The following is a 56143-nucleotide window of genomic DNA, read 5'->3' as shown; positions in this document are numbered from 1 at the left end:
GACTACATCAAGATAGATGGCTCCTTCGTCAGTGAAATGCTCAAGTCGTCCGAAAACAGGCTTGTGGTCAAGGCAATCGCGGATGTTGCCAGGGGATTTGGCAAAAAGGTCGTTGCAGAGTTTGTTAGTGATGCGCAGATACTGGAGGCATTGAAGGGATTAAATGTCGATTACGCGCAGGGATATTATGTGGGATTACCCATCAGGCCCGAAGAGGCATTTAATTTTGAAGGATAATAATGCATGAGCAGGGAACTGTTTGTCAGGGATTATAATATAATCTTTGCAATCACCGAAGAAGAAAAAAAAAGAGTGTATTCATTAAGACATGATGTCTACTGTGAAGAACTCGGTTTTGAGCCGGTTAATACCAGTGAGGGTATTGAAAAGGATCCTTTTGACGGGAGTGCGCTGCACTGTTTGATAGAAAAACGGGCAAGTGGCCAGGCCGTCGGATGTGCCAGGATTGTACTGCCTTCCGACACCATGGAATCTCCCTTTTATAGAATGCCGCTCGAATTGAAGTTCTCTTCTCTTTTTGAAAGCGGCGAGCATCATCCTGATTCCTTTCAAAGAAGAGATATCTGCGAGATATCCAGAGTGGCGATACTGGGCGATGTCAGAAAAGCCAAAAGTGTCAGAGCGTCGACACAGGAGTCGCCTCAATCTGTCAGAACGGCATCGCTTCTCAAGGCAGGTCTTTTTTTATCGGTGCTTGCACTTGGAAAAATATCCGGCCGCCGCTACGGTTTTGCGATGATGGAGCCGTCGCTGGCAAGACTTCTGTCGTATTCAGGATTTCGATTTTCAAGAATCAGCCAGTATCTAGAATTCAACGGTAAAAGAGCCATCTATTACAGCGACTGGAAAGAAGCTGTCGGCCAGCTTTGCCCGGAGATGTACGAGCTCTACGAATATATTGCCGAGCGTTTCAGCGCTGATTTTGCCTCGTGTGACATGGCAATGGCAGAGATAGCCGGATACGAGAAGACGTGAAGTGACTATCCGGCTATCCCTGACGATGTTACTGATCCAGAAACAGATCCTTGTACTGACGCGGCTGCGAGCGCAGATACTGATTCGGCGCGCTCACCTGCGCCCCTAGTGCGGCGGCGGCATGCCAGGGCCAGCGCGGGTTGTACAGCATGGTTCTGGCCAGTGCGACTGCATCGGCGTCCCCCGTGGCCACAATGGCCTCTGCCTGTTCCGGCTCGGTAATCAGCCCCACCGCGATGGTCGGCATCTCTACCACCTCACCGATGGCACGTGCCAGCGGCACCTGATAGCTCGGGCCCACCGGAATCTGCTGGGCTGAAGTCAGCCCGCCGCTTGAAACGTGAATGAAGCTGCAGCCGCGGGCGTCGAGTTCACGCGCCAGCGCCTGGCTCTCCTCGACACGCCAGCCGCCGTCGGCCCAGTCGGTGGCCGAGATGCGAATGCCCACTGGCCGCTCCTGCGGGAAGACGTCGCGAACGGCGTCGAAAATCTCGAGCGTCAGGCGCGTGCGGTTTTCCAGACTGCCGCCGTACTCGTCGCTGCGCTGATTGGACAGCGGCGAGAGAAACTGATGCAGCAGATAGCCGTGAGCGGCATGCAGCTCGATTGCCTCGATGCCCAGCCGCGCCGAGCGCTCGGCGGCGCGTTTGAACTGCTCGCGAATATCGTTGATCTCTTCGAGGGTCAGTGCGTGCGGAGCGTTTTCCTCCTCGCCCCAGGCGATCGCCGAGGGGGCGACGGCCTGCCAGCCGCGCGGGTCATCCGGGGCGATCTGCGCGCCGCCGTCCCAGGGCGCATGGGTGGAGGCCTTGCGGCCGGCATGGCCGAGCTGAATGCCCAGCGGCATGGTCGAGTGGGCGCGAACGGCCTCCAGCGTAGCTTTCAGGGCCTGCTCGTTGTCATCGTTCCAGAGTCCGAGATCGTCGGGGCTGATGCGGCCTTCCGGTGAGACGGCCGTGGCTTCCAGAATCAGCAGGCCGGCGCCCGACAGCGCCAGATGCCCCAGATGAATGGTATGCCAGTCGGTGGCGTTGCCCTCATGAGCCGAGTACTGACACATCGGGGCGATCAGGATGCGATTGGCAAGCTCAAGCTGTCCAAGTTTGAGCGGCTCGAAAAGACGCGGGGAGGGCATGGTGGTACTCCTTGGAAATGCGGGCAGCGAAGGGTCGAAAGTCTGGCACAGAACAGTTTTGTTAGCACGCTATCAAATCCGATGAGCGATATCGAAAAAATTTTTCCGGGTTCAGGAACTCTTTGCCACAGGGTGACTCAAAGTCAGTGTTCCCTTGAATGATCCCTTGCAAGAAATATTCTTGTCGCCTGCCATCCCCTGGCAGGCTTTTTTTTGTCTGTTGGGCGGGTTTAAGCCGGCGCCGGCGCGAAACACCTGTAGACAGTAAACACCTACAATAAAAGCAGGCGCGTCACCGGAGCCCCGCTCATGATCAAGTCCTCTCTGCTGTCCGATATTTCCTCGATAACGCATGGCTTCGGCCACCGACAGAGGCTGATGCCGCAGGCCCTTGTCGATTTCGAGGCGTCCCGGCCGCAAAAAAAGCAGGTGCATGGCACACGTATCGTCACTATCGAGACACCGGGGCAGGCATGCGGGGAGGCCGACGGATTTCTGACTGACCGGCCGGGCATTCCCGTATCGGTCGTGACAGCCGACTGCCTGCCGATTCTGCTGGCCCATCGCGACGGTGGATATGTAGGGGCGCTGCATGCCGGCTGGCGCGGGCTGCTGGACGGCATCATTGAGGCGATGCTGGCGCGCATTACGGCGCAGCGCTGGGGCGATCTGTCGGCGTGGGTCGCGGTAGTCGGCCCGGCCGCCGGAGCGCCGGCCTACGAGGTCAGTGAAGCGCTGGTCGACACCTTCAGGGAACGGCTTGATTTGCCGGAGGCGCTCATGTCGCCCCGACCGCGTCATCTGGCGCTCGGCGCCATCGCCTGTCACAAGCTTGAAGCGGCCGGCATAGGGGGGATCGAGCATATCGATCAGTGCACGATCACCACGCTGCTCGATGGCCGTCGGGGGCCGCTGGATGGTGCGGACCCGGAGGCCTATCGGTTTCAGAGCCATCGCCGCCATACGCTGACCCATCCTGATCCGGACCGGCGCCCGAGGCTTCCCAATCAGCACGCCGGTCTGGTGATTCTGCCCTGATATTCTGCTCCTGACCCTGATGTTTCACGTGAAACATCGTGTATCGACTAGAACGACGAGCCGGGGGTGGTCAGAAAGATTCGCTCTTCGTTGGTACTGACGCGGCCAAGCGCGTCATTGCGATGTGGATAGCGGCCAAAGCGCTCAAGAATGGCCAGGTGGCGATGCTCCACCTCCAGATGGCGCTCAAGGCCCGGCTGGTCAAAAAGCCGCACGGCTTCCTGGTGAACGACCAGGGATTCGCTGTGCATCCACGGCATGTAGAGAAAAGGGCGCAGCGTGAGCGACAGGCGTTGATCACAGCCCAGGCGTACGGCCTCCTGGGCCAGTACCAGCGCCTGCGGGTCATGGGAGAAGGCGCGCGGATCACCGCGATAGACATTGCGTGAAAACTGATCGATTACGATGATCTCGGCCAGACGTCCCCGGTCGCTTTTGCGCCAGTGGGCCAGCTCGCCGCTTCGGGCGGCCTCGAGCAGCGTCCCGAACCGTGTGGCAATGGTGCTGTCCAGCGCGTCATCGCGACGAAACCATTGCGCGGGTGTCAGGGTCTCGAACCAGAAGTCGAGTACCGCCTCATGATCATGGCTGTGTGTCATGATCTTTACATCCCTTGCCGCTGGTCATCGGTTGCCCGGTAGCCAGCGACATCATGAAGCGTTTGACCGGTGCCATGCGATCGGCGCTTTTCAGGCCACGTTCTGCCAGATGTCGCAGCGGTGCAAAGGGCAGGGTGAACAGATGATGAAGCTGCTCGACGCCGGCCAGCATGGCCGCATTGCGCGGCCACTGGCGGCGCTGGTAGCGGCTCAGCGCATGACCGGCGCCCGGGTCGCTCTCCTGTTCCAGTGCCTCTGTCAGGGCCACGACATCGGCCAGTCCCAGATTGACGCCCTGGCCCGCCATCGGGTGAATCACGTGGGCCGCGTCACCGATCAGTACCAGACGTTTGCCCGCATAGCGCTGGGCGTGCAGTCGGCGAATCGGAAAGCGCCCGCGCTCGAGAATGGCCTCGACCGAGCCGAGACGCGCCGGGAAAGCCTCGGCAATCGCGGCGCGCAGGGCGTCGTCACTCATGCTCATGCGCTTTTGCACCTGCCCGGGGCTGTCGTACCAGATCAGTGAGGCCTGGCGATCGTGCAGCGGCAGCAGTGCCACTGGCCCGCTGGGCGTAAAGATCTGCCAGGTGGTATGGCCGGGTGACTCGGTCAGGCGCACGTTGATGATCATGGCCTCCTGAGCGTAGTCGCGCTGCTGGCTGCTGATGCCGCCCAGGTGTCTTGCCTGTGAGCGCGCGCCGTCGGCGCCGATGATCAGGCGGGTGGTCAGCGCCCGGCCGTCATCAAGCAGGCCATCGACGTGATCGTCATGACGCTGCAGCGATGACAGACGCGCCTCGCTGATCAGGGTGACCCTGGGCTGCGCCTCGAGCGTCTGCCACAGCGCGTGACGCAGACGGTCGTTTTCGACAAAAACGCCGAACCGGTCCAGATCGATGTCCGCGGCGCTGAAGCTCAGCGCTTCCGGTGCCTCGCGGCTGCCGGCTTCAAGACGGTCGAAATCGGTCAGAAATCGTGTCGGCAGATGGGCCATGACGCCGGCGTCCTTCAGCAGATCGAGCGCGGCGCTGTTGAGTGAAGTGGTGCGCAGCTGCAGCGTTTCATCCACCGGTCCGGGCGCGCGGTCACTGTCGAGCACCGTGATGGTGAAGGCCGTGCGGTGCGCCAGTCGGGCAGCCATGGCCAGTCCTGCAATGCCGCCGCCGACAATGATGATGTCGGATGTGATCGTGCTGGTGTCTGTCATGGTTGCGCCACCCGTAGTAAGCAATGCCGTGGAAGAAGCCCTGCAGTATAAACGACGCCTGCCGGACGCGCGTTGAGCGTGCGCGCCGCTGTCGCAGCGCCCTAGCGCGCCGGGTCCGTCATGGTCGGGTCGTCGGAGAGCAGGCGGTTGGCAAAATCGAGCAGGGAGTCGGTAATCACCACCTCTTCAGGGCGTTCGAGCTGATCAAGATCGCCCCGGGTAATCTCGCCCTTGCCGGTCAGTACCAGCGCCGTCCTGCATCCCGCGGCCTGGCCGGCCTGCAGATCACGCAGGCTGTCGCCCACCATCCAGGCCTCATCAAGGCACTCGAGCCGGCAGAGATCACGAATCTGATACAAAAGCCCCGGTTTGGGCTTGCGGGTATCGCTGTCATCGTCCGGTCCATGAGGGGAGTACACCACATGGGCAATCCTGCCGCCGGCCGCCTCGACTTCGCGATGCATCCTGTCGTGCATGGCCTCAAGCGTTGCCTCGTCAAAGTAGCCGCGGGCAATGCCGGACTGGTTGGTGGCCACGGCCAGAGTCCATCCGGCCTGATGCAGACGGGCGATGGCCTCCAGCGCCTGAGGGAAGGCCAGCCACTGCTCGGGACTTCTGATGAACTCGATGGAATCCTCGTTGATCACGCCATCCCGGTCGAGGATGATCAGTCCTGCGCTCATGTGAAATTCTCTGCCATGGCCCCGGTATCGGGGCGTGAGGTGAAACGACGCCAGAGCTCCGGGTTTGCGTTCACAGTCGGTTTCTGGACGCCCTGCAGCGACTACATTACATTGAATCAAATTCTTTTTTTGGAGTTCACCATGAAAAAGCCGGTTTCGATGCTTGGCGCAGCGCTCATCACGGTTGGTCTGCTGACCGCCCCGATGGCCATGGCCGGTAGCCAGAGCGCTCAGCAGGGCCAGTCGCAGGCCCGGGCACAGATGCAGCAGCCCCAGCCGGTGGAGCCTGGCACGCTCTCGAAGCAGTATCAGGACGATGAGCTTCGTTCGTTTCTGGACGTCAACCGCGACATGATTCCGGTCATCAAGAACCTGTCCAGCCAGAACGTGTCAGACCAGCAGCAGGCGCAGTCGATGATGCAGGAGTTCCAGAGCAAGACCGAGGACTCCCTCAAGGAGCATGATCTGTCCGTACAGCAGTATCAGCAGATCGGCACCGATGCTTCGCGCGACAAGGCACTGGAAGAGCGCCTGATCAACATGGACCCGCAGCTCTACAAGCAGCTTCAGTCCATGCAGTCGCAGGCGCAGCAGCAGCCGGCGCAGTAATGCTGCACGGGGTTTTACCCATCATGACAGTGCAGGATGGACAGTGATGGGATGAAAGACAAAAGCCGGCCCGCCAAATGGCGGACCGGCTTTTTTTAATTCCGACCATATCGTCCGTGAGGAAAGTCTGTGAGAAAAGTCCGTGATGACGGTGTGATCACACTGGCATATGGGCTTCACAGCGATGACCGCGCCACCATAGCGCAAGCCCTGCAAGACTTGTGACCACCCCGAACGCCGTCACCCCTGTCCAGCCGGCATGACCGTACAGCCACGCCGAGGCCAGCGAGCCGGTGGCCCCGCCGAGGAAGTAGCTCACCATGTAGGCGGCATTGAGGCGGTTACGGGCATCGGGGTCGATGCGATAGACCATGTTGAGGTTGGTGATATGCACCAGCTGCACGGCGATATCGAGCACCAGCACGCCGATCACGATTGCCAGCAGCGAGTGCTCGGCCCGGAACAGCGGTAGCCAGCCCAGCAGCAGCAACACGAGTCCTGACGTGGTGGTCAGCCGTGCCCGGCCGCGATCGACCTGACGTCCGGCCCAGGGGGCCACCAGCGCGCCGGCTGCGCCCAGAAGCCCCAGAAGACCGATGGTGGCATCACTGAACTGCCATGGCGGTGCTGATAACAAAAAGGCCACTGGCGTCCAGAAGGCGGCGAAAAGGGCAAAGGTTAGTGCCCCCAGTGCGGCCCGCAGACGCAGTGCCTGATGGGCGGCCAGAAGGCGACCGACCGAGCGAATCAATGCTGTATAGCCAAGACCCGCATGGGTATTGAGTCTGGGCAGGGCGCGCCACAGCAAAAGCGTCGTGATCAGCATCAGTGCAGCGGCCACCAGGTAGACCAGCCGCCAGTTGCCCAGCGTCGACAGTGCGCCTGCAAAGGTGCGCGCCAGCAGAATCCCGATCAAAAGCCCGCTCATGACGGTGCCCACGGCGCGGCCGCGCTGCTCCGGAGCGGCAAGCGTGGCGGCAAAGGGGACCAGTACCTGGGCGACTACCGAAAAGACGCCGGTGATCGCGGTGCCCAGCAGCAGTACGGCCAGGTTGGTGGACAGCGCGCTGATTCCAAGACCCATGGTGGCCAGCAGCATCATGATGACTACAAGCCGGCGGCGCTCGATCATGTCGCCCAGCGGGACCAGCAGCAAAAGGCCGGCGGCATAGCCCAGCTGTGCCGTGGTGACGATGATGCCGGCACCCGAGTAATTCAGCCCCAGCTGATCGGCAATGGTATGCAGCAGCGGCTGGGCGTAGTAGTTGCTGGCTACTGAAATTCCGGTGGCCATGGCCATCAAGAGCAGAAGCGGGGTGGGCAGGGCGGCTGCGGTCATATCCCGGGATGTCACGGTATGCGTCTCTCTGAAGGGAAGCTGAACAGGCGTGGCGCAGTGTGATCCCGTTTGAATCCGGGTGCAAAGAAACATGGGCCGTCATCGACGGCCACAGGGATTATCGAGCGCGAACGGACTCGGGCAGCGGATAGCGTCGGCTCGAACGGCCGGCCTTCACCACCTGGCCCGGCACGTCATGACCGACCAGATCGGGCAGGGTTCGTGACACTGCCAGCAGGGCGTCAAGATCCACACCGGTGTCGACCCCCATTTCCTCGAACATGTGGACCAGGTCCTCGGTACAGACATTGCCGCTGGCGCCGGGGGCGAATGGACAGCCGCCCAGCCCGCCCAGCGCCGCGTCAAAGCGCGAGACCCCGGCCTGCCAGGCCGCCAGCACGTTGGCCAGTCCCATGCCGCGGGTATTGTGCACATGCAGGGTCAGCATCAGCTCGGGCCAGCGACCCAATACCTCCTTGCACAGCGTTCTGACCTGAGCCGGGTTGGCCATGCCGGTGGTATCGCAAAGCGAGATGCCGCGAATGCCCATTGCTGTCAGCCGTTCGATGATGTCGATGACTCGCGAGGCCGGCACCTCACCGTCAAACGGGCAGCCAAACGCCGTCGAGATCGAGGCGTTGATGAACACATTCCGGCCGCGTGCCAAATCGAGTATCGCGGGAAAGCGTTCAAGCGATTGCCAGGGCGTCATGCGCAGATTGGCAAGGCCATGGCTGTCGCTTGCCGACATTACCAGGTTGAGCTCGTCGGCGCCGGCGGCCAGTGCCCGCTCGGCACCGCGCTCGTTGGGGACCAGTGCGACGTAATCCACATGCTTGTGACGGGTCATGCCGGCCATGACCTCTCCGGCATCGGCCAGGTTGGGGATGGCCTTCGGTGAGGTGAATGAGGTGGCCTCGATCTTTGCAACGCCGGTACGGGAGAGCGCATCGATCAGGGCGATCTTGTCTGCCGTGGACACGAAGCGCGCTTCGATCTGCAGGCCGTCGCGGGGGGCGACTTCCTGAATATAAATGCGCTGGTGCATGTTACTCTCCCTTGCCACGCGGTGTCTCCGACCGGTTGCCGTCAGGCTGGTCACGGTCAGTCTGATCGCTGTCATACAGTACGCCGCGCTCAAACAGCGCCTGCTGGGTGTCGGCATCGATACCCAGCTCGTCGAGCACGTCACGGGTATGCTGACCCAGTCGTGGGCCGCCGCCGTCGATGCGCCCCGGCGTGCGGCTGAGCCTGGGCATCACGCCCGGCACCCTGAGCTTGCGTCCTTCGGCAGTGATGATGGTCTGAATCATGTCACGGGCCTGGTAGTGTGGGTCTGCCACGATATCGCGCGCGGTATAGGGGAAGCCCACCGGCACGCCGACAGCCTCCAGCGTGCTCAGCACGTGTTCACGGCGGTGTTGTGACGTCCACTCGGCAATGGCGCCATCAATGCGTTCGGCCTGACACGCTCGGCCGTCGTTATGGGCAAGCGCCGGGTCTTCGGCCAGATCGGAACGCCCGATGGCCTGCATCAGTCTTCGATAGATGCTGTCGCCGTTGCCGGCAATCAGCACATGTTCACCGCCCAGACATGGATAGGCATTCGACGGCGTAATGCCGGGCAGGGCGCTGCCGCTGGGCTCGCGAATCACGCCCGCGGCGTCGTATTCGGGAATCAGGCTCTCCATCATGGCAAACACCGACTCGTAAAGCGCCACATCAATGTACTGCCCCTGACCGCTCCTGTGGCGCTCCTGCAGTGCCAGCAGGGCACCGATGACCCCATAGAGTGCCGAAAGCGAATCGCCCAGACTGACGCCCACACGTACCGAGCGCTCGCCGGGATGGCCCGAGAGGTAGCGCAGCCCCCCCATCGCCTCGCCGATGACGCCAAAGCCCGGGCGGTCGCGATAGGGACCGGTCTGGCCGTAGCCGGAGATGCGCACCATGATCAGGCCCGGGTTGGCCGCGCTCAGGGTCTCCCAGCCCAGCCCCCACTTTTCGAGCGTGCCGGGGCGAAAGTTCTCCACCACGATATCGGCCTCAAGCGCCAGTCGTCGCACGATCTCCTGGCCTTCCTCGCTTCTCAGATCCAGCGACAGCGAACGCTTGTTACGGGTCTGAACGTGCCACCACAGCGAGGTGCCTTCCTCGACAATGCGCCAGCGGCGTAGCGGGTCACCGGTACCGGGGGGCTCGATCTTGATCACGTCGGCACCGAATTCGCCCAGCAGTCTGGTCGCAAAAGGGCCGGCAATCAGCTGGCCCATCTCCAGAACCTTTAGGCCGGCCAGTGCCTCGGGGGCATCAATACCGGCAGTGGCATCAGACGCGGTCATGGCGCACTCCTGACAATGGGGAAGGGCCTTGAGCATCGCCGAGTCACAGGTGTCGAGGCAATTGGGGTTTGACCAAGGCAGCGTTCGCAATCGACGAAGACGGTGGCAGACTGTCGTGTCGCCCGAGAAGTAGCGCCCATGAAACGACCCGACTTTGTGACCCTGCGCCTGTTCGTGGCCATTGCCGACGAGCGCAGTCTAACCCGTGCCGCCGAGCGGGAGCATCTGGCGCTGGCCGCGGTGAGCAAGCGCATCAGTGATCTGGAAGACCAGACCGGCATTTCGCTGCTCTATCGCCGTCCGCGCGGTATCGAGCTGACGCCGGCAGGGCATGCCTTTTTGCATCACGCTCGGTTGATTCTGACCGGACTGTCGCGGTTGGACGCCGACATGAGCGAATACCGGGTGGGTATCAAGGGCCATGTGCGTCTGCACGCCAATACCTCGTCGGTGATCGAGTTCCTGCCGGATGATCTGGGCGATTTCATGGATCGCTTCCCACAGATTCGCATCGACATGAAAGAGCGTCTGAGTCACGAGATCGTGACCGCCGTGCGTGACGGTCTGGCCGATATCGGTCTCTACGCCGGACATGTGCCGGCCGAGGGGCTTGAAGCCCGTCTGTGGCGGCGTGACCGTCTGGTACTGGTCGTACCGCAGGACCATCCTCTGGCCGGTGCGTCCTCGGTGGCACTCGAGCAGGCGCTCGACAACGATTTCATTGGTCTTGAGCAGGACGCCTCGCTGCAGGCGCTGCTTCAGGCTGGCGCGCGCCGCTTTGACCGGCCGCTGCGCATGCGCATCCAGGTGCGCAGTTTCGAAGGCATCTGTCGCATGATCGATCGCGGCATGGGTGTTGGGGTATTGCCTCTGCGGGCGGTCAACGCTGAACGCCATGGCCTTCGGCTGGCGACAATACCGATGACCGACGGCTGGGCGCTGCGCGAGCTGCATCTGGTGGTGCGCGATCATGATGCCCTGGCGGTGCCCGCCCGGCAGCTGGTGGATCATCTGCTGCGCTGCGGCGAGCGCGATCCCGGCACCCCTGCCTTTTCGGCATCGTGATGGCGCCTGCGACCAACGTCCTGGCGCTTCGTCGATGGCGAAGTCGCGCTTGTTCAATCATCAATATCCATCAACCGTGAGGGCTCGATAGAGTCTTTCATGGTCCCCTGTCCGTCGCGCCAGCGACGGTTGACTCTTCGGGAGAGCGTCTCATGAAACCAGAAATGTCTGAACCCGTTCGCAAACGCCGCGTCTGGCTGGGCTTTATCGTCCTCTTTGTGTTGATCAACCCCTGGTATTTTGCCAGTGACGCCGGCGCAACGCGGCTGATGGGCATCCCGCTGTGGGCGCTGATGGTGCTCGGTGTCTCACTGGCACTGTCGATTTTTATCACCTGGACGATCAACACCCAGTGGCAGACCGACAGTGATGAGCGCTATGGCGGTGGAAAAGGGCGCGGCGATGGCCATGACAGCGACGGCGCCCGCCGTGACGAGGAGGGGTAATCATGGAAGTCGAACTGGCGTTCAGCGGCTGGTCGGGCATTTTCGTGCTCGCGCTGTATGGCATCCTGATGCTGGGGGTGGGGCTTTTTGCCTTTCTACGCAATCGCGGTATGCGCGAAAGTCTGGATGAGTACTACCTGGGCGGGCGTGGCCTGGGCGTCATGGTGCTCTTTTTCACCTTCTTTGCGACCCAGTACAGCGGCAATACTGTCATCGGCTATCCGCCGACGGCCTATCGCATGGGCTATCAGTATCTGGTGTCGGTGCCGTTTTTCATCATGATCATCATGGTGTATCTCTTTTTCGCCCCGCGCCTGTACGCGCTGGGCCGGCGGTTTTCGCTGTTGACCCCGGTGGACTGGATCGAGCTGCGCTTTCGCTCGAAAAAGGTGTCGATTCTGGCCGCCATCCTGATGCTCTATGGCCTGGCCAACTATCTGCTCGAACAGTTCGTGGCGATCGGGCAGGGCGTGTCCGGGCTGACCGGCGGCACCATTCCCTACCAGGTGGGTGTGATCTTTTTCATCATCATCATGGTGGCCTACAGCTGGCTGGGCGGCATGCGCTCGGTGGCCTATACCGACACCATTCAGGGGCTGGCACTACTGTTCGGGGTGTTTACACTTCTGATCGGCTCGCTGTATTACTTCGGCGGTCTGCCGTCGGCGGCAGAGTATATGCAGGCCAGCGCTCCCGAGAAGCTCAATCCGCCGGACAGTGCCGGGCTGATGCGCTGGTTCAGCCTGCTGGTGCTGGTGGGCATTGGTGCGGCGATCTATCCCCACGCCGTGCAGCGCATCTTCTCGGCGAAAAGCGAGGCCACGCTCAAGCGCTCCTTCATTCGCATGGCCTACATGCCGTTTCTGACCGCCGGCGTGGTGTTCATGGTCGGCATCATCGGCATTGCGGCCTTTCCGGGGCTGTCCACGGCCGATTCCGAGCAGCTGGTGGGCATGATGGCCAACGCGCTCGCCAATCAGAACGCTTTTTTCTACTGGGCCATGGTACTGCTGTTCGGTGGCGTGATTGCCGCCATTGTCTCGACCGCCGATTCGGTGTTGCTGACGTTCTCCTCGATCATCTCCAACGACCTGTACGGACGCTATATCAAGCCTGATGCCAGCGAGTATCAGAAGGTGCTGGCCGGCAAGCTGATTGGACTGGTGGCGGTGGTTATCCTGATTGTGATTGCCTGGTATCCGCCGGCCACGCTCTATCAGATCTTCGTGCTCAAGTTCGAGGTGCTGATTCAGGTCGCCCCGGCGCTGATCCTGGGGCTGTACTGGACGCGTCTGAACACTCGCGCCGTTTTTATCGGCATGCTGGCCGGTGCGGTCATGGCCGGTGTATTCACCCTCATGGGCTATCGACCCCTGGGCATCTACAGCGGGCTGTGGGGGCTTTTGCTCAACACTGCGATCTGTGTGATCGGCACGCTGATGGCAGGGGTGGATGCTGCCGGTCGCGAACACGCCCGCAAGGTAATCGGCTTTCGCTACGACTAGCCTGCAATAGGCATGAAAAACGGGCAGACCGCTCAGGGCGACCTGCCCGTGTCCTGTTTCACGTGAAACAGCGACTTTTCAAGACCGGCTCAGGTCAGGGTTTTCTCGAGCACGGCAAAGCGCAGGTCATCACGCTTTGGTGTCCCGAAGCGCTCATCGCCGTAGGGAAAGGGCAGATACTCGCCGGTGCGATGATAGCCGCGACGCTCATACCAGGCGATCAGCTCCAACCGCACGTCGATGACCGTCATGCGCAGTCGCTCAAGCCCCAGCTCCTCACGCGTCATCCGCTCAGCCTCGGCCAGCACGGCCTGACCGATGCCATGGCCCTGAAGCCAGGGGCGCACGGCAAACATGCCGAAATAGGCGGCATCCTTGTCACGGGCCACGTGGGCGCAGGCCACCAGCTCATGGGTGCTGTCGCCCGGGCGCTTGGCGATAATGACATGGCTGTCAGGGCGCTCGATGTCGGCACGCAGCACCTCCGGTGCGATGCGCTCGCCATCGAGCAGGTCAGCTTCCGTAGTCCAGCCGCTGCGGCTGGATTCGCCCCGATAGGCGGACGTGACAAGGCTTGTCAGCGCTGCCACATCACTTGAGGTGGCCCGGCGAAAGCGGATGGTGCTGCTCATGACTGGCCCAGCAGTGCAATATCGGCGACTTCGAGGAAGAGCCCCTGAAGGCTTGCCAGCAGCGCCAGACGGTTGCGTTTGAGCGCCTCGTCGTCACTCATCACCATGACCTGATCAAAGAAGTCATCGACCGGCGCCTTGAGACTGGCCAGAGCATCCAGTGCCCGGGCATAGTCGCGCTGGGCGATCAGCGGGGCGGTCTCGTCGCGTTTGGCCGAGACAGCCTCGAAGAGGGCCTTCTCGGCCGGTTCCGCCAGATGAGCGGGGTCGACCGCGGCCGGCACCTCGCCGGACTGCTTGGCCAGAATATTGGCCACGCGCTTGTTGGCTGCGGCCAGGGCCTGGGCTTCATCACGGTGCGTAAAGGTATGCACGGCGCGCAGACGGCGCTCGAAATCAAACGGATGCGTGACGGGGCGGGCGCGTACGGCCAGATAGGTCTCGGCGCTCATGCCGGCCTCCAGCGCCCAGGCGCGGAAGCGATCGAGCATGTAATCCTGCACCTCATCAACCAGCGCCGTGACGTCAGTGACGCTGGCATGCTGGCCGGCGGCCACGGTCAAAAGCTCGCGCAGATCGAGATTCAGCTCGGCGCCCACCGTAATGCTGAGCACCCCGATGGCGGCGCGACGCAGGGCAAAGGGGTCACGCGTGCCGGTGGGACGCTGACCGATGGCGAAGATGCCGGTCAGGGTATCAAGACGGTCGGCGATGGCGAGAGCCTGACCGGTGACGGTGTCGGGGATGTCATCGCCGGCAAAGCGGGGCAGATACTGCTGGTAGAGCGCCCCGGCGACAGCGTCGTCCTCGCCATCAAAGCGCGCGTAGTAGGCGCCCATGATGCCCTGAAGCTCCGGGAACTCGAGCACCATCTCGGTGACCAGATCACACTTGGCAAGCGCGGCGGCGCGTCCGGCCTGGTCACTGCTGCCACCTAGGCGTTCGGCGATGGCACGCGACAGCACTTCGACCCGGGCACTCTTGTCGGCCAGCGTGCCCAGCTGCTGCTGGAACACCACGCTCTGCAGCGACTCGATGCGCGCGGCCAGCGGCCTTTTGCGATCGGTCTCGAAGAAAAACGCGGCATCGGCCAGGCGCGGGCGAATCACGCGCTCGTTGCCCTCGATCACCTGGCGCGGATCGCGGCTTTCAATGTTGCTGATGGTGATGAACGCCGGGATCAGGTTGTCCTGCTCATCGAGCAGGTGGAAGTACTTCTGATTCGCTTTCATCGATGAGATCAGGCATTCGGCCGGCACTTCCAGAAAGCGCTCGTCAAAGCGTCCGGTCAGTGCCACCGGCCATTCGACCAGACCTGTGACCTCGTCGAGCAGAGCGTCCTCGATCACGGCCGTGGCCTCGAGCGCCCTGGCCTGCTCGCGCACCTGTTCCAGAATCAGGCTGCGCCGCTTGACCATATCGGCAATGACGAATCCCGGGTTTTCGAGTCTTTCCACATACTCATCGGCATGCGACAGCTCGATGGGGTGGTTGTAGTGATAGCGGTGGCCACGGGTGGTGCGTCCGGACGCCAGCCCCAGCAGTTCACAGGGGACAATCTCATCACCGTATAGCATCACCAGCCAGTGTACCGGCCGCGAAAACTCCACGCGCGAGGCGCCCCAGCGCATGCGTTTGGGCACCGGCAGCGCATCGACGGTGCGGCGCACGATGTCGGGTAGAAGCGCTGTGGTGGCCTCGCCCTGCTGGGTGTAGCGATGCCCCAGACGCTCGCCCTTGTCGGTATCGATTCGCGAGAGCTCGCTGACGTCCAGACCGAGGGAGCCGGCAAAGCCCTGGGCGGCCTTCGTGGGGTGGCCTTCCTTGTCAAAGGCGGCCGCTACGGCGGGGCCAAGGCGCTCGATCTGCTGATCGGGCTGGTATTCGGCCAGCCGCGTGATGCTGACGGCCAGACGGCGCGGCGTGGCCAGCGGCAGCACTTCACCGTATTGAACGCCGGCATCACGCAGGCCGTTCTTGATGCCCAGGGCCAGAGCGTCGACCAGTTCGGCCAGCGCGCCGGGTGGCAACTCTTCACAGCCCAGCTCGACCAGCAGTGTTCGGGTGGAAGCCATGGCGTTATCGGATGCTGTTACGTTATCAAAAGCCATCAGATCGCTTCCTTTTGACCGAGCATTTCAGCGCGTATTTCAGGTGATGCCAGCGGGAAACCGGCCGCCTCTCGAGAAGCGTAATAGGCGTGGGCCACGTCGCGGGCCAGGGTGCGCACGCGCAGGATATAGCGCTGACGCTCGGTCACCGAGATGGCGTGACGGGCATCGAGCAGGTTGAAGGTATGCGAGGCCTTGAGCGTTTTTTCATAGGCCGGCAGCGGCAGATTGGCCTCCAGCAGCGCCTTGCAGTCGCGCTCATGGTGATCGAAATCGGCAAACAGCGTCGGCACGTCGGCGTGCTCGAAGTTGTAGGTCGACTGCTCACGCTCGTTTTGCAGGTACACGTCGCCGTAGGTCACCGTCGAGCCATCCGGCGCGCGGGTCCAGACCAGGTCGTAGACGCTGTCGACATCCTGCAGATACATGGCGATGCGCTCGAGCCCGTAGGTGAGCTCGCCCATGACCGGGTAGCACTCGATGCCACCGGCCTGCTGGAAATAGGTGAACTGCGTGACTTCCATGCCGTTGAGCCAGATTTCCCAGCCCAGGCCCCAGGCGCCCAGCGTGGGCGATTCCCAGTTGTCCTCGACAAAGCGGATGTCGTGGACCAGCGGGTCAAGCCCGAGATGGGCCAGCGAGCCCAGATAGAGCTCCTGGAAGTTCTCCGGTGACGGCTTCATCACGACCTGAAACTGGTAGTAGTGCTGCAGACGGTTGGGGTTTTCGCCGTAGCGTCCGTCAGTGGGGCGTCGCGAAGGCTGGACGTAGGCCGAGTTCCAGGATTCCGGGCCGATGGCGCGCAGGAAGGTGGCCGGGTGGAAGGTACCGGCCCCGACCTCCATATCCAGCGGCTGCATGATGACGCAGCCCTGCTGCGCCCAGTACTGCTGCAGGGCCAGAATCAGGCCCTGAAAGGTTTTCACGTCTGGCGTTGACGCATTCGCGGATGAAACCGTCATCGGGGAACCACCGTTGGCCCATGAATTCAATAGCCCACAAGTATACAATCAGCGCCATGCGGGTTATAGGGCCGCGTCGATTCGACGTGGCCCGCGCCACGGCAGGCGCACCGGATATCTATCCCGGCAGGCACTACGCTTGTCACGAACCGACAGGCGCATTCGGCTGCGCTGCCCTTCAAGTTCAAAGCAGGAGTACGTCCCATGATCGTCGTTACCGGCGGTGCCGGCTTTATTGGCGCCAATCTGGTCAAGGCACTCAATGCGCGCGGCCGCGAGGATATTGTTGTCGTTGACGACATGACCGATGGCACGAAATTTCGCAATCTGGCCGACTGCCAGATCCAGGACTATCTCGACAAAAGCGACTTTCTCGAGCGCCTGCGTCGTGATTCCCGCTTGCCGCGCATCGAAGCAGTCTTCCATGAGGGGGCCTGCTCGGCGACCACCGAGTGGAACGGCCAGTACATGCTGGAGAACAACTTCGAGTACTCCAAGGTGCTGCTGGAGTACTGCCAGACGCATCAGATTCCCTTTCTTTACGCCTCATCGGCGGCGACCTATGGCGGCAGCGAGGTCTTTGTCGAGGCGCGCGAACATGAAAAGCCGCTCAACGTGTATGGCTATTCCAAGCTTCTGTTCGACCAGTACGTGCGCGCGCGTTGGGACCAGCTGACCACCCAGGTGGTGGGCTTTCGCTATTTCAACGTCTACGGCCCGCGCGAGCAGCACAAGGGCTCGATGGCCAGCGTGGCTTATCATCACTACACCCAGGTGATGAACGGCGAGAACCCGAAGCTGTTTGGCGCTTATGACGGCTACGAGGCCGGCATGCAGAGCCGCGACTTTATCCATGTCGATGACGTGGTGGATGTGAACCTGTGGTTTCTCGACAACCCCGATAAATCCGGCATCTTCAATCTGGGCACCGGGCGCGCCGAGCCCTTCAGGACCATTGCCGAAACGGTGATCGAAATGACCGGGCGTGGCGAGATCGATTTCATCGACTTTCCCGAGCACCTCAAGGGGCGCTATCAGAGCTACACCTGTGCTGATATCTCGCGTCTGCGCGAGGCGGGCTACGACCGGGAGTTCCGCGGTCTGGCCCGCGGCGTGCGGGACTACATGCACGCTCTCGGCGTGACGGGGAACCGCGATTCGTGAGTGATTCGTCACAACGCAGTGCCAGAGGCGAGCGCATTCTGGTCGTCGGCCCTTCCTGGGTCGGCGACATGGTCATGGCGCAGAGCCTTTTCATCACGCTGAAAAACCATGACGCCAACTGCGTGATCGACGTCATGGGCCCCAAGTGGTCGGCGCCGATGCTCGAGCGCATGCCGCAGGTGCGTCGGGCCATCGTGCTGGAAACCGGTCACGGTGAGACCGGATTGCGGACACGCTGGCGGCTGGGACGCTCGCTGAAGGGCGTGTACGACCGGGCGATCGTGCTGCCGCGCTCGCTCAAATCGGCGCTGGTGCCGTTTTTTGCCGGCATCCCTCGCCGGGTCGGCTTTACTGGTGAGCAGCGCTACGTCGTGCTGACCGAACGACGACGGCTCGACAAGGTGGTGCTGGATCAGACCGTCAAGCGCTTCGTGTCGCTGGGGCTGCCACTCGAGGGCACCTCGGATGCGATTCCCGAGCCGCATCTGCAGGTGGATACCGCGCGCCAGCGCTCGCTTCGCGAGGTGCATGGCCTGCATCAGGCGCTGATCGCGATGATGCCCGGGGCCGAATACGGTCCGGCCAAGCAGTGGCCGCTGCCCCATTTTCGCCAGGTGGCCGAGGCGATGACGGCGCGAGGCTATCAGGTCATCGTGCTGGGTGGGCCGAAGGACCAGGAGGCCGGCGAGACGATCAGTGATGGGCTGTCCGGAGTGATCAATCTGTGCGGTGAGACCAGTCTGACGGACGCCGTCGATCTGCTCGGCGCCTGCGAACAGGCCATCAGCAACGACTCTGGGCTGATGCACGTGGCCGCTGCCGTCGGCACCCATGTCCAGGCGATTTACGGCTCCTCAACGCCCAACTACACACCACCTCTGACGGCGGCGCGGGACATCCACTGGCTCAATCTCTCCTGTTCGCCGTGTTTTGAGCGCATCTGTCCGCTGGGGCATAAGCGCTGTCTGCACGACATCACGCCCGATCAGGTCATCGCCCGGCTGCCGTCTTGAGCCCGTGCGTCATGAGGACGGTCATCATGCGTCATGGGCATTGGCGCTACGCAGATTTGAGAGATCAGCGGGTCACGGCCAGCAACCGCGCGCCGAGTGCGATGAACACGGTGCCCATGAGGCGATCCAGCCACTGCGCCAGCCGCTCGCGTCGGCGCAGCCATCCGGTCAGGCGCGCGGCACCCAGCACGATTCCAAGCTCGATGGGTATGGCCACCGCAATGGTCAGCATGCCCAGCAGCAACAGCTGCAGCGGCACCGGACCGGCCTCCGGGCGCACGAACTGGGGCAGAAAGGCCATGAAGAACAGCGCCGTCTTGGGGTTTAAAAGATCCACCAGCACCCCCTGGCGAAAGGCGCGCCATGGCCCGGTTGGGCGAGCGATGGTCTCGGGCGGACGGAACTGCTCGCCGGCGTGGCGCAGTGCCTGCACGCCGAGATAGAAGAGATAGAGCGCGCCTGCCAGCTTGACCGCGGTAAAGGCGGTGGCGGAGGCCATGACGATGGCCGACAGTCCCAGGGCAGCGGCCAGTACATGCCCCATGGCGCCGCACCACAGCCCGGCGCCGGCCGCCAGACCTTCGCGGCGGCCGCCGCTGGCGCTTTTGGCCATGAGATAGAGCATGTCCGGTCCCGGCGTCAGATTGATCATCAGCGCCGCACTCAGGAAAAGCCCCCAATAGGTGATGTCCACCGTCGCTTCCTCGATAATGTCCGGGCCCGGGTGGGTCGTCAGTCGTGTCGGTCGCTGTCCAGCGCGCGGTCCTGCGCATGGCGCTCAAGCGCCAGTTCGATCAGACGCGTGACCAGCGCCGGATAGTTCAGACCGCTGGCCTGCCAGAGCTTTGGATACATGCTGATGCGAGTAAAGCCCGGGAGCGTGTTGATCTCGTTGATGATCACGCGCTCATCCGGGGTGAGGAACACATCGACCCGCGCCAGTCCGGCGCACTCCAGCGTTTTAAAGGCCTCAAGTGCGATACGACGAATCTCGTCGCTGGCGGCGTGGCTGATATCGGCCGGTACGGCCACGGCGGCACCGGACTCGCTGATGTACTTGGTGTCGTAGGAGTAGAAGCCGTCATCGTTGAGGATGATCTCGCCGCACAGGCTTGCCTCGATCTCGTCATTGCCGAGAATGGCGCATTCGATCTCGCGCCCCTTGATGGCGGACTCGACCAGCGCCTTGTGGTCAAAGGAGAGCGCCAGTGCCAGCGCCCTTTCAAGTTCTTCGGCGCTGCTGACCCGGCTGACCCCGACGGAGGAGCCCTGATTGGCCGGCTTGACGAACAGCGGGGTGCCCAGCTGCTCGCTCAGTGCGCTGAAATCGGCACTGGCGGCGCTTTTGCGGGTAAAGGTGACAAAGGGGGCCACGGCCAGACCCGCATCGCGCAGCAGACGCTTGGTCACGTCCTTGTCCATGCTGACCGCCGAGCCCAGCACGCCGCTGCCGACAAACGGCAGATTGGCCATGCGCAAGAGTCCCTGCAGCGAGCCGTCCTCGCCGAGCGTGCCGTGCACGATGGGAAAGACCACATCAAGCTGCTCCAGCGCTGCCTGGCGGTCGGTCTCGATCAGCTGGGCCTGCTCACGGCCGGGCATGACGGCCAGGTCACGCCGGGAGTGATGCAGCGCGATGCGGGCCGGATCATCGGCATTGTCCAGATAGTGCTCGGCGTCGTTGACGTGCCACTGCCCCTGCTTGTCGATGCCGATCAGCGTCACTTCAAAACGCTGACGATCGAGGGCATCGACGATGTTGCGCGCGGACTGCAGCGACACTTCATGCTCGGCCGACCTGCCGCCAAAGATGACCCCAACCCTGATTTTTTCCATGACCACTCCGATAGGCATACGTCTTCGATGCGCGCATGATGCCACGTTCAGGCGCTGCTGTGCGTGTTCGTCCCGTGGATGGCCTCAGGGCGCTTTGCCCTCGATGAGCTGTGCGTAAAGCGTGCGGTAGCGGCTTGCCATGGCCTCGGGCGTGAAGCTCTCCAGACGCTGACAGGCGCCGCGGGTCAGACGTGCCCCGCGGGCGGGATCATCCTTCAGTGCCACGATCGCATCATGCAGGGCGTTGCTGTCGTTGGGGGGGATCAGCACGCCGCTCTCCTCATTGACCACGATGTCGGGAATGCCATCAACATCGCTTGCGATGATCGGCACTTCGGCGTCCATGACGTCCAGCAGCGTCGAGCCCAGCCCCTCATTGCGTGACGGGAAAACAAACAGATCCATCGCCGCCAGATAATCGCCCACGTTGGACTGAAAACCCTCCCAGATGACGTTGTCGAGCCCCTCGCTGTCACGCTTGAGACGCGCTTCGTCTTCGCCGCTACCCAGCAGCAAAAAGACAATATCCGGGTGGGTGTCGGCCAGCCGCCGTGCCGCCTCGATGATCAGGCGCTGCCCCTTGTGACGATCCACCAGTGCGCCCACGTGGCCGACCACGTAGCGTCCCTCGAAGCGGTTTTTCAGCGTTTCGACCACGGTGGTACTGCGGGTGAAATGTGACAGGGCGCTGGGAATGCGGGTGACCGGGCACCAGTGGCGTGCCTGAAGATGCGCCTCGATGGGCGAAGAGATGGCCACCGCGGTGGCTGCGCTGCCATAGGTGCGGCGGTTGAACCACTTGTCCTTGATTGGCTGCGGGACGCGCCGGGTCAGGAGATAGGGCGTACGGCGCAGCTTTGAGTGCCACCAGGCCCAGTGGACGGCGCGGGCTTCGTGGGCGTGGACCAGATCCACCTCGGGGGTATGCTTGTGACCGACCCACATCTGATGGGCGTCCACAAGCGTCAGCCCTTCAACATCGGAGAGGGCCTGACGCAGCGGGGAGTCCTGGCGGCATACCAGCGTCTGGGTAATGTCGTGGGCGGCCAGCTGCTCGATCAGCAGCTGGGTCTGGCGTTCGCCGCCGCGAAAGCCGCGCGCCAGATTGACGTGACAGATATGCAAGGGATCACTCACCTGTGAAGGAATCGATGCGTCAAGGGTGGCGCATGAAAGGGCACCAGGGCCAGCGATAATACCGGGGGCGGCCGTGGGCCCGAACCAGGGGGTTACCAGACCTGGTTGAAGTCCTCGCGCTCGCGTACCTGCGGGTCGCGCTGGAACTCCAGGAGCTTGGCGTATTTCAGATAGGCGTTGACGCCGGCCGACAGCGATACCGACAGGCCGTCCAGCCCGGCCAGACAGCCGCGCTGAAAAAGATATTTGCGCACAAAGGCATTGGCACCGTGAATCAACGGTGAGCAAGCGTTCACTTTTTTGCCCTTGAGATACATGATCTTGGCGGCGCGGGTGGAAAATCGCCCTCCGGCCTTGGTGAAAAGCTCCGCCAGATTGGCAAAGGAGTAGTGCTCGATATCGGCATCCAGCGCTTGAGGGCTCCGGGCCTGCACGCTTGAGTGCTGGCGCGAGTCGGAAAAGGCCGTGCGGTCGCGATCAAAAAGGCGCAGGCAGTAATCGGGATACCAGCCGCAGCGCTTGACCCAGCGTGAACCGATAAAATTGCGCCGGCGCAGGGCAAAGCCGTCGTGCGGTGTGTCGGCAAGCTGCAGGGCACTGATGGCCGTGACCGCCTCATCGGTGAGGCGTTCATCGGCATCCAGCGACAGCACCCAGCGGTGGGTGGCGGCCTTCGGGCCGACGTTTTTCTGCGGGCCGTCACCCAGATAGGGCTGCTCGATCACCCGGGCACCGAAGGCCCGGGCCAGCGCGCAGGTGTCATCTGCCGAGCCCGAATCCACCACGATCAGCTCATCGCATACGCGCTCAAGCGACGTCAGGCAGGCCTCGATGCTGGCCGCCTCATTGAGCGTGATGACCACGCCGGTGATCGGCGTACGGGCAGCGGCGGTACTCATTGGCTCTCCTCGGCGCCATCCGGCATGTCGCCGGTGTCACGAGTGGTCGGGTCAACGCTGTCGTCGATGGCCGGGCCGTTGCTCTGATCGCGCTGGGTGGCCGCCTCACGGGCCTCGGGCACGGGCGTGGCCGGCTCGCCCATCAGCGCCTGCGTATCGGTATCCTGCGAGTGGAGCGCGGCGGTCTGATCGGTATCGGTGGCGATATCGATGCCCACGCTTGCCATCAAAAGGATCGGCATCAGCAGCACGGCGCTCCACACCGGGAAGGCCATGCGCCGTGCGCGCGCCATGATGCGCCAGGAAAGCCACAGTTCTACCAGCGCGATCAGGGCCACACCGCCGCCGGTAACGGCCCATTGAGCGGTGGAAAGCGCCGGCTTGTCTTCGCCGGACAGATCCGCCAGGTGCGCGCCGGCGGCGCTGAACAGCTGCGTATCGACCCAGATGGCGCCCAGCCCCAGCGTGCCCAGCACGGTGCAGGGCCAGATCAGCAGGCGACGCTTGAGAAACAGCGACAGCAGCGCCGGCAGCAGCCAGAGGGCTACGGCCAGCGTACCCAGCCCGCCCAGCCAGGCACAGATCAGCCAGACAATGCCCAGCCCCTCTTCGGGTATCCGGACCATCGGCAGGTAGCGCAGCGACAGTAGCCAGACAAGGATCAGATTGAACAGGGCAAAAAAGGCAGTGGCGCGCAGTCGAAACCGCAGGGAATCTTCACTTGAACGAGGCATGATCTAACTCGATTGATATCCGTGATTGATGGGGGCCATGAGGGCTCTGGCCTGTCCGGGGGCAAACTTTTCCAGAGAACGCTCAAGACGTGCAAGGTTGTCGGCCTGCCAGCGTCCTGGCGCGCGAAGCCGGCAGCGGTCCAGATCGATCAGCCATGGGGTGTCCCGGGCATCGATGAGGATATTGCGGGCGTTGAGATCGACATGATCGAGCCCTTCGGCATGGAAGCGTCGAATCATGCGGCCGCACTCGATCAAAAGGGGCTCATGGCAGGCTGCAGCGTCAGGAGACGACACCCGCGTTGCCAGTGCGCGGGCGCCGTCAATGTGTCGGGTGATCAGCGCGGCCCGATAGAACAGGCCGTCTCTCCAGGCGCAGGCGCCGATCGGCTGTGGTACCGGCAGACCGCGCTCGAACAGGGTGGCCAGCAGGCGGCATTCACGAAAGGCGCGGTTGCGCTCAAGGCCTGTCCAGACATAATGCTCGGCGCTCAGGCGCGCGATGGCACCGCCGCGGCGATACTGGCGCAGCACCCATGCCTGCTCGCCGGCGCAAACGAACAGGCTTTCACCGCGTCCCGGGGCCTGTCCGGTAACGGCCTCGTGCGAACGCCACCAGCCGGCGGTGAAGTGTTCGGGCTCAAGCGCCGGACGGCCGGTTTGTGGCGCCGTTTGAGCATCATATAGAATGTGCGCATTCGCTTTTCGGGAAGTCATCATCCGCATGAAGCATCCTTTGCCCGCGCGACCCGCGCATATCTGTGTATTGCGGTTATCCGCTCTCGGCGATGTCTGCAATCTCGTCCCGACCGTTCGAGCGTTGCAGCGCCAGTGGCCCGACGCCCGGATCACCTGGATCATCGGCCGGGCGGAGCACAGTTTACTGGCCGGCCTCTCCGGGGTCGAGTTCATGGTCTATGACAAGTCCACCGGGCTTGCCGGCATGCGCACGCTGTGGCGCGAGCTTCGTGATACGCGCTTTGACGTGCTGCTGCACATGCAGCAGTCCATTCGTGCCAGTGTTCTCTCGCTGGGGCTCAAGGCCGATGTGCGGCTGGGCTATGACCGCGCCCGTGCCAAGGACTGGCAGACCTGGTTTACCAACCGTCAGCTCACACCGCACTCGAAGGCGCACGTGCTCGAGTCGTTCATGGACTTCGCCCGTGAGATGGGCATCAAAAATGATCGGCTCGAGTGGGACATCCCGCTGCCGGAGGCCGCCCGCGACGAGGCCCGAGGGTTTCTGGAGGGCCGACCGGCGCTGGTCATCAGCCCGTGTGCCAGTCCGCGACTTCGCAACTTTCGCAACTGGTCAGCGGAGGGCTACGCCGCCGTGATCGATCACGCCTGGCGCCGTCACGGCCTGACCACTTTTCTGACCGGTGGCACCAGCGCCCAGGAGCTCGAGATGTGCGAGCGCATTGCCGCCGGCGTTGGCGAGGCCACGCCGGTCAATCTGCTGGGGCGCACCTCGCTCAAGGGGCTTCTGGCGCTGATTGATGAGGCGCGTATGGTGATTGCACCCGACTCCGGACCGGTCCACATGGCCAACGCCATGAACACGCCGGTGCTGGGGCTCTTTGCCACCACCAATCCCGAGCGCGCCGCGCCCTGGTGCTGGCGCGAACACGTCGTCAATCGCTATCCCGATGCCGTGGCCACCTACCTGCACAAGTCACCGGACGAGATCGTCTGGGGCACCCGCGTTCGCCATGAGGATGCGATGTCACTGATTACCTTTGAGGATGTCATCAACCGGCTCGACGAGCTGCTGACGCTGACCGCCGATCACGACAAGGCCGCCGGAGGGCAACGCCATGATGTTTGATCCCGCCATGCTTCAACGCGCCCGCGTCATGGTGGTCGGTGACGTCATGCTCGACCGCTACTGGCACGGCCCCACCTCGCGCATCTCACCGGAGGCGCCGGTACCGGTGGTGCGCGTTGACGACAGCGAGGACCGTCCGGGCGGTGCGGCCAACGTGGCGCTCAACATCGCCGCGCTGGATGCCAGGGTCACGCTTTCCGGGCTGATCGGCTGCGATGACAACGCCGCCATTCTGGACGATCTGCTGGCCCGGGCCGGCATCGCCTCGCGCTTTCAGCGCAGCGCCGAGATTCCTACCATCACCAAGCTGCGCGTGATGAGCCGCAACCAGCAGCTGATTCGGCTCGATTTCGAATCCTCCCTGGAGGGCGTGAATACCGATGAGCTGATGGATCAGGTCGGTGAGGCGCTGGCCGATACTGATCTGATGATCCTGTCCGATTACGGCAAGGGGACGCTGGCGCAGGTGCAGGCGCTGATCGCAGCGGGCCGGCAGGCCGGCAGGCGGGTGCTGATCGACCCCAAGGGCAGCGATTTCAGTCGCTACCGCGGGGCGAGCATCATCACGCCCAATCTAAGCGAGTTTGAAACCGTGGTGGGGCGCTGCCACAGCGAGACCGAACTGACCACGCGCGGCGAAAGGCTGCGCGCCGAACTCGAGCTTGAAGCGCTTTTGATCACGCGCAGCGAGCGCGGCATGACGCTGATTCGTGAAGGCCATCCGCCGCTGCATCTGCCGACACGGGCACAGGAAGTGTTCGACGTGACCGGCGCCGGCGATACGGTCATTGGCGTGCTGGGCCTTGCCCTGGCGGCGGGCCAGAGCCTGCCGGATGCCATGGGACTGGCCAATCTGGCGGCCGGGCTGGTGGTCGCCAAGCCCGGCACCGCCACGGTGTCGGTGGCCGAGATCGAGGCGGCACTGAATGCCGACCACGGCGTGGCGGCCGGCCATGGCGTGATCGATGCCGACACGCTGACGACCGCCGTGCGCGGCGCACAGGTGCGCGGCGAACGTATTGTCATGACCAACGGCTGCTTTGATCTGCTGCATGCCGGGCATGTCAGCTATCTCGAACAGGCCCGGTCCCAGGGGGATCGGCTGATCGTGGCGGTCAACGATGACGCCTCGGTGACCCGTCTCAAGGGCGAAGGGCGCCCGATCACGCCGCTTGAGCATCGCATGGCGGTGCTGGCCGGCCTGCGCGCCGTGGACTGGGTGGTGGCCTTTGGCGAGGACACCCCGGCGGATCTGATTGCCACCGTGCTGCCGGATGTGCTGGTCAAGGGTGGCGACTATCGTGTCGAGGAGATCGCCGGTGGTGAGGCCGTCATGGCCAACGGCGGCGAGGTGCGGGTGCTCAACTTCGAGGAAGGACTCTCCACCACCGGCACCATCAGCGCGATCGTTTCGCGCAGCGCGCGCCGCAGCGAACAGGAGTAGACCGCCCCATGGGACGACGCCTCTATTCTGCGCTGTTATACGCGCTTTCGCCTCTGATCTGGCGCCGCCTGCGCCGCGAGCATCTGGAGGATCACCCGCGCGGAGAGCGGCTGGGGCGCATCCCGACCTATCACGACGAGCGGGTGCTGTGGGTGCATGCCGCCTCCGTGGGGGAGGTGGTGACTGCCCGGCCGCTGATCCGCTCGCTGATCGATGATTACCCGGAGCACCGGGTGATCGTGACGACGATGACCGCCACCGGCGCGCGCCAGGTGCAGACGCTGTTCGGCGATCTGGTGACCCATCATTTCGTGGCGCTGGATTTCCCCGGCGCCACCCGGCGCTTCGTGCAGCGTCTGGACCCTGAAATCACCATCATTGTCGAAACCGAGATCTGGCCCAACCTGATTCACGCCTGCGCGATGGCCGGCATTCCGGTCGCCATCGTCAACGCCCGCATCACGTCGCGCGGCTTTGCCCGCTACCAGCGCTTTTCGAAGCTGATGGGCGAGGCGATTCGCCGGCTGGCCTGGGTTGGCGCCAAGTCTGCCGAAGACGCCAAGCGCTTTCGCGCGCTGGGCGTGTCGGCCCGCCGGCTCAACGTTACCGGGGCGCTTAAGTACGATCTGCACGTTGATGACAGCGTCTTCGAGCGTGGCGAAGCGCTGCGTGACATGATCGGTGATCGGCCGGTCTGGGTGGCCGGCTCGACTCATGAGGGCGAGGAGTCGCAGCTTCTGGCCGCGCACGAGCGGTTTCTGGCGCGCTTTCCCGACGCGCTGCTGATTCTGGTGCCGCGCCATCCGCAGCGCTTTGACGAGGTCTTCGAACTGTGCGCCCGCGAGGGCATGACGGTGGCGCGTCGCAGCGAAGGAGAGCCTGCCGGGCCCGGTACGCAGGTATATCTGGGCGACACCATGGGGGAGCTGATGACATTCTACGCCGCCGGCGACATCGCCTTCGTGGGCGGCTCACTGGTGGATATCGGCGGCCATAACCTGCTGGAGCCGGCCGCCCTCGGTCTGCCCGTGGTCAGCGGGCCGTCGCTGTCGAGTCTGGGGGATGTGGTGACCACGCTGGATGAGGCCGGCGCCCGGGTCGAGGTGGCCAGTGGGGGCATGCTGGGCGAGATGCTGGTGTCGCTGCAGCTGGACGAGACGCGCCGGGAAACGCTGGGGCGCAATGCACTGGCGGTGGTCAACGCCAATCGCGGGGCGCTGGGACACACCCGGGACTATCTGGGACGGCTGATCCGCGCCCGTGAGCTGCACGAGCCCTGGCCGCTGGCCGATGAGCACCCGCCGGGCGGCGAGCGCCCTTGATCAGGTTGCCGGTCATCCGGCCTTTAGTGATCCAGTCGTGACGCCTGGCGCCAGCCGTGCTGTCGGGCGTGATGGCCGAGATAGGCGGCCAGACGCGTGCGAATATCACTCATGGGGGCGCCGGGACCGATGATGGTGGTTCGGCTCATCAGCGTATACTGATGACGCTCGATGTTGAACCACACGCTCATCAGCGGCCGGATGGTATTGCCGCGGATCAGTTCGAAATGAAGCGAATGATCCGCGCCCCTGACTCGGACGCCTTCCATGCCCAGCGTCTCATGAGCCTCCAGCAGCGCCCGGCGCAGCTGATTCAGGGGTGCGGGGGTGTCCTTGAGTACAGCACCACTGCCGTGTTGCATGCTCAACCCTCTTTCTTGTCATGATGGATGCGATTCAGAGGACCGGATGCTCTCTGATGATCAGCAGTGGCGTGATTGGTTCACGACATGCCGGACTCCCTGACGGAGCCGGACTGTCGGTGCCCAACTCATGCAGCGTAGTCGTGGCGTGCAGATCATAGTGATAAACGAGGGTAATGTTCTGCGGCTAAAGCGTGATCAAATGTTGCTGTATGGAAATCGGCCGTGAGTCACTGGTAACTCACGGCGTGCAGGGGCAGCGCAAGGCTTCAAGGATCAACGAGAGGGTGTCAGACGCTGAACGCCCTCGGCGGTGCCCAGCAGTAAAAGGTCAGCGCCGCGATGGGCAAACAGACCGTTGCTGACCACGCCGGCAATCTGGTTGATGCGGGTTTCCAGATCGCGGGCATCATCGATCAGCTGGTCATAAAGATCGATGATCTGGTTGCCGTTGTCGGTGACCACGCCCTGACGATAGACGGGACTGAAACCGAGCTTGACCATCTCGCGCGCCACATGGGAGCGCGCCATGGGGATGACTTCGATGGGCAGCGGAAAGCCGCCCAGCTGGCGGACATGCTTGGAGCCGTCGGCAATGCAGACAAACCGTCTGGCGCAGGCCGCGACAATCTTCTCCCGGGTCAGGGCCGCGCCGCCGCCCTTGATCATGGCAAAATCACCGTCGATCTCGTCGGCACCATCGACGTAGACGCTCAGCGTGCCGGCCTGGTTGAGGTCGAACACTTCGATGCCGATCGCCTTCAGCCGCCGCTCGGTTTCCGTGGAGCTGGCCACGGCACCGGCAAAGTCACCGCGCAGCGCCGCGAGCGCCTCGATAAAGCAGTTGACGGTCGAGCCCGAGCCCACGCCCAGTATGGTGTCACGGGCCAGATCGGAACGTATCTCCTCAACGGCCGCCTGTGCCACCGCCTGCTTGAGCTTCGACTGATCCTGGGATGTCATGGTGTCTCCGAATATGGTGATGTTCTACAGCGGCCCATCAAGCGTATCATGGCGATGATCACGGGCACTGTCGATCATTGCATGTGGCGCGCCCGCCCTGCGGGCCATTGTTTCACGTGAAACAATGGCCCGTGCATGTCATGTTGTCCGGTGCCGCTGGATGTTGCCCTTCAAGTCACTGCCCAGGATATGAGAATGCTGGAAGCCTACGCCAAGAGAATCCTTCAGGCCCGCGTTTACGAAGCGGCTGTCGAGACGCCCATTTCCGACATGCCCCAGATGTCCAGGCGTCTCGACAATCACATTCTTCTCAAGCGTGAGGACCTGCAGCCGGTCTACTCCTTCAAGATTCGGGGCGCCTACAACTGCATGGCACAGCTTGATGCCGAGCAGCGCGCCAAGGGGGTGATTACCGCCTCGGCGGGCAATCACGCTCAGGGCGTCTCAATGGCTGCCAAAAGAATGGGCATCCACGCCACCATTGTCATGCCGCGCATCACGCCCGAAATCAAGGTGGCGGCCGCGCGTGCGCGGGGGGCGGAGGTGGTGCTCAAGGGCGATGCCTTCAATGATGCCCTGATACACGCCAGGGCCCTGATGGAAGAGCATGGCTACGCCTGGATTCCGCCCTTTGACCATCCGGATGTGATCGCCGGTCAGGGAACGGTGGCCATGGAGATTCTGCGCCAGCATCAGGGGCCGATCGATGCAGTGTTCGCGCCGGTTGGCGGCGGCGGCCTGCTGGCGGGTATGGCGGCCTATATCAAGTATCTGCGTCCGGACATCAGGGTTATTGGCGTGGAGCCCGAGGACGCGGCCTGTCTCAAGGCGGCGCTGGAAGCCGGCGAGCGGGTAACGCTGGATCAGGTGGGGCTGTTTGCCGAGGGCGTGGCCGTCTCCCAGATCGGCGAGGCGCCGTTCGAGATTCTGCGCCATCACGTCGATGAGGTGATCACGGTCAACACCGATGAGATGTGTGCCGCGGTCAAGGACATCTTCGAGGACACTCGCGCGGTCTCGGAGACCTCCGGGGCGCTGTCGCTGGCAGGGCTCAAGAAGTATGCCCAGCGCGAGGGCGTGCAGGGGCAAACCCTGATTGCCATCAATTCGGGCGCCAATCTCAACTTTGATCGGCTACAGCATATCGCCGAGCGTACCGAGTTCGGCGAGCAGCGCGAGGCCATCTTTGCTGTCACCATTCCCGAGCGCCCCGGCAGCTTCAAGGCGTTCTGCACGGCGCTGGGCCGTCGCATGGTCACCGAGTTCAACTATCGCTACGCTGATAAGGAACAGGCTCATATCTTCGTGGGGGTACAGGTACAGCCCGGTGGCGAAGACCGGCGCGAGGTGGCGCGCAAGCTCGAGTCGGCCGGCTACAGCGTCGAGGATCTGACCGACAACGAGCTGGCCAAGCTGCACGTTCGCCATCTTGGCGGCGGCCGTCCGCAGGAACCCTTCAGCGAGCGGCTCTATCGCTTTGAATTTCCCGAGCGCCCGGGCGCGCTGATGAACTTTCTCAATCATCTGCCCGGTGGCTGGAACATCTCCTTGTTCCACTACCGTAACCACGGCGCCGCCTACGGTCGGGTACTGATCGGCATGCAGGTGCCTGATGCCGACTGTGCCACGCTCGAGCAGCGTCTGGACGAGATCGGCTATCGCTATTTCCATGAAACCGATAATCCGGCCTATCGGCTGTTTGTCTCCTGACAGCAGATGCGCCGCAGGGAACCGCTAGATTGCAACGGTGTGTAATGTTGACGGGTTCAATATTGTGCTGATTCGGCGGCGCCACTATGATGGCGCCGCTGCGGCCTTTCAGAGCCGTTTCCCGTGCGTTTTTCTGTTGTCATGGAGCAGTGATGAGACGTAAACCCGATCTGGTCTTTACTCTGGTGGTCATTCTCGGACTGGGCGTTGTGGCCACGGGCTATGCCCAGAATGTAATGGGGTACTAGCCGTTCGGGGATCGGGATACGAAATACGGTGCTTCAACAGGGCACGTTATTCCGGGGTGCGCTGTCGCGTTCTGGAAGGTCTTTTAAAAAACGCATCCGAATGGATGCGTTTTTTTATGGGGAGATCACACGCTTTTCAGGCGTTGTGAGTGGCCGGCGTCAGGGTCTGTCGGTCGCTGACGATCAGATCGAGATTCACATCCCACGGTTGATGCGGCAGACGCTCGACCTGCTGACAGTGGTGTGCCACGCCGATGAGCGCCGGGCGAGGACCATCAGGGCGTGAGGCAAAGGCGAAGGTGCGGTCATAGAAGCCGCCGCCCATGCCGAGGCGGTGACCCTGAGCATCAAAACCTACCAGCGGCATCAAGACGACATCCAGTGCCCAGGGCGCAATGCGGCGAATGCGATCACCGCTCTGGCGCAGATCGGGCTCGGTAATTCTGAAGCGATTGAGCACCATGCGGGTGTCAAAGCGCCAGTGGACGAACCACAGACGATTTTCCACCAGCGGGCGCAGGACCGGCAGATAGACCTGCTTGCCGCGTCGGTGCAGCCATGCCACCAGCGGGGTGGGATCGATCTCGCCGTTTTCGGGCAGATACAGTGCCACGTGTCGTGCCCGGCGCAGCGGCGCCAGTCGCATCAGCCGACGTATCAGCGCCATGGAAGCCCGGCGCTGATCATGCTGGCTCAGCGTGCGGCGGCGTCGGCGTAGATCGCGTCGCAGGGCTCGACGATCGTCGGACGCCGGCAGGGGCGTGCTTGAGCGCTCACGGGCGGACAGGGGGGGTAACGGAAAACGACGTTGCGGGCGTGGAGTACGCAGGGCGAGCGAACGGGATCTGCGAGGACGCGATTGGCGCGCGGGGAGTGCGCTGCGCACTGACATGAGGGTTCTCCGGGAATGCCGCTGTTGTTCTGGCCCTGAACCTACTGGTTCAAGGTGGGTGACCGCAAGTGGACCATCAGGCTTTCCGTCGCGCGGACATGCACACAGGTCCACTCATAGTGGTCCCCTGGGTACTGCGCATAGGCTCAAGGGACGATAAACAACTGGCAAGCACCCCAGAGAACGAGGTCAATTCTAACAGATATTGCGGGGGGCTGCGCTACCTGATCCTTCAGACGGGCAGCGAGGAAGCGATCAGGAGGTGCGGGTCTTTTCCAGCGCTTTCTGCAGCCGCGCGTCAAGCCCTGCAAGCTTCTCTTCGAGCTCCTTGCGACGGCGCGTTTCATCACGCAGTTCATGAGTGATGTTCAGCCCCGCCATCATGGCGACCTTGTCGACGCTGATGGTGCGCCCTCGACTCTGGATACCGGCCATGGCCTGGTCGAAATAGCGCGCGGCTTCGTGCAGCGCCTGCTCTTCGCCGGGGGCGCAGCTGACAACGAAGTTCTGACCCATCAGGGTGATTTCTGCGGTCTGACGAGGACCTTGCGGCATGACATCACTTCCGGTACGGGCCAATTTCCGGCCGTTACGCTAAGATGGTGGGCAGCCATGCATGGTCCGTTGCCTGACGCTTTTGCCGGCAGGCAGGCCATGTCGCTGCGCTTGCAGCACCACTATAGAGAGACGACCGGGGGCGGTCAACGCGCGGCCCCCGGGCGAGAGTTCATGATTCCCGCCAAGGGAACAACCACGCAAGGGATGCAGTATGCCGTCCGGTGATAACGCCCTCGATTTCGCCACCATCAGCGATATTTTTCTTGCCCATGGCAGCCTGCAGTCGCCGGCCTTTTTCGACGGCTATCTGTGCGCGCGTCTGGCGCTTGAGGATATCAGCGCCGAGGACTGGCTGGGCCAGATCTGCGCTGCGCTGGGCGTGGAGGAGCCCGCGACCCGCGAGGATGCCGAGAAGCTTCTGGCGTGGCGCTCGATGGCGAAAGAGCGTCTGGATGCCCAGGAGATGAGTTTCGAGCCGCTGCTGCCCGATGAGCTGTTTTCGCTGGCCGAGCGGGCGCAGTCACTGGCGCTGTGGTGCCAGGGCTTTCACGAGGTGGTCGGCGAGGTGGATCATGACCAGCGCAGCCGCTGGTCGACGCCGCTGCAGGAAGGCGTGAGCGATATCGAGCAGCTCTCCCGCATCGATGACGATATCGAGGAGAGCAGCGAAAACGAAAACGATCTGTTTGCCCTGACCGAGCATGCTCGCATGACGGCCCTGATGCTGTATGTCGAACAGCATCCGGGACAGCCCGACGTCGAAAAACCCGAGCAGTCGTTCGAGGAAGGACTGAAGGAAGAGGGCCTTGACGGTGAGGATGGCGAACCCCGCCATTGAGCCGGGCGACCGACACCGCGCCATCAGGACATGAGGACACCGGTCACGGGAGACAGGGTAGAGTGACACAGGTAGAGCAGGGCGCCCCGCCCGCCATCACGAGCGAAGCATATCGTCGACGTCGCGAGCGACTCATCGCGGCGGTGGCCCCGGACAGCGCCATTCTCGTCCCGGCCGCGACGCTGTCGCTGCGCAATCAGGACAGCGATTATCCCTTTCGTCAGGACAGCGACTTCCACTATCTCTGCGGCTTCCCCGAACCGGAGGCCTGGCTGGTGCTGCTGCCCGGTCGCGAAGCCGGTGAGAGCGTGCTGTTCTGTCAGGCCCGCGACCCGGCCATCGAGACCTGGACGGGCAAGCGGGTCGGCCCGCGCCGGGCGGTCACCACCTGGGGGGTGGATGAGGCCTGGCCGCTGGAGGCGCGTGATGAGCAGCTGCCGGCGCTGCTGGAAGGGCGGAAAACGCTCTACCTGCCGCTGGATCACGAGGCTGCGCTGACGCTGGCCGGCGAGATGCGCCAGGCGCTCAAGACGCGCTCGCGGCGCGGGCCGCCGGCGCCGTCCGGCTACGCCGATATCAGTGCGATCCTGCACGAGCAGCGTCTGATCAAGTCCGAGGACGAGCTGGCCCTGATGCGTCACGCCGGCGAGATCAGCGCCCGGGCGCACGTTCGCGCCATGCAGACGGCACGCCCCGGCATGTTCGAATATCAGCTGCAGGCCACGCTGGAGCACGCCTTTGTCATGGCAGGGGCACGGTCACCCGCCTATGGCACCATCGTGGGCAGCGGCGCCAACGGCTGTATCCTGCACTACACGGAAAACGACGCGGCGATGGCAGATGGTGATCTGGTGCTCATCGATGCCGGCGCCGAATACGAGCTCTACGCCGGCGACATTACCCGTACCTTTCCGGTCAACGGCCGCTTCAGCGAACCCCAGCGCCAGCTCTACGAGATCGTGCTGGGCGCCCAGCAGCGCGCGCTGCGTGCCGTGCGGCCCGGTGTCACGCTCAAGGGCATTCATGAGGGCGTCGTGCGTGATCTGAGTGCCGGTCTGGTGGCGCTGGGACTGGTGGAAGGCCCGGTCGAGACGGTCGTCGAGCAGGGCCATTACAAGCGCTTTTATCTGCACGGCACTTCTCACTGGCTGGGGCTCGACGTGCATGATGTCGGCGCCTATCACTCTGACGGCGCGCCGAGAACGCTGGTACCCGGCATGGTGCTGACCGTCGAGCCCGGTCTCTATATTCCCGATGATCTCGATATCGCCGAGCAGTGGCGCGGTATCGGTATTCGCATCGAGGACAACGTGGTCGTCACGGCAGACGGCGGCGAGGTCCTGACCGGCGATGTCCCCAAACGGGTCCGGGAGATCGAGGCGCTGATGGCACAGGGGCGAACATGAGCGAGACCGCAATAGACATTGCCATTATCGGTGGCGGGCTGGTGGGGGCGAGCCTGGCAGTGGCGCTGGGGCCCCTGATCGAGCGCCATCAGCTTCGGGTCGCGGTGATCGAGGCCAGCGAGCTGAGTGCCTCGGGCGCCCAGCCCAGCTTTGACGAGCGCTCCAGCGCCATCGCCTACGGCTCGAGAGCCCATTTCGAGACCATGGAGCTCTGGTCGCAGCTGGCCACACGCGCCGCGCCCATCCATGACATCGAGGTCAGCCAGCGCGGGGCAATGGGGCGTACCCATCTGTCGCGTCGTGATGCGGGCACGCCGTCGCTGGGTTATGTTCTGCCCAACGCCTTTCTGGGCCGAGTCCTCCACGAGCGCCTGGCCGATATGGCGATCGACTGGCACTGTCCGGCACGGGTTGACCGAATGACGCCGGAACCTGACGGCCATCGGCTGGTTCTCGACAGTGGGCAGACGCTACACGCCGGTCTGACCGTACTGGCCGATGGCGGACGCTCCGGCCTCAAGGCGTCACTGGGCATCGCGACCGACCGCCACGACTACGAGCAGCACGCCCTGATCGCCAACGTGGAAACAGCCCATGCGCACGAGGGGTGGGCCTTCGAGCGCTTTACGGATGAAGGCGCCATGGCACTGCTGCCGCTGACGCAGCGTCGCATGGCGCTGATCTGGACGCGCCCGCCGGAGAGCATCGATGCCACACTCGCCATGAGCGATGACGACTTCCTGCTGGCGCTGCAGTCGAGGATGGGCTCGCGATTGGGGCGCTTTCAACGGGTGGGTTCGCGCCATGTCTACGCACTGTCGATGTCCCGCGCCCGCGAGCAGAGCCGGCCGCATCTGGCCGTGCTGGGCAACGCAGCGCATGCCATCCATCCGATCGCGGGTCAGGGGTTCAATCTGGCCCTGCGCGGGGTGATGGATCTGAATGCGGCCATCGAAGCGGCGCTCGATGCCGGTCGAACGCCGGGTGAAGCCGCCACCATGGCGGACTTCGAGCAGCGCCGTCAGCGCGATCGGGATCTGATCATGCAGGCCAGCGATACGCTGGTGCGCCTGTTCGGCCTTGAACTGCCGGGCATCTCTGGCGTCAGGGGCGCCGCTCTGGGACTTTTCAATCTTGCCACGCCGCTCAAGCGCGCCCTGATTCGTCGTGCCATGGGACTGGCACGCCATTGATCAGGGCATGTGGCGCCAACGGAGTACTTCATGACGTCCGACACCGCGCAGTTTGACATGGCCATCGTCGGCGCCGGGCTGGTGGGCGCCGCTCTGGCACTGATGCTGGGGCGACAGGGACATCGCGTGGCCCTGCTCGATGGCGGCAAGCTGGAACCCGGCTGGCAGCCGTCGCAGGTCGATGCGCGCGTCAGTGCCATTACGCCGGCGTCACAGCAATTGATGATCCATCTGGGCGTCTGGTCGGGCATTGCCCGCCGGCGTCTTTGTGCCTACGACCGGATGGCCGTCTGGGATGGTGAGGGCACCGGCCACATCGACTTCAGCGCCGCCGAAGTGGGCTGCGACGTACTGGGACACATCATCGAAAACGGCGTGATTCGCGATGCGCTGCTCGAGGCGCTGGGCGCGCAGGAGGGCGTCACGCTCATGGCCGGTACCCGGGTCACGGCGCTCTCGGCAATCGAGCAGCGCCGGCGGCGTCTCACCCTGAAAGACGGGCGCTGCCTGACAGCCGAGCTGGTTGTCGGGGCCGACGGGGCCTGCTCGCAGATTCGCGAGCTGGCAGGGCTTGGCCATCGTGAATATGCCACCGGTCAGCGGGCGGTGGTGGCTACGGTTCGTCACGAGCTCGATCACGACGCCACGGCGCGTCAGCGGTTCATGGGCACCGGGCCGCTGGCTTTTCTTCCCCTGAGCATCGACGACAATCAAAAGACCTCCTCGATTGTCTGGTCGGCCGACACCGACTTTGCCGACGAGCTGATGGGCATGGACGATGAGGCGTTCACGCGCGCATTGACGGTGCATTTCGAGCATCGACTGGGCCGCATCGAGCATGCGAGCCCGCGCCACGACTTTGCCCTGGTGCAGCGTCATGCCCGGCGCTATGTTGATGACGGCGTGGCGCTGGTGGGAGATGCCGCCCACAACATTCATCCGCTGGCCGGGCAGGGCGTCAATCTGGGGCTGATGGATGTGGCGGTGCTGGCCGAGGAGCTGGCGCGCGCTGCTCGACGCGGTGCGCCCATGGGCGACGTTCGTATCCTGTCGCGCTATTCGCGCCGCCGCCGCGGTGACAATACGGTCATGCTGATGGCCATGGACGCGTTTCGCATCGGCTTTGGCGCCGACCAGCCGCTGGTGCGGGTGCTGCGCAATCAGGGGCTGACCACGACCGGGCGCTGGCCCTGGGCGCGCCGCCTGCTGGCCGAGCAGGCCATGGGTCAGCGCAATGACCTGCCGCAGAGTATGTGTCCGCCGTCGCCCTGAGTTGCCTGCGGCCCCGGGCCCATTGTTTCACGTGAAACAGGCGCGAAATAAAAAAGACAAATAAAAAGGCCCGCCATTCAGGCGGGCCTTTTTTACTTTCCGAACGCGAATCATATACTGGACACGAATTACATACCGGACTGGGTATTGGCCGGATTGTCGTTATTGCTGCTTTCAATGCCGCCGCCAGGGGAGCTTACCGTAGAGCCAGCGTTGCCGGTGCCCGTTGCTGTTTCGCTGGCGCCGGACATTGAGCCGGACTGCTGCTGGTTTTCCGGTGCGCCACCGGAGGAAGAACAGCCTGCTGCCAGCAGAACGGCCGCGGCCAGCGCGCTCATTGTCAATCCTTTCTTCATCGGGTACTTCTCCTTATCAAAGCGGATGGCATTATCCATTGGCTTTTTCAGCGTAGACGCTTTTTACGGACTCGTGGTCTCCGGCGCGTCATCGCCCTCCTTTTGGCCGTCGTTTGCAGCCGCTGCCTCGGGCGTCTCGCTTGTACTGTGACGTCGCAGGCCCGCCTGCTGAAACACGTTGATGCCACGCAGCAGGTTGAGCGCCTCACCCAGTTGGTAGTCATCGGTGGCTATCGGAGAGTCGGGCAGCGGTGTCTGCTCCTGTTCCTGCTCGCCGTTGGCATTTTGCAGGTGGCCGCGAAGGTTGGCCTCGCGAATTTCGAATCCGTTCTGCTCAAGCTCCAGTCGACCGCGCTGCACCGTCACGTCCGGCTCGATGCCCTCGGCCTGGATGGAGCGTCCCCCCGGCGTGTAATACAGCGCCGTGGTGAGCTTGATGCCGGTGGTGTCATCCAGCGGCATGACCGACTGGACCGAGCCCTTGCCGAAGCTTTCGGTGCCCAGTACCACGGCGCGATGATGGTCCTGCAGGGCCCCGGCAACGATCTCGGCGGCCGAGGCGCTGCCGCCGTTGATCAGAACGACCATGGGGGTGTCGGGCAGCGCGGTATCGGCGTGCGCCTCGAACTGCATGTCGGCGTCCGCCAGACGCCCCTTCGTGTAGACCACCAGACCGCTGTCGATGAACAGATCGGCCACGCTGACGGCGCCATCAAGTAGTCCGCCGGGGTTGTTGCGCAGATCGAGAATCACGCCGGAAAGGCCCTGGTCGCCCGCCTCCTGCTTCAGTGAGGCGATCGCCTTTCTGGTCTCCTCGCCGGTATTTTCCTGAAACTGGCTGATGCGCAGATAGCCGTAACCGGGTGAGAGCAGGCGCGAACTGACGCTGTTGGTCTGGATATTGTCGCGCTTGAGCGTGACCTTGATCGGGGCATCCTCTCCCTCGCGCGCCAGGGTCAGCTTGATCTCGGTGCCAGGGTCACCGCGCATCATGCCGACCGCTTCCTCCAGCGACATGCCGTCGGTGCTCTTGCCATCGATCTCGATGATCAGATCCCGCGGCTGCAGGCCGGCCTTGGAGGCGGGGGTATCGTCGATCGGCGAGATGACCATCAGACGGTTATTCTCCTGGCCGACCTCGATGCCGATGCCGCCGAAAGCGCCCTCGGTCATCTCGTGGAGCATGCGAAAGGCGTCTTCGTCGAGATAGTTCGAGTGCGGGTCCAGCCCTTCCAGCATGCCGCGCATGGCGTCGCGCAGCAGCGTCCTGTCATCGACATCGTCCACGTAGGACTGCTTGATGCGTTCGAACACCTGCGCCAGTGCCTGGATGTCCTCAAGCGGCAGGGTGCTGGTGGCCCCTGCGTCGCTGTCGGCATCGTTGGCCGCGGCACCGTCGATGTCGACCGGTTGAACGGGGGTGTTGGCCGGCGTGCTTTCCGGCGGCGCGTCCGCGGCCGGTTCGGCGGCGGTGGCCGGCAGTGTCAGCAGCAGGGCAGACGACAGCACAAGCGTTGAGGCGACATGACGCAGCAACATGCAAACTCCTTCAGCGAGGATGGGCTCGGGCGTCAGGACGCCCGATACCGTCAATGGGTGAAGCGTGTGCCGGGCTAGCGCGAGGCCAGCCAGCTCTGCGGATTGATGGCCTTGCCACCGCGACGGACCTCGAAATAGAGCGCAGGGCGCGACAGGCCGCCGGTATCGCCGACATAACCCAGCGTAGCCCCTCGTTCGACCCGATCACCCGAGGCCACGGCGAGGCGTTGCTGGTGAGCATACAGCGACAGTATGCCACCGTGATCGATGATCACCAGATAGCCGAAGCCGCGCATCCAGTCGGCGAACACGACCTGACCGCCCGAGGCGGCGTAAATCGGTGTGCCGGCGGGTGCTGCGATCAGCACGCCGTTCTTGTTGAGGCCGTCGCCGCTGCCGTAGCTTGCGATGACCGAGCCGTTGACCGGCCACTTTGAGCTGCCGGCGCGACGGTCGGCCTGGTGGGTCACGCTGGCATGCGACTCGGCGCGCTCGGCGGCCGGGTCGGCACGACGGGTCGGGACGCTTCTGGCGTTGTCCGCAGTGGCGTTCATCTCATCGCTGGTCAGGCCGTCCTCCTGCGAGGGCGTCTGCGGCGGTGGGCTCTGCTGTGAGCGCTCTCCTTGTGCCTGCGCCTGTCGCGCCTGTTCCCGGGCACGGCGTTCGCGCTCGGCCTTTTCACGTGCCTGGCGCTGCTCGCGGGCACGGGCCAGCTCCTGCTCAAGCCGGCTGACCATTGTCTCGGCCTCGGCGCGATCGGCCTGAAGGCCTTCCAGGTCGCTGCGTCCGCTTTGATAGCGTGCCTCCAGACCGGCCAGCGCCTTTTCACGTTCCTGGCGCTGCTCGGCCAGCGTCTGCTGACGGCTTTTGAGTTCGTCCTGAAGCTGATTGAGCGTTTGCTGCTGCTCCAGGGTCTGGGCGCGATTGTTTTCGAGCTCTTCGTTAAGCGAGGCAAGGCGGGCAAGCTGCTCGGCCCGGGCCTCGTTGAGCCGGTTGAGATAGTGCTGAAAGCGATCGATTTCGCCGGGGTCCTGATTGTCGAGCAGAAGCTTCAGACGCGGCTGCTCCCCCAGCTTGTACAGCGCCCTGACCTGCTCGGCCAGCGCCTGCTGCTGTGCGTCGCGCTGGTCGGTCAGCGTCTTTTGACGCTGGTCAAGGGTCCTGAGCGCCTCACTGGTCTGGCTTCGAGCCTGCTCCAGCGTGTCCAGCCGGCGGTGCGTGTCGGCCAGCGCCTTTTCGGCCTGCTCAAGTTCCTCCCGGGCACTGCCGCGCCGGGCGTCGGTCCTTTCCAGCTGGCGCTGGGTCTGCTCGATGTTCTGACGAATATTGTCCAGCTCGGCCTTTGAAGCGTCCAGGCTGGCGGCGCCTGCCGGCACCGCCAGACCCAGCGTCAGGGCCAGGAGCCAAAACCGGCCCGCAGGCCGGTGAAGCGTGAATGACACCAAAGGCTCCGATTACTGACGTTCGATCAGTACGCGACCGGTCATCTCTTCCGGCGGGGTCTGACCCATCATGGCCAGCAGGCTGGGCGCGATATCACACAGGCGGCCGTCATCACGCAGCGTGGCCTTTTGCTGGCTGACGTAGACCAGCGGCACCTGGAAGGTGGTGTGGGCGGTCTGGGGATTGCCGGTTTCCGGGTCCACCATCTGCTCGGCATTGCCGTGGTCGGCAGTGACCAGGCACTCGCCGCCGGCGCGCTCGATCGCTTCCACCACACGACCCAGGCACTCGTCCACGGCCTCGATGGCTTTGGTGGCCGCTTTCAGATCGCCGCTGTGGCCGACCATGTCGCCGTTGGCGTAGTTGCAGATCACCAGGTCAAAGCGCCCGGAGTCGATCGCCTCGACCAGCCGGTCGGTGACTTCAAAGGCGCTCATTTCGGGCTTTTCGTCGTAGGTTTTCACGTCGCGTGGCGAGTCGACGAGAATGCGCTCCTCGCCTTCGTACTCCTCCTCGCGACCGCCGGAGAAGAAAAACGTCACGTGGGCGTATTTCTCGGTTTCGGCAATGCGCAGCTGGGTCAGGCCTTTGGATGAAACGAACTCGCCCAGGGTGTTGGGCAGGTCATTGGGCGGAAAGGCGACCGGCACGCCGAGATCATCGGAGTACTGGGTCATGGCGACGAAGTGGACCTTCGGGGTGCGGTCGCGTTTGAAACCGTCAAAGCCCGGGTCGACCAGTGCATGGGCAATCTCGCGGGCCCGGTCGGCGCGGAAGTTGGCAAACAGCACCGCATCGCCATCCTGAATGGCGACCCGGTCGTCATCGCCGTCGCGCAGACTGGTGGCGGTCACGAACTCGTCGGTTTCATCGCGGTCGTAGGCAGCGTTGAGTGCGTGCTCGACGTCGTTGTCGACGTGCTCGGCCTCACCGTTGACCACGACCTGCCAGGCGGCCTCGACGCGGTCCCAGCGGTTGTCACGGTCCATGGCGTAGAAGCGCCCGACCATCGAGGCGACCCGGCCCACGCCCAGCTTGCGCAGCAGGGCATCGGCCCGCTGCAGGCTCTCCAGCGCGCTCTTGGGGGCGGTGTCACGACCATCGAGGAAGGCGTGGATGTAGACCTTCTTCGCGCCGCGTGCCTGGGCCAGCTCGGCCAGCGCCAGCACGTGGTCCTCGTGGCTGTGGACGCCGCCCGGGGAGAGCAGGCCCAGCACGTGGACAGCGCGGTCATCGTTGACGGCGGCATCGATGGCCTCGGTCAGGGCGGCGTTGTCGCCCAGCTCGTTGTCCCGGATCGCCTTCGAGATGCGGGTCAGGCTCTGATAGACGACGCGCCCGGCGCCCAGGTTCATGTGGCCGACTTCCGAGTTGCCCATCTGGCCTTCGGGCAGGCCGACGTTTTCACCGTCGGTATTGATCAGCGTGTGCGGATAGGTCTCCTGCAGCCGATCCATGACGGGCGTTCTGGCGGCGGCGACGGCATTGTTTTCCGTGTCCGGATTGTGGCCGTAGCCATCGAGAATCAGCAGGGCGACGGGACGTGGTTGCTGCGATGTGGACATGATTTCGCCTCGGGAACACGTACATGTAAGCCCCGATACCGGGTTGCGCTGCCGGCATCCAGTGCGCAGCCAAAAGCGCTATCAGGGCGTCGAAATGGTGAACATCATAACCCAGCCGGTGCATGCCAGCATTGATCATCGGGGACGGACGACGGCCGGGTGCTTGTGTATACTGGGCGCGCGCCGGAATCCAGCTGCCGGACGGCTTCCCCGAACCCGCAGGGTAGACCAGGCATGACCGTGCGCCGAGCCATTTTAAACGACCGGGGTCAAGATATTTCCATGATCGATCAGCTTCTGGAGTTTGCCCAGAATCACCTTTTGCTGGTAGGTGCCTTTGTTGTGGTGTTGCTGGCCTGGCTGGCCTTCGAGTCCCGACGCAGTGCCACCGGGGGGGTCACAAGCGGTGAGGCGACCAATTTGATCAACCGCGAGGACGCCATGGTCCTTGATGTTCGCGAGATCAAGGAGTTCAAGGCAGGCCACATCGCCGGTGCCATCAACGTGCCCGCGGACAAGCTCGACAACAACATGCAGCGCCTTGAAAAGCACAAGGACAAGCCCATCATCGTGGTCGACAAGATGGGCCAGCACAGCGGGGGCGTCGTCACGAAGCTGCACAAGGCAGGCTACAGCGGTGCCCGCCGCCTCAAGGGGGGGCATTCACAGTGGGTGGCCGATAGCCTGCCCGTTGTGACACGCTGATATCACCACGTCACGCGATAGTTATTACTTACTCACAAACCGGGAAACGAGCATGTCAGAGAACAACGCCACCAGTGAGCAGGGCAATATTCAGTTCGCACTGCAGCGCATCTACGTCAAGGACATCTCCTTTGAAGCGCCCAACTCGCCGGCGATCTTCCAGCAGCAGTTCAAGCCGCGGGTCAAGCTCGACGTCGACAACGATCATCAGCAGATCAGCGAAGGTCTCTATGAGGTCAGCGTGCGCGTGACCGCTCAGGTCTATAACGGTGACGAAGAGTCCACGGCGTTTCTCGCCGAGGTGCAGCAGGCGGGACTTTTTGCCATCTCCGGTCTCAGTGATGCCCAGCTCGATCACACTCTGGGCGCCTTCTGCCCCAATGTGCTGTTCCCCTACGCGCGTGAGTGCATCGATAACCTGGTCGGTCGCGGCACCTTCCCGGCACTGATGCTCTCTCCGGTCAACTTTGACGCCATCTACGCCCAGCGTCAGCAGAACGAACAGCCGCAGGCCGACGCCTGATCGATAGCGCTTTCACATCTTCATGCGAATCCATGTACCTCTGGCGCTGACCCCCGGCGCCACTCTGACCCTGCCTGACGCCGCTGCCCACCACGTGGCGCGCGTCATGCGCCGGCGTGAAGGTGACACGCTGGTGCTTTTTGACGGCGCCGGAGTCGAAGTGAGCGCTCACATTACTGTCATCTCGAAGCGTGAGGTGCAGGTCGAGATTGACGAGCGCCTGTTGGCGCTGCCCGAGTCGCGGCTTGCCGTGCACCTGGGCCTGGCCGTGGGCAAGGGCGATCGCATGGATTTCGCCATCCAGAAGGCGGTCGAGCTGGGGGTGGCAGCCGTCACCCCGCTTTATACGCATCACGGTGATGTTCGGCTCAAGGGCGAGCGCGCGCAGAAAAAGCGTGATCACTGGCAGGCCGTGGCCATCAGCGCCTGCGAGCAGTGCCGGCGCGCCACCGTGCCGACCATTCATCCGGCCATCGGGCTGGAAGAGTGGCTGGCTACGCGCGATGAGACGCTAAGGCTGGTGCTGCACCCCTATAACGCCGGGCCGCTGGCGCAGCAGGAGGCACCAGGCAGCGCCGCTTTGCTGGTCGGTCCCGAAGGTGGGCTCAGCGACGATGAAGTTGCCCGGGCCCACGCCCACGGGTTTCACTCGTGGATTCTTGGCCCGCGCATTCTGCGCATGGAGACGGCGCCGATCGTGGCGCTGTCGCTGCTCCAGTCGCGCTACGGGGATCTCTGACCCCCGCTTTCATCCTTCCCGCCACATCCTTCCGGACGCTCGCTGATCAAACCGGTTTTATCGTCGAACGATGGCCTCATTGGTAGATGATGTGCCGATAGCATTGGACATTCGTCGAATGCTCGTCTGAACTTCAACCCTGCCGCATTTCTTTTTACCGCCCGTGCGCCGGTCATGATGAGTGACACGGCGTACCGGCGCTGCCATCACAGGGAGACGTGATCATGGCCGACCATAGTGTTGCCGACATGCTGGTACGTACGCTGGCCCGGGCCGGTGTGCAGAACATCTGGGGGCTGCCGGGGGATTCACTCAATGGCCTGACCGAGAGCCTGCGGCGACAGGACGCCATCACCTGGCGCGGCGTGCGTCACGAGGAGGTGGCGGCACTGGCCGCCAGCGGCGAAGCCGAGGCGCGCGACGGTTTGACCGTCTGTGCCGGCTCCTGTGGACCCGGCAACACGCATCTGATCAACGGCCTTTTCGAGGCCAAACGCGCGCATACGCCAATGCTTGCCATCGCCGCGCAGATTCCCTCCAGTGAAGTGGGCCTGGGATATTTTCAGGAAACCCATCCGGAGCAGCTTTTCAAGGAGTGCAGCGACTACTGTGAGCTGATCTCCAACCCGTCCCAGGCACAGCGCGTGATCGAAACCGCCATGCGCACCGCCATTCTGGAAAAGAGCGTGGCGGTGATCGTGATCTCCGGGGACGTGGCGCTCTCAAAGGCCGTTGAGCAGAAGATGCAGTGGAGTACGCCGGTGGCGCCCGTCTCGGTGCCTGCCGAGCCCGAGCCCGAGCTCGACGAGCTGGCCGAGCTTCTCAATGATAGTCAGAGAGTGGCCATGCTCTGCGGGGCGGGCTGCGCCGGGGCGCACGATGAGGTGATCGCGCTGGCCGAGCGGCTCAAGGCGCCCATCGTCCACGCCCTGCGCGGCAAGTCATGGCTTGAATACGATAATCCCTATGACGTGGGGATGACCGGTCTGATCGGCTTCAGTTCGGGCTATCACACCCTCAAGGAGTGTGACTTTCTGATCATGCTGGGCACCAGCTTTCCCTATCGCGACTTCTTCCCCGAGCATGGCCGTATCGTGCAGATCGATGTGCGCCCCGGCCATCTGGGCCGTCGCAGCACGCTGCTCAAGGGGCTGGTGGGGGATGTGAAGGCCAGTCTCGAGGCGCTTTTGCCGCGTCTGGAGGAAAAAACCGATCGCGAGTTTCTCGACAAGGCCCAGGAACACTACCGCAAGGCGCGCGAGGATCTGGATGAGCTGGCGGTTCCGGACGATGAAGGCAGGCCGCTGCATCCGCAGTATCTCACCGCCCGCATCAGCGCGCTGGCCGCCGAGGATGCCTGGTTTACCGCTGATGTCGGCACGCCCACGGTCTGGGCGGCGCGCTATCTGAAGATGAACGGCCGGCGGCGTCTGACCGGCTCCTTCATGCACGGCTCGATGGCCACCGCCATGCCGCAGGCAATGGGGGCCCAAACGGCCATGCCCGGACGCCAGGTCATCTCGCTGTCCGGCGACGGCGGCATCAACATGCTGATGGGCGATCTGATGACGCTGGCCGAGCAGAAGCTGCCGGTCAAGGTGATCGTCTACAATAACGCGACCTTCGGCTTTGTGGCGATGGAGATGAAGGCGGCCGGCTACGTGGACGAGGTGACCAACCTGCCCAGTGCCGACTACGCCCGTCTGGCCGAGGCGCTGGGCATCAAGGGGCTGACGGTCTCCAGCTCCGAGCAGCTCGATGGCGTACTCGAGGAGGCCTTTGCCCACGACGGCCCGGTCATCGTGGATGTGAAGGTGGCCAAACAGGAGCTTTCCATGCCCCCGACCATTGAAGCTGCCCAGGCGAAAGGGTTCAGCCTCTACATGCTGCGCGCCGTCATGAGCGGACGCGGCGACGAGGTGATGGATCTTGCCAACACCAACTGGCTCAGCCGTCTGTGGCGTAAAAAGTGATCATGGCACTATAGTGAGTACTTGCTGACATATGAGCGACAGTCATAAAAAGCCCCGGCATGGCCGGGGCTTTTTGCGAGATGACGATCAGGTGATCAGCTTTTCTCGTCGATCAGTGCCTGGCGGGCCTTGCGGGCCTGCTCCTCCTCGTAGGTCGGGAAGTCGACATAGCCACGGGCGTCACCGCCATAGAAGGTGGACGGATCAAACTCGGCCAGCGGCCAGCCGTTTTTCATCCGCTCGACCAGATCAGGGTTCGAGGTGTAAACGCGACCAAAGACCGGCAGATCGATGGTGCCATCGTTGACCAGTTTTTCGGCCTCGGCCTGGTCGAGATTACCGGCCAGCAGCAGGTTACCCTGATAGGTATCGCGGAAGGTCCTCAGGTACTCGCGCGGCATGGGCGCCATGCCCTGACCGCCCTGGTCGTGAAGATGCACGTAGGAGAGCCCGCGCTTGTTGAATTCACGCGCTAGGTGGAGATAGGTCTCGCCGTTGTCGTCGTACTCCGGCATGTCAAAGAGCGTGCCAAATGGTGAAAGACGTACGCCGACGCGATGGGCGCCGATCAGCGCGCTGACCTCATCGACGACTTCCATCAACAGGCGGCAACGGTTCTCTCGCGAGCCGCCATACTCGTCATCACGGTCATTGACGCCCGGATTGAGAAACTGCTCGAAAAGGTAGCCGTTGGCACCGTGAATCTCGACGCCATCGAAGCCGGCTTCACGAGCATTGACCGCGGCCTGAGCGAAATCGCGCACGATGTCACGCACCTCGCAGGTTTCGAGCTGACGCGGCGTGCTGGCCTTGAGCATGTCGGGCGTGCCCTGCTCGTTGTAGCCAAACGCCATGCCGCCGGGCTGGTCACTCGGGCCGACCGGGGCAGCCCCGGCGATCTGAACGGTGGTGTGCGACACGCGCCCGACGTGCCAGATCTGGGCAAAGAACACCCCGCCACGTTCATGAACAGCGCGCGTGGCTTTTTTCCAGCCCTCGATCTGGTCCGGACCGTAGATGCCGGGGTTATACAGATAGCCCGTGCCCTGGCGCGATACCGGCGTGCCCTCGGAGATGATCAGACCGGCACTGGCGCGCTGACGATAGTAAAGTGCACCCATTTCGTTGGGGATGTCACCTGCTGCGCGCGATCGGGTCATGGGTGCCATGACGATGCGGTTATCAAGCGGGATGCCGGCGAGATCGAAGCGTTCAAAAAGTGACGACATGAAAATCCTCTCTGTGAAACGGCTGAACGCGAAAGCTCAGCAATATCCTGTTCCACTAAAGTCTAGTCGCTCAGGGGCACCCTCCCGATAGTTTTCAGCCATCCCCGCGATTGGAAAGAACAACCCCGCCCGACGGTATCCGGCAGGTTCGATCATGGTCGAAGAATGACCCTTGCGTCATACTGACGGCATGAGCGGCTGCCACAACATCACACGGCCGTGTTCCGGAGTTTTAAATGAGTGAACGTGCATTGAACATTGCGGTCGTCATGGACCCCATCGCGACCATTGCCTGGAAAAAGGACACGACGCTGGCGATGCTGTGGGCCGCCAGGCGGCGCGGCCACAGGCTTTTCTATCTCGAGCCGGGGGATCTGTATCTCAAGGATGGACGCGCCATGGGGCGTCTGCGCGCGCTCGAGGTGTTCGAAAACGATCCCGAGCATTACTACGCCCTGGGCGAGGTCGAGGCCGGGCCTCTGGCGCAGATGGATGTGATCCTGATGCGTCAGGACCCGCCGGTGGATGTCAATTTTACCAACGCCGTGCATCTGCTGGGCTTTGCCGAGCGCGAAGGCGTGCTGGTGGTCAATCCGACCCGAGCGCTTTTGACCTGCAACGAAAAGCTCTACGCCCAGCAGTTTCCCCAGTGTCTGGTACCCAGCGTGGTCTCCTGCAATGACAAGGTCCTGCGCGAGTTTCACGCCGAGCAGGGTGACACCATCTTCAAGCCGCTGGACGGCATGGGTGGCACCGGCATCTTTCACATCGCCCCTGATGGGCGCAACATCGGTGCGGTGATCGAGCAGCTGACCCGTCGCGGCACCGAGCAGATCATGGCGCAGCGCTATATTCCCGAGATCAGGCAGGGCGATACCCGCATTCTTTTGATCGACGGCGAGCCGGTGCCCTATGGTCTGGCCCGCATTCCTTCGGCCGGCGAGGTGCGCGGCAATCTGGCTGCCGGTGGCCGCGGCGAAGCGCGCGAGCTGACCGAGCGCGACTACTGGCTGGTCGATCAGGTCAAAGACTCCATCAAATCGCTCGGACTGATCTTTGTGGGCCTCGATGTGATCGGGGATTACATTACCGAGATCAACGTCACCAGCCCCACCTGTGTGCGTGAGATCGATGCCCAGAAGGGCACCGACATCGCCGGCATGCTGATGGATGCCATCGAGCAGCGCTTCAGCGCTTAAGGTGTTGACGTCACGCTGGCCCGCCAGTGTTACCATATCTGCATTATCGCGGCCGATGCCCCGGTATCGGCCGCTTTCCATGTCATGCTTCATCGCTGCGCGCCCCTGCCCTGTGGCAGGAGCGCCTGCCTGCGTTATCACCCGGGAGGCCCATGCAAGGCTTGCGCGATCACTTTCTCATGGCGATGCCCCATCTCGAGGACGAGAACTTTGCGGGCTCGCTGACCTATATCTGCGACCACGACGACAACGGCACCCTGGGACTGAAGCTCAATCAGCCCATGGAGCTGACGCTGGAAGCGCTGTTCGAGCAGCTCGAGATCGATGCCAGCGAGTGTCAGGCACTGGACACGCCGGTGCTCAACGGTGGCCCGGTGCATCGCGAGCGCGGCTTCATCCTGCATTCCGGCAGTCCGGAACACTGGGACTCCAGCATCCGCACCGGCGAGAACCGGGCGCTGACCACCTCGATGGACATTCTGCATGCCATTGCGGGCGGTCGCGGCCCCGAGCAGTTTCTGGTCTGTCTGGGCTGCGTGGGCTGGGAGCCTGAACAGCTTGCCCGAGAGATCAAGGACAACACCTGGCTGACCGTGGAGGCCAGCGACGAGGTGCTTTTCCATACGCCCGCGCCGGCGCGTCTGGAAACCGCGGCAGGGCATCTGGGCGTGGATCTGAGCCTGCTCTCGCGCGAGGCCGGTCATGGCTGAGGCGGTGGGCCAGCGCCAGGTGCTGGCCTTTGATTTTGGCGCAAGGCGCATTGGTGTCGCGGTCGGCAACGAGCTGCTGGGCAGCGCCACGGCGCTTGATCCGATCCCGGCGCGCGACGGCATTCCCGACTGGCACGTGATCGAGCGTCTGCTCCAAGAGTGGCAGCCCGATGTGTTCGTGGTCGGGCTACCGCTCAACATGGACGACACCGAATCCGACATGAGCCGGCGTGCGCGCAAGTTCGGCAACCGCCTGCACGGCCGCTTTGGCAGGCCGCTGGAGATGTTTGACGAGCGCGGCACTACCCGTGCGGCCAAGGCCATTGCCCGCGAGGAAGGTCACAAGGGCAACTATCGCCAGGAAGGCGTCGACGGCATCGCCGCCGAACTGATTCTCACGGGCTGGTTCGAGCAACAGGCCCACGGCGCGCTGCTCAACATTCCTCCGCCCCGCTGACTTCTCTCCACAGGGCCACTTCGTAAGTAACGACTTACTTCAGAGCGATGAAGTCAGCATCATCGACCCCGATTCGATGCGGCGGTTGCCAGCCCACGTCGCGAAGATCGCGATCGAAGGTGTCCGCCACCCCCATGAGCGTGGCAAAGATCGCCATGCGCACCGGAATGCCATTGTCGGTCTGGCGAAAGATCGCCAGTCGGGGATCGTCGTTGAGATCGACATCGAGGTCGTTGGCGCCGGGTCGGCTGTCGCGCGGCAGCGGGTGCATGGCGATGGTGTGCGTGCTGCAGCGCTGATCGAGAAAGGCGCGGTCGACGCTGAAGTCGCTCGACAGGCTGAAGCCTTCCACCATCTCCTGGGTAAAACGCTCCTTCTGGATGCGCGTGGCGTAGACCACGTCCACATCGCTGTAATCGGCCTGCAGTGTGTCGCGCTGGCTCACCCGGTGGCCGGCGTTTTCGGCGCGGTCGATGAGCTCTGAAGGCATCTCGAGTCCCGGCGGCGATACCAGTGTGATCTGCATCGGCGGATAGAGCGACAGAAGCTTCAGCAGCGAATGCACGGTGCGCCCATACCTGAGATCGCCGGTCAGCAGCAGATGCGCGCCGGGCAGCGCCTTGCCAAGACGTTCGAACTCCTTGTTGATGGTGTAGAGATCCAGCAGGGCCTGGCTGGGGTGCTCACCCGGGCCATCGCCGCCATTGATGACCGGTACGTGGGTGGCGGCGGCAAATTCGGCCACCGAGCCCAGATCGGGGTGGCGCATGACGATGGCATCGACGTAGCCGCTGATCACGCGGCTGGTGTCATACAGCGATTCGCCCTTGGCCATCGAGGAGAAGGTGAAGCCGGTGGTATCGCAGACGCTGCCGCCCAGCCGACTGAAGGCCGAGTGAAAGCTCATGCGCGTACGGGTACTGGCCTCGAAAAAGAGATTGCCCAGCACGGCGCCTTCCAGCACCCGTGTGATCTTCCGGCGCTGGGCGATGGGCTCCATGCGTCGCGCCACGTCAAAGAGATGATCGACGTAGTCGCGGGACAAACTATCAACGGACAACAGATGGGCACTCATGGCACTCGCCTCTGACTGGGAGGGACAAAGCCACACAGCGGGCACTGTGAGGCACAAACGCGCGCTAGTGTAGCGCGACAGGCCCTTGCCCTTCACCGGGGGAGTGAGCGCCCGTCAGGTGCTTTTTGAGGGCAGTCGTCACGGGGCATGACAGGATGGGCCTGCGCCGGCCGGCACGATATACTGCGCTCGCTTTTTTTCATCCGGGCGAGCGCCCCGTGTCAGGACGGCCATTACCCATGCAGGCACTGCTGGAATCCATTCTCGAGGGTGTGCGCCCCCTGCTCGGCCAGGGACACGTGGCCAGCTATATCCCGGCGCTGGCCGGGGTTGATCCGTATCATCTCGGCATTGCCATGCTCGGCACCGATGGCGCGCTTTATCAGGCTGGTGACGCTGATACACCCTTCTCGATCCAGAGTATTTCCAAGGTCTTCAGTCTGGTTCAGGCCATCTCGCACGGTGGAGAAAGTCTCTGGGAACGGCTTGGCCATGAACCCTCGGGCCAGGCCTTCAATTCGCTGGTACAGCTCGAGTTTGAAAAGGGCCGCCCGCGTAATCCCTTCATCAATGCCGGTGCGCTGGTGATCGCCGACATCAACCAGTCGCGCTACGCCGCCCCGATTCTATCCATGCGCGATCTGGTGCGCCGACTGACCGACAACGTGCAGATCATTTCCGATCGAGTGGTGGCCGAGTCCGAATACCAGCATCGGGCGCGCAACGCGGCCATGGCCTATCTCATGCAGTCCTTTGGCAACTTCCACAATGACGTGGAGGCCGTGCTCAAAAGCTACTTTCATCACTGTGCACTGACAGCCAGCTGTGTGGATCTGGTACGCGGCTTCTCCTTTCTGGCCAACGGCGGGCGCTGCCTTCACAGCGACGAGCGCATTCTGACGCCGCGCCAGACCCAGCAGGTCAACGCCATCATGGCCACCAGCGGGCTCTATGACGAGGCGGGCAACTTTGCCTATCGCGTGGGGTTGCCCGGCAAGAGCGGCGTAGGCGGCGGCATTGTGGCCGTCGTGCCAGGCCGCTACAGCATCTGCGTGTGGTCACCGGCCCTTAATGCCAGCGGCAATTCGCTGATAGGCATGGCCGTGCTGGAACGGCTCAGTGAGCAGATCGGCTGGTCGGTATTTTCACCGCTTCCCTGTTGAGGCTATTGGCGTCTTTGGCAGACGCCGATGTCACGATTCAGCCCCTTCCTGAACGCATTACAGGGCGCTCTACTCTTTGAGCAAGGCGCCCTGGACCGTGCACCCGGTCACAGCCCGGCGATGAAGATCGCATGCAGGAGCAACCCGAATATATTCGGGACGGCTATCGGGGCACCGAAAAGCTGAAAGGCAAGGTCGCATTAATTACCGGCGGCGACAGCGATATCGGTCGTGCGATGGCCCCGGGGTCGGTCAGCCCAGCGAGATGGCGCCGGCCTATATCTATCTGGCAAGCGTCGAGTCTTTCTGCATGAACGGCCAGACCCTCCAACTCAATGACGGCATTATCCTTGATACGTAACGTTACGCTATAAATTACGGTTAGTGATCCTGTGCCCGCGCTACTTCTCGTAGCGCGGGATTTTTGATGCTGTACACATGGTTTCCTGTTTCGATCCATGACAGCCTTTTTAGGTCAGCCTCGGCCAGATTTTCGAACACGAGTTGATTCTTCCCATCCCTGCCTATCAAGGGCCAATCGGCGACGATCGATTTATAAGGCCGATCGCTCGTTTTTTGATTCTGAACATGCCGACAAGTGATCTGCATGAATAGTGGTCGCTGGTATTGCCGTTTTCAGCAGGCTCTTCAGGGATGTTTTTGTATACTTTTTGCTCAGCTTAAATTCTGTTCGATTATGGTTTTATCAAAGCGCTTAATTTGTTACGTAATAATATTTACGATAACCGGAAAAACAGGTCAGCCTTTCGGGCCTGCCTGCTTGTAAAACCTTCTGAATCGACAGCATTGGTCTCGGCTCGTCTTTAATAGAGGCGAGTCAGATGCCAAACAGCCTGCGGGTATTGTCTCGGATGGTGTCGGCAATCTCGTCGGGAGACTCCTTGCGAATTTCGCACAGGCGCTGCCAGACGTTATGGATCCGCTCGGGGCGATTGGGCTCGCCCTGAAAACCCTGCACGGGCATATCCGGTGAATCCGTTTCCAGTAGCAGTGACGACAGCGGCAAACGCGACAGGGTGCGCCGTGTTTTGGTGGCACGCTCATAAGTCATGGTGCCCCCCACGCCGATCAGATATCCCGCCTTGATAAAGGCCTGTGCCTGCTGCTCACTGCCGGCAAAACCGTGAATGACGCCGGTTCGGGGCAGGTCGAGACGTCTCAGGTGCATGGCGAGCTTGTCGTGCGTGCGGCGCGAATGCAGGATCACCGGCAGGTCATACCGGCGTGCCAGCCGCAGCTGGGCATCCAGCATGGCCTCCTGCCGGTCAAACTGCGGATTGTCGATATAAAGATCCAGCCCGATTTCACCGACAGCGACCAGCTTGCCAGAACGCTGTCCGAGCCAGGCCTCCAGTTGCTCAAGGTGCTCGTCGCGACTCTCATGCACCGCCATGGGATGGATGCCGAGCGCGGCATACACCGGCACATGGCGCTCGGCCAGTGCCATGACCCCCGCAAAGCGCTCTGCCGAAACGCCTACGGCAATCAGTTTCTCCACGCCGGCCGCCGCCGCCTGCTGCAGGCTTTGCGTCTCGTGGCCGCAAAAGGGCGCAAAATCAAAATGGCAGTGGGTATCCACAAAGGGGGCGGTCATGTCATCGCTCCTGTCATTTCGTCCATCCGGCGCTGGCGCCTTTTTGGGTTCAGGCATGGCGGAGTGTAGCGTCCTGTAGTGAAGGGTGAATGGCAGGGTGGGCAATCACGACTACGCTTTAGCCATTCGTCGTAATACGCCCATCGCAGGACGCTGGTGGCCGTATTCGTCTTTGGACGAATGGCTCAGACCATTCAATGACAGGGAGCGTGATCGTCATGGCAGAACATATTCCCCCGCAGAAGCAGGACCGTCAGCCCGGCGTTGAAGGCGAGATGACCCCGCCGGCCGAGTTCATGCATCCCGACTATCGTGGCAGCGCCAAGATGCAGGATCTGGTGGCGATCGTGACCGGTGGCGACAGCGGCATCGGTCGAGCCGCCGCGGTGCATTTCGCTCGTGAAGGCGCCGATGTGGCCATCATGTATCTTGATGAGCATGAGGACGCCGAAGCCACGCAACGGATGATCGAAAAGGAAGGGCGACGAGCGCTCTTGATTGCCGGTGACGTGGCCGATGCCGATTTCTGCCGTCAGTCGGTGCAGCAGGTGGTCGATACTTTTGGCAAGCTCGATGTGCTGGTCAACAACGCCGCCCAGCAGGTGCTGCACAACCGCCCCGAGGAGACCTCGGACGAAGAGTGGCGGCGCACCTTTGACGTCAACATCCACGGCTATTTCTATATGGCCAAGGCCGCCATCCCGCATCTGCGCGAGACGAAGGGCACGGTGATCAACACCACCTCCGTCAACGCCTTTGCCGGCAATGCCAACCTGCTGGCCTATACCACCACCAAGGGCGCCAACGCCGGGTTTACCCGCGCGCTGTCAAAGATGTGTGTCGGTGACGGCATCCGCGTCAATCAGGTCGCGCCCGGCCCGATCTGGACGCCGCTGATTCCCTCTACCATGGGGGCGTTCGATGAAGAGATGGTCGAGGACTTCGGCAGCCAGTCGCCGATGGGGCGTGCGGGTCAACCGTCAGAGCTGGGCCCGGCCTATGTCTATCTGGCCTGCCGCGACAGCAGCTACGTCACCGGTCAGACCATCCACGTCAACGGTGGCATGATCGTCAACGGCTGACAGACACGGTGTCTGCCTTTTGGTGGAAGAATGGTCGAACAAAAAACGGCGCCACACGGGCGCCGTTTTTTTATCCTGGTCGATGTCTGAATCAGCGTGAATGATCCGCCTCTGATTCGTTGGCCGCGATACGAGGTTGATCGGCTGGTGAAGGGACCTGTGCATCTCGCGCCAGTTTTCCCATGGCCACGACGCCCGCCGGTAGTGTGATCTCCCGAGTCTCATCAATGTCTGTCGCAGAATCTGCCAGGCTGACCCGGTAATGACCGCCTTCAAGTTGCCACTGGCGCTGCGCGCTGTCATAGCGGGCAAACTGGCGTGGGTCGATCTCGATGCTCACCTCTCGCGATGCTCCGGGGGGGAGCTCAAGACTCTGCCAGCCGCCCAGCCGGGCCGGTGACCCATCGGGGGCGTGCACGTAGAGCTGTGGCGTGGTGCGACCTGTATGATCGCCACTGTTGGTCACGGTGAAGTGAGCCGTCACTTGCTGTCCATTACGCTCAAGACTCAGATCATGGCGCTTAAAGGTGGTGTAGGACAGGCCATGGCCGAAGGCGTACAGCGGTGTCTTGCCTTCGCGTTCGAACCAGCGATAGCCCACGTCAGCCCCTTCGCGGTTGTAGTCGACATCAAAAAAGGCGCTGTTGCCGATGGTCTGGCCGGGCACTTGTGGGCGTGGCAACTGATCATCACTCTGCGGAAAGGTGACCGGCAGTCGGCCCGAGGGGTTTTTCTGCCCGAAAAGCACATTGGCAATGGCTTCTCCGCCGCGCTGACCCGGATACCAGGCCTGCATGATGGCGGCCACATCGTCACACCAGGGCATGGCGACCGGTCCGCCGGTTTCGAGCACGACAACGGTGCGGGGATTGGCCTTTGCCACCGCCTCGATCAGGGCATTCTGATGGCCTTCCAGCGCCAGGCTGTTCATGTCCATCGTCTCGGAGGTCCACTGCTGGGCAAAGACCACGGCCACGTCACTGTCACGGGCCTGCTGGACAGCGGCGTCGATGTCATCACCCGGGCTGAAGGTGACCTTTGAGTCTGGAGCATGAAGACCGATGGCGCCCAGAGGAGAAGATTTTGGATAGAGCCGCTGGGTGTTGACGCCTTTTGGCGGCATGAGATCGGGCATGGCGTCGCCATCCATGGGGACGACCGCGGCCGAGCCACCGCCGGCAATGACCGCGCGATCGGCATGAGCGCCGGTCACGCTGATGCGCTTGTCCCGGGTGGCCTCCAGTGGCAGGACATCGTCGTCGTTTTTCAACAGCACCATGGC

General features: G+C 62.9%; 54 protein-coding genes and 1 other RNA gene (2 of these 55 running past the window's edge). 26 read left to right on the top strand and 29 right to left on the bottom strand.

Translation table 11 applies throughout. The features are described from left to right. Positions 1–237, top strand: partial view of a bifunctional diguanylate cyclase/phosphodiesterase gene (locus tag BM079_RS07475; protein WP_175489632.1) — the final stretch only. 2553 nt of this gene lie to the left of the window's left edge; the window shows 237 of its 2790 coding nt (coding positions 2554–2790); the start codon falls outside the window, past its left edge; the stop codon is at positions 235–237. 6 nt (positions 238–243) lie between these two features. Next, on the top strand, positions 244–996 hold the full coding sequence (locus tag BM079_RS07470) for a PEP-CTERM/exosortase system-associated acyltransferase (RefSeq protein ID WP_090132482.1): 753 nt from the start codon (positions 244–246) through the stop codon (positions 994–996). 28 nt (positions 997–1024) lie between these two features. Here the strand turns inward: BM079_RS07470 and BM079_RS07465 are convergent, their stop codons facing one another. Continuing rightward, positions 1025–2131, bottom strand: a complete 1107-nt coding sequence (locus BM079_RS07465; protein WP_090132480.1) for an NADH:flavin oxidoreductase/NADH oxidase — start codon at positions 2129–2131, stop codon at positions 1025–1027. A gap of 309 nt (positions 2132–2440) precedes the next feature. On the opposite strand from BM079_RS07465, the gene BM079_RS07460 reads away from it, so the two are divergent. Beyond that, the gene (locus BM079_RS07460; protein WP_090132475.1) at positions 2441–3169 is read left to right on the top strand and encodes a polyphenol oxidase family protein; all 729 of its coding nucleotides are present in this window, start codon (positions 2441–2443) and stop codon (positions 3167–3169) included. A gap of 47 nt (positions 3170–3216) precedes the next feature. Here the strand turns inward: BM079_RS07460 and BM079_RS07455 are convergent, their stop codons facing one another. From BM079_RS07455 to gmhB, 3 genes are all read right to left on the bottom strand, one after another. Next, entirely contained in the window at positions 3217–3768 is a 552-nt protein-coding gene (locus tag BM079_RS07455) for a DUF924 family protein (protein WP_090132472.1), read from the bottom strand. Continuing rightward, a complete protein-coding gene (locus tag BM079_RS07450; protein WP_090132470.1) occupies positions 3752–4975 on the bottom strand; it encodes an FAD-dependent monooxygenase in 1224 nt (407 codons plus the stop codon). Before BM079_RS07450 ends, BM079_RS07455 begins: the two co-directional genes overlap by 17 nt. Positions 4976–5076: 101 nt before the next feature. After that, positions 5077–5658, bottom strand: coding sequence for a D-glycero-beta-D-manno-heptose 1,7-bisphosphate 7-phosphatase (gene gmhB, locus BM079_RS07445; RefSeq protein WP_090132468.1), 582 nt, complete (start codon positions 5656–5658; stop codon positions 5077–5079). A 141-nt stretch (positions 5659–5799) separates the two neighbouring features. Here gmhB and BM079_RS07440 point away from each other — a divergent pair, with 141 nt between their 5' ends. Continuing rightward, positions 5800–6267 (top strand): DUF4168 domain-containing protein, encoded by a 468-nt coding sequence (locus tag BM079_RS07440; RefSeq protein ID WP_139215276.1) that lies wholly within the window; start codon positions 5800–5802, stop codon positions 6265–6267. Between the two features lie 157 nt (positions 6268–6424). On the opposite strand, the gene BM079_RS07435 is transcribed toward BM079_RS07440, so the two are convergent. The 3 genes from BM079_RS07435 to BM079_RS07425 all read right to left on the bottom strand — a co-directional run bounded on the left by BM079_RS07435 (position 6425) and on the right by BM079_RS07425 (position 9948). Next, entirely contained in the window at positions 6425–7621 is a 1197-nt protein-coding gene (locus tag BM079_RS07435) for an MFS transporter (RefSeq protein WP_245742868.1), read from the bottom strand. A 103-nt stretch (positions 7622–7724) separates the two neighbouring features. After that, the gene (locus BM079_RS07430) at positions 7725–8654 is read right to left on the bottom strand and encodes a hydroxymethylglutaryl-CoA lyase (RefSeq protein WP_090132461.1); all 930 of its coding nucleotides are present in this window, start codon (positions 8652–8654) and stop codon (positions 7725–7727) included. Position 8655: 1 nt separating this feature from the next. Beyond that, the gene (locus BM079_RS07425) at positions 8656–9948 is read right to left on the bottom strand and encodes a CaiB/BaiF CoA transferase family protein (RefSeq protein ID WP_175489631.1); all 1293 of its coding nucleotides are present in this window, start codon (positions 9946–9948) and stop codon (positions 8656–8658) included. Between the two features lie 138 nt (positions 9949–10086). Here BM079_RS07425 and BM079_RS07420 point away from each other — a divergent pair, with 138 nt between their 5' ends. The 3 genes from BM079_RS07420 (at position 10087) to BM079_RS07410 (ending at position 12964) form a co-directional block, all read left to right on the top strand. Beyond that, positions 10087–11013 (top strand): LysR family transcriptional regulator, encoded by a 927-nt coding sequence (locus tag BM079_RS07420; protein WP_090132459.1) that lies wholly within the window; start codon positions 10087–10089, stop codon positions 11011–11013. Positions 11014–11177: 164 nt separating this feature from the next. Next, positions 11178–11459 carry a hypothetical protein gene (locus BM079_RS07415; protein WP_090132457.1) on the top strand — a complete coding sequence of 94 codons (282 nt, stop codon included), beginning with the start codon at positions 11178–11180 and terminating at the stop codon, positions 11457–11459. Positions 11460–11461: 2 nt separating this feature from the next. Continuing rightward, positions 11462–12964 carry a sodium:solute symporter family protein gene (locus tag BM079_RS07410; RefSeq protein ID WP_090132455.1) on the top strand — a complete coding sequence of 501 codons (1503 nt, stop codon included), beginning with the start codon at positions 11462–11464 and terminating at the stop codon, positions 12962–12964. Between the two features lie 89 nt (positions 12965–13053). Here BM079_RS07410 and BM079_RS07405 read toward each other — a convergent pair whose 3' ends face one another. The 3 genes from BM079_RS07405 to glyQ are packed head-to-tail and all read right to left on the bottom strand — an operon-like array spanning position 13054 to position 16669. Next, positions 13054–13596, bottom strand: a complete 543-nt coding sequence (locus BM079_RS07405; protein WP_090132453.1) for a GNAT family N-acetyltransferase — start codon at positions 13594–13596, stop codon at positions 13054–13056. Continuing rightward, positions 13593–15707 (bottom strand): glycine--tRNA ligase subunit beta, encoded by a 2115-nt coding sequence (gene glyS / locus BM079_RS07400; protein WP_245742867.1) that lies wholly within the window; start codon positions 15705–15707, stop codon positions 13593–13595. The genes BM079_RS07405 and glyS overlap by 4 nt, the downstream gene beginning before the upstream one ends. Next, positions 15707–16669, bottom strand: a complete 963-nt coding sequence (gene glyQ, locus BM079_RS07395; protein ID WP_090132450.1) for a glycine--tRNA ligase subunit alpha — start codon at positions 16667–16669, stop codon at positions 15707–15709. The genes glyS and glyQ overlap by 1 nt, the downstream gene beginning before the upstream one ends. A 204-nt stretch (positions 16670–16873) precedes the next feature. On the opposite strand from glyQ, the gene rfaD reads away from it, so the two are divergent. Further along, entirely contained in the window at positions 16874–17833 is a 960-nt protein-coding gene (gene rfaD / locus BM079_RS07390) for an ADP-glyceromanno-heptose 6-epimerase (protein ID WP_090132448.1), read from the top strand. Further along, a complete protein-coding gene (gene waaF / locus BM079_RS07385; RefSeq protein WP_281243941.1) occupies positions 17830–18846 on the top strand; it encodes a lipopolysaccharide heptosyltransferase II in 1017 nt (338 codons plus the stop codon). Before rfaD ends, waaF begins: the two co-directional genes overlap by 4 nt. A gap of 64 nt (positions 18847–18910) precedes the next feature. Here waaF and BM079_RS07380 read toward each other — a convergent pair whose 3' ends face one another. The 6 genes from BM079_RS07380 to BM079_RS07355 all read right to left on the bottom strand — a co-directional run bounded on the left by BM079_RS07380 (position 18911) and on the right by BM079_RS07355 (position 24178). Next, positions 18911–19540: a LysE family translocator gene (locus BM079_RS07380; RefSeq protein WP_245742866.1), complete on the bottom strand. Its 630-nt coding sequence runs from the start codon at positions 19538–19540 to the stop codon at positions 18911–18913. A gap of 38 nt (positions 19541–19578) precedes the next feature. Beyond that, complete coding sequence (gene ddlA / locus BM079_RS07375; protein WP_090132446.1) at positions 19579–20682, bottom strand: D-alanine--D-alanine ligase; 1104 nt, start codon at positions 20680–20682, stop codon at positions 19579–19581. An 84-nt stretch (positions 20683–20766) separates the two neighbouring features. Further along, positions 20767–21819, bottom strand: a complete 1053-nt coding sequence (locus BM079_RS07370; RefSeq protein WP_245742865.1) for a glycosyltransferase family 4 protein — start codon at positions 21817–21819, stop codon at positions 20767–20769. 92 nt (positions 21820–21911) lie between these two features. Continuing rightward, entirely contained in the window at positions 21912–22718 is an 807-nt protein-coding gene (locus BM079_RS07365; protein ID WP_090132442.1) for a glycosyltransferase family 2 protein, read from the bottom strand. Further along, a complete protein-coding gene (locus BM079_RS07360) occupies positions 22715–23452 on the bottom strand; it encodes a DUF3413 domain-containing protein (protein ID WP_090132440.1) in 738 nt (245 codons plus the stop codon). Before BM079_RS07360 ends, BM079_RS07365 begins: the two co-directional genes overlap by 4 nt. 3 nt (positions 23453–23455) lie before the next feature. After that, positions 23456–24178, bottom strand: coding sequence for a 3-deoxy-D-manno-octulosonic acid kinase (locus BM079_RS07355; RefSeq protein ID WP_090132439.1), 723 nt, complete (start codon positions 24176–24178; stop codon positions 23456–23458). Here BM079_RS07355 and BM079_RS07350 point away from each other — a divergent pair. Genes BM079_RS07350 through waaA form a run of 3 tightly spaced genes read left to right on the top strand, consistent with a single transcriptional unit; the run spans position 24177 to position 28046 of the window. Next, entirely contained in the window at positions 24177–25280 is a 1104-nt protein-coding gene (locus BM079_RS07350) for a glycosyltransferase family 9 protein (protein ID WP_090132437.1), read from the top strand. The two genes, BM079_RS07355 and BM079_RS07350, sit on opposite strands and share 2 nt — an antisense overlap. Next, positions 25270–26724: a bifunctional D-glycero-beta-D-manno-heptose-7-phosphate kinase/D-glycero-beta-D-manno-heptose 1-phosphate adenylyltransferase HldE gene (gene hldE, locus BM079_RS07345; protein WP_090132435.1), complete on the top strand. Its 1455-nt coding sequence runs from the start codon at positions 25270–25272 to the stop codon at positions 26722–26724. Before BM079_RS07350 ends, hldE begins: the two co-directional genes overlap by 11 nt. Positions 26725–26732: 8 nt before the next feature. Further along, on the top strand, positions 26733–28046 hold the full coding sequence (gene waaA / locus BM079_RS07340) for a lipid IV(A) 3-deoxy-D-manno-octulosonic acid transferase (protein ID WP_090132433.1): 1314 nt from the start codon (positions 26733–26735) through the stop codon (positions 28044–28046). A gap of 23 nt (positions 28047–28069) precedes the next feature. Here the strand turns inward: waaA and BM079_RS07335 are convergent, their stop codons facing one another. Together BM079_RS07335 and rpiA are read right to left on the bottom strand one after the other, a co-directional pair. Continuing rightward, positions 28070–28408, bottom strand: coding sequence for a hypothetical protein (locus tag BM079_RS07335; protein WP_090132431.1), 339 nt, complete (start codon positions 28406–28408; stop codon positions 28070–28072). Between the two features lie 276 nt (positions 28409–28684). Next, entirely contained in the window at positions 28685–29371 is a 687-nt protein-coding gene (gene rpiA, locus BM079_RS07330; protein ID WP_090132428.1) for a ribose-5-phosphate isomerase RpiA, read from the bottom strand. A gap of 135 nt (positions 29372–29506) precedes the next feature. Here rpiA and ilvA point away from each other — a divergent pair, with 135 nt between their 5' ends. Next, the gene (gene ilvA / locus BM079_RS07325; protein ID WP_090132426.1) at positions 29507–31081 is read left to right on the top strand and encodes a threonine ammonia-lyase, biosynthetic; all 1575 of its coding nucleotides are present in this window, start codon (positions 29507–29509) and stop codon (positions 31079–31081) included. 384 nt (positions 31082–31465) lie between these two features. Here ilvA and BM079_RS07320 read toward each other — a convergent pair whose 3' ends face one another. The 3 genes from BM079_RS07320 to BM079_RS07310 all read right to left on the bottom strand — a co-directional run bounded on the left by BM079_RS07320 (position 31466) and on the right by BM079_RS07310 (position 32776). Continuing rightward, entirely contained in the window at positions 31466–32221 is a 756-nt protein-coding gene (locus BM079_RS07320; RefSeq protein ID WP_090132423.1) for a 5-formyltetrahydrofolate cyclo-ligase, read from the bottom strand. A 2-nt stretch (positions 32222–32223) separates the two neighbouring features. Beyond that, a non-coding RNA gene (gene ssrS / locus BM079_RS07315) (6S RNA) lies at positions 32224–32407 on the bottom strand. Between the two features lie 69 nt (positions 32408–32476). Continuing rightward, the gene (locus tag BM079_RS07310; RefSeq protein WP_090132421.1) at positions 32477–32776 is read right to left on the bottom strand and encodes a cell division protein ZapA; all 300 of its coding nucleotides are present in this window, start codon (positions 32774–32776) and stop codon (positions 32477–32479) included. A 214-nt stretch (positions 32777–32990) separates the two neighbouring features. Between BM079_RS07310 and BM079_RS07305 the strand changes: the two genes are divergently transcribed. The 4 genes from BM079_RS07305 to BM079_RS07290 all read left to right on the top strand — a co-directional run bounded on the left by BM079_RS07305 (position 32991) and on the right by BM079_RS07290 (position 37488). Next, positions 32991–33617, top strand: coding sequence for a UPF0149 family protein (locus BM079_RS07305; RefSeq protein WP_090132419.1), 627 nt, complete (start codon positions 32991–32993; stop codon positions 33615–33617). 62 nt (positions 33618–33679) lie between these two features. Further along, positions 33680–35023 (top strand): Xaa-Pro aminopeptidase, encoded by a 1344-nt coding sequence (gene pepP / locus BM079_RS07300; RefSeq protein WP_090132416.1) that lies wholly within the window; start codon positions 33680–33682, stop codon positions 35021–35023. After that, positions 35020–36216 (top strand): 2-octaprenyl-6-methoxyphenyl hydroxylase, encoded by a 1197-nt coding sequence (gene ubiH / locus BM079_RS07295; protein WP_090132414.1) that lies wholly within the window; start codon positions 35020–35022, stop codon positions 36214–36216. The genes pepP and ubiH overlap by 4 nt, the downstream gene beginning before the upstream one ends. Before the next feature lie 30 nt (positions 36217–36246). After that, positions 36247–37488 carry a UbiH/UbiF/VisC/COQ6 family ubiquinone biosynthesis hydroxylase gene (locus BM079_RS07290; protein ID WP_090132411.1) on the top strand — a complete coding sequence of 414 codons (1242 nt, stop codon included), beginning with the start codon at positions 36247–36249 and terminating at the stop codon, positions 37486–37488. A 128-nt stretch (positions 37489–37616) separates the two neighbouring features. On the opposite strand, the gene BM079_RS07285 is transcribed toward BM079_RS07290, so the two are convergent. The 4 genes from BM079_RS07285 to gpmI form a co-directional block, all read right to left on the bottom strand. Next, on the bottom strand, positions 37617–37844 hold the full coding sequence (locus BM079_RS07285) for a hypothetical protein (RefSeq protein ID WP_139215275.1): 228 nt from the start codon (positions 37842–37844) through the stop codon (positions 37617–37619). A gap of 63 nt (positions 37845–37907) precedes the next feature. Beyond that, complete coding sequence (locus BM079_RS07280) at positions 37908–39383, bottom strand: S41 family peptidase (RefSeq protein ID WP_090132406.1); 1476 nt, start codon at positions 39381–39383, stop codon at positions 37908–37910. Between the two features lie 74 nt (positions 39384–39457). Next, a complete protein-coding gene (locus BM079_RS07275) occupies positions 39458–40825 on the bottom strand; it encodes a murein hydrolase activator EnvC family protein (RefSeq protein WP_139215274.1) in 1368 nt (455 codons plus the stop codon). Between the two features lie 12 nt (positions 40826–40837). Continuing rightward, entirely contained in the window at positions 40838–42391 is a 1554-nt protein-coding gene (gene gpmI / locus BM079_RS07270; RefSeq protein ID WP_090132401.1) for a 2,3-bisphosphoglycerate-independent phosphoglycerate mutase, read from the bottom strand. A gap of 282 nt (positions 42392–42673) precedes the next feature. Between gpmI and BM079_RS07265 the strand changes: the two genes are divergently transcribed. The 4 genes from BM079_RS07265 to poxB all read left to right on the top strand — a co-directional run bounded on the left by BM079_RS07265 (position 42674) and on the right by poxB (position 46331). Next, entirely contained in the window at positions 42674–43096 is a 423-nt protein-coding gene (locus tag BM079_RS07265) for a rhodanese-like domain-containing protein (protein WP_090132397.1), read from the top strand. Between the two features lie 52 nt (positions 43097–43148). After that, positions 43149–43619: a protein-export chaperone SecB gene (secB, locus tag BM079_RS07260; RefSeq protein WP_090132395.1), complete on the top strand. Its 471-nt coding sequence runs from the start codon at positions 43149–43151 to the stop codon at positions 43617–43619. Positions 43620–43641: 22 nt separating this feature from the next. Continuing rightward, entirely contained in the window at positions 43642–44358 is a 717-nt protein-coding gene (locus BM079_RS07255; RefSeq protein WP_090132393.1) for a 16S rRNA (uracil(1498)-N(3))-methyltransferase, read from the top strand. Between the two features lie 224 nt (positions 44359–44582). After that, a complete protein-coding gene (gene poxB / locus BM079_RS07250) occupies positions 44583–46331 on the top strand; it encodes a ubiquinone-dependent pyruvate dehydrogenase (RefSeq protein ID WP_090132391.1) in 1749 nt (582 codons plus the stop codon). Between the two features lie 95 nt (positions 46332–46426). Here poxB and BM079_RS07245 read toward each other — a convergent pair whose 3' ends face one another. Beyond that, entirely contained in the window at positions 46427–47560 is a 1134-nt protein-coding gene (locus BM079_RS07245; protein ID WP_090132389.1) for an alkene reductase, read from the bottom strand. Between the two features lie 236 nt (positions 47561–47796). Between BM079_RS07245 and gshB the strand changes: the two genes are divergently transcribed. From gshB to ruvX, 3 genes are all read left to right on the top strand, one after another. Further along, positions 47797–48759: a glutathione synthase gene (gene gshB / locus BM079_RS07240; RefSeq protein ID WP_090132386.1), complete on the top strand. Its 963-nt coding sequence runs from the start codon at positions 47797–47799 to the stop codon at positions 48757–48759. 152 nt (positions 48760–48911) lie between these two features. After that, on the top strand, positions 48912–49469 hold the full coding sequence (locus tag BM079_RS07235; protein ID WP_090132384.1) for a YqgE/AlgH family protein: 558 nt from the start codon (positions 48912–48914) through the stop codon (positions 49467–49469). Continuing rightward, entirely contained in the window at positions 49462–49926 is a 465-nt protein-coding gene (ruvX, locus tag BM079_RS07230; protein WP_090132381.1) for a Holliday junction resolvase RuvX, read from the top strand. Before BM079_RS07235 ends, ruvX begins: the two co-directional genes overlap by 8 nt. 34 nt (positions 49927–49960) lie before the next feature. Here ruvX and pyrB read toward each other — a convergent pair whose 3' ends face one another. After that, positions 49961–51001, bottom strand: a complete 1041-nt coding sequence (pyrB, locus tag BM079_RS07225) for an aspartate carbamoyltransferase (protein WP_090132378.1) — start codon at positions 50999–51001, stop codon at positions 49961–49963. Between the two features lie 239 nt (positions 51002–51240). Between pyrB and glsB the strand changes: the two genes are divergently transcribed. Beyond that, positions 51241–52164 (top strand): glutaminase B, encoded by a 924-nt coding sequence (gene glsB / locus BM079_RS07220; protein ID WP_090132376.1) that lies wholly within the window; start codon positions 51241–51243, stop codon positions 52162–52164. Positions 52165–53002: 838 nt separating this feature from the next. Here glsB and BM079_RS07210 read toward each other — a convergent pair. Next, the gene (locus tag BM079_RS07210; protein WP_090132372.1) at positions 53003–53779 is read right to left on the bottom strand and encodes a TatD family hydrolase; all 777 of its coding nucleotides are present in this window, start codon (positions 53777–53779) and stop codon (positions 53003–53005) included. 218 nt (positions 53780–53997) lie between these two features. Between BM079_RS07210 and BM079_RS07205 the strand changes: the two genes are divergently transcribed. After that, complete coding sequence (locus tag BM079_RS07205) at positions 53998–54861, top strand: SDR family oxidoreductase (RefSeq protein ID WP_090133241.1); 864 nt, start codon at positions 53998–54000, stop codon at positions 54859–54861. A gap of 91 nt (positions 54862–54952) precedes the next feature. Here BM079_RS07205 and BM079_RS07200 read toward each other — a convergent pair whose 3' ends face one another. Further along, on the bottom strand, positions 54953–56143 hold the 3' portion of the coding sequence (locus tag BM079_RS07200) for a beta-glucosidase family protein (protein WP_090132370.1). The gene runs 1167 nt beyond the window's last position; only the last 1191 of its 2358 coding nucleotides appear in the window; its start codon lies off the right edge, out of view; its stop codon occupies positions 54953–54955.

Origin of the sequence: Kushneria avicenniae, from assembly GCF_900112585.1 — a bacterium.
GTDB classification, from domain to species: Bacteria; Pseudomonadota; Gammaproteobacteria; order Pseudomonadales; family Halomonadaceae; genus Kushneria; species Kushneria avicenniae.
The sequence above is the reverse complement of the archived record's forward strand: the minus strand, read 5'-3'. Positions and strand labels throughout refer to the sequence as shown.

Bases quoted from the DNA above. Each gene is read 5' to 3' on its own strand.
- BM079_RS07285 (WP_139215275.1), bottom strand. From the start codon at position 37,844: ATGAAGAAAGGATTGACAATGAGCGCGCTGGCCGCGGCCGTTCTGCTG.
- BM079_RS07205 (WP_090133241.1), top strand. From the start codon at position 53,998: ATGGCAGAACATATTCCCCCGCAGAAGCAGGACCGTCAGCCCGGCGTT.
- BM079_RS07465 (WP_090132480.1), bottom strand. From the start codon at position 2,131: ATGCCCTCCCCGCGTCTTTTCGAGCCGCTCAAACTTGGACAGCTTGAG.
- hldE (WP_090132435.1), top strand. From the start codon at position 25,270: ATGATGTTTGATCCCGCCATGCTTCAACGCGCCCGCGTCATGGTGGTC.
- BM079_RS07350 (WP_090132437.1), top strand. From the start codon at position 24,177: ATGAAGCATCCTTTGCCCGCGCGACCCGCGCATATCTGTGTATTGCGG.
- BM079_RS07415 (WP_090132457.1), top strand. From the start codon at position 11,178: ATGTCTGAACCCGTTCGCAAACGCCGCGTCTGGCTGGGCTTTATCGTC.
- BM079_RS07305 (WP_090132419.1), top strand. From the start codon at position 32,991: ATGCCGTCCGGTGATAACGCCCTCGATTTCGCCACCATCAGCGATATT.
- secB (WP_090132395.1), top strand. From the start codon at position 43,149: ATGTCAGAGAACAACGCCACCAGTGAGCAGGGCAATATTCAGTTCGCA.
- BM079_RS07335 (WP_090132431.1), bottom strand. From the start codon at position 28,408: ATGCAACACGGCAGTGGTGCTGTACTCAAGGACACCCCCGCACCCCTG.
- BM079_RS07430 (WP_090132461.1), bottom strand. From the start codon at position 8,654: ATGCACCAGCGCATTTATATTCAGGAAGTCGCCCCCCGCGACGGCCTG.
- waaA (WP_090132433.1), top strand. From the start codon at position 26,733: ATGGGACGACGCCTCTATTCTGCGCTGTTATACGCGCTTTCGCCTCTG.
- BM079_RS07290 (WP_090132411.1), top strand. From the start codon at position 36,247: ATGACGTCCGACACCGCGCAGTTTGACATGGCCATCGTCGGCGCCGGG.
- ddlA (WP_090132446.1), bottom strand. From the start codon at position 20,682: ATGGAAAAAATCAGGGTTGGGGTCATCTTTGGCGGCAGGTCGGCCGAG.
- BM079_RS07470 (WP_090132482.1), top strand. From the start codon at position 244: ATGAGCAGGGAACTGTTTGTCAGGGATTATAATATAATCTTTGCAATC.
- BM079_RS07235 (WP_090132384.1), top strand. From the start codon at position 48,912: ATGCAAGGCTTGCGCGATCACTTTCTCATGGCGATGCCCCATCTCGAG.
- gpmI (WP_090132401.1), bottom strand. From the start codon at position 42,391: ATGTCCACATCGCAGCAACCACGTCCCGTCGCCCTGCTGATTCTCGAT.
- BM079_RS07210 (WP_090132372.1), bottom strand. From the start codon at position 53,779: ATGACCGCCCCCTTTGTGGATACCCACTGCCATTTTGATTTTGCGCCC.
- BM079_RS07310 (WP_090132421.1), bottom strand. From the start codon at position 32,776: ATGCCGCAAGGTCCTCGTCAGACCGCAGAAATCACCCTGATGGGTCAG.
- ubiH (WP_090132414.1), top strand. From the start codon at position 35,020: ATGAGCGAGACCGCAATAGACATTGCCATTATCGGTGGCGGGCTGGTG.
- gshB (WP_090132386.1), top strand. From the start codon at position 47,797: ATGAGTGAACGTGCATTGAACATTGCGGTCGTCATGGACCCCATCGCG.
- BM079_RS07320 (WP_090132423.1), bottom strand. From the start codon at position 32,221: ATGTCAGTGCGCAGCGCACTCCCCGCGCGCCAATCGCGTCCTCGCAGA.
- BM079_RS07450 (WP_090132470.1), bottom strand. From the start codon at position 4,975: ATGACAGACACCAGCACGATCACATCCGACATCATCATTGTCGGCGGC.
- BM079_RS07355 (WP_090132439.1), bottom strand. From the start codon at position 24,178: ATGCGGATGATGACTTCCCGAAAAGCGAATGCGCACATTCTATATGAT.
- poxB (WP_090132391.1), top strand. From the start codon at position 44,583: ATGGCCGACCATAGTGTTGCCGACATGCTGGTACGTACGCTGGCCCGG.
- gmhB (WP_090132468.1), bottom strand. From the start codon at position 5,658: ATGAGCGCAGGACTGATCATCCTCGACCGGGATGGCGTGATCAACGAG.
- rpiA (WP_090132428.1), bottom strand. From the start codon at position 29,371: ATGACATCCCAGGATCAGTCGAAGCTCAAGCAGGCGGTGGCACAGGCG.
- BM079_RS07425 (WP_175489631.1), bottom strand. From the start codon at position 9,948: ATGACCGCGTCTGATGCCACTGCCGGTATTGATGCCCCCGAGGCACTG.
- BM079_RS07420 (WP_090132459.1), top strand. From the start codon at position 10,087: ATGAAACGACCCGACTTTGTGACCCTGCGCCTGTTCGTGGCCATTGCC.
- BM079_RS07245 (WP_090132389.1), bottom strand. From the start codon at position 47,560: ATGTCGTCACTTTTTGAACGCTTCGATCTCGCCGGCATCCCGCTTGAT.
- BM079_RS07360 (WP_090132440.1), bottom strand. From the start codon at position 23,452: ATGCCTCGTTCAAGTGAAGATTCCCTGCGGTTTCGACTGCGCGCCACT.
- BM079_RS07460 (WP_090132475.1), top strand. From the start codon at position 2,441: ATGATCAAGTCCTCTCTGCTGTCCGATATTTCCTCGATAACGCATGGC.
- ilvA (WP_090132426.1), top strand. From the start codon at position 29,507: ATGTCATGTTGTCCGGTGCCGCTGGATGTTGCCCTTCAAGTCACTGCC.
- pyrB (WP_090132378.1), bottom strand. From the start codon at position 51,001: ATGAGTGCCCATCTGTTGTCCGTTGATAGTTTGTCCCGCGACTACGTC.
- BM079_RS07405 (WP_090132453.1), bottom strand. From the start codon at position 13,596: ATGAGCAGCACCATCCGCTTTCGCCGGGCCACCTCAAGTGATGTGGCA.
- BM079_RS07440 (WP_139215276.1), top strand. From the start codon at position 5,800: ATGAAAAAGCCGGTTTCGATGCTTGGCGCAGCGCTCATCACGGTTGGT.
- glsB (WP_090132376.1), top strand. From the start codon at position 51,241: ATGCAGGCACTGCTGGAATCCATTCTCGAGGGTGTGCGCCCCCTGCTC.
- BM079_RS07255 (WP_090132393.1), top strand. From the start codon at position 43,642: ATGCGAATCCATGTACCTCTGGCGCTGACCCCCGGCGCCACTCTGACC.
- glyQ (WP_090132450.1), bottom strand. From the start codon at position 16,669: ATGACGGTTTCATCCGCGAATGCGTCAACGCCAGACGTGAAAACCTTT.
- ruvX (WP_090132381.1), top strand. From the start codon at position 49,462: ATGGCTGAGGCGGTGGGCCAGCGCCAGGTGCTGGCCTTTGATTTTGGC.
- BM079_RS07280 (WP_090132406.1), bottom strand. From the start codon at position 39,383: ATGTTGCTGCGTCATGTCGCCTCAACGCTTGTGCTGTCGTCTGCCCTG.
- glyS (WP_245742867.1), bottom strand. From the start codon at position 15,707: ATGGCTTTTGATAACGTAACAGCATCCGATAACGCCATGGCTTCCACC.
- BM079_RS07455 (WP_090132472.1), bottom strand. From the start codon at position 3,768: ATGACACACAGCCATGATCATGAGGCGGTACTCGACTTCTGGTTCGAG.
- BM079_RS07265 (WP_090132397.1), top strand. From the start codon at position 42,674: ATGATCGATCAGCTTCTGGAGTTTGCCCAGAATCACCTTTTGCTGGTA.
- rfaD (WP_090132448.1), top strand. From the start codon at position 16,874: ATGATCGTCGTTACCGGCGGTGCCGGCTTTATTGGCGCCAATCTGGTC.
- BM079_RS07365 (WP_090132442.1), bottom strand. From the start codon at position 22,718: ATGAGTACCGCCGCTGCCCGTACGCCGATCACCGGCGTGGTCATCACG.
- BM079_RS07410 (WP_090132455.1), top strand. From the start codon at position 11,462: ATGGAAGTCGAACTGGCGTTCAGCGGCTGGTCGGGCATTTTCGTGCTC.